The organism is Halomonas sp. (assembly GCF_052095695.1).
Taxonomy (GTDB): domain Bacteria; phylum Pseudomonadota; class Gammaproteobacteria; order Pseudomonadales; family Halomonadaceae; genus Vreelandella.
Window position 1 is genome coordinate 7,982 of record NZ_JBQDLQ010000009.1, and the last position, 55,558, is coordinate 63,539.

Genomic DNA, 55,558 nt, shown 5'->3' on the forward strand with positions numbered 1-55,558 from the left:
CTACGCCGATAACTTCCCTGTTTGGTCAGAGCATGCTACCGGCATCGCCCAGTTTGCCGTATGGACAGCCCTTTCACAGGCCGACATTGGCGCCAGCCTGCAGCACTACAACCCCATTATCGACGATGCCGTATTTGATGCCTGGGATCTACCGGCTTCCTGGACACTGCGCGCGCAAATGCCCTTCGGTTCTAATGAGGCACCGTTTGGCGAGAAAACGTTCATGGACGATGAACAACGCTTCCGCGTATTTTCTTAAGTCATGGCTTAGGCCATGTCCTAAGTAAGTGCCCATAACGGACTTGTTTTCGCCCGCTGCCACTGATTTCTCAGCGCCAGCGGGCGATGTCTTTTAGAGGCTTTAATAGCGTCCGGCCCTATTCAGAAGGCTTGACGTCAGCGCTACCCAATGGCGTAGAGCGCTTGCCCGGCTCACCCCGCGCAATATCGTTATGGCTAATGACCATAACATCGCGTGGCCACCAATCCGGATGGTTATCGCGAATAAAGGCCAGCAGTTTCTCACGCACATTCATTTCGGCCACCCAGCCTGCTAGCGGGTCGGACGTCATCAGATAAAAAGTAATGATCTGCGCCGTTGCGGTTTGCCCTGTCACATAGCACAACAGCTTATGGTGCTCGATAACATTCACTTCATCCTTAGCAACGTCTAGAAACTTTTGCCTTAAGAGCTCAACGTCAGCGCTTAAGTGCAGCGTCAATTCCAAAAACCGATACATCTTGGTACTTTTGACCGAAAGATTCTCAAACGGTTTAGACACAAAATAGGTGACGGGTACGATCAGCCGCCGCTCGTCCCATGAGCGCAACCGAATAAACGTATAAAAAATCCCCTCCACATAGCACCACTGCCCTTCAAACATAACCAAGTCGCCGATCCGGATCGGCTTGGCCAGCGACAGCTGAAAAGAAGACAGAATGTTCCCCAACATGGCCTGGCCAGCAATACCGACCAGTACCGCGAGAACGCTGGCGGAGGCGAGAATAGACAAGCCTAGTGTTTCGAAGATCTGAACCTGGCTGAGCACGTAAACCGATACTGCAGTGACCGTGATGAGAATAATGACGCGGCGTAACGCGTAAAGGGATGTTAACAGTCGGCGCTCATCTCGAGATTTTGTGTCATCAATCTCGCCCACTAAACGCCGCGTCATACGCAGCATAATGGTATCGACCAAGCGCAGTGCAATGGTTGCCGCGCCCCACGCCAGAACGGCGGTTAACACAACGCGGAAGGTACCCATGGCGATAGCAGAGAAAGAGACGACATAGTCCAGCAGCATCTGCGTCACCAGCGACATCACGATGAGCGCCATGGGGCCTTTTATTCTGCCCACAAAGATGCTTTTTGCGCCGGAAGGAATCAGTCGAGCCAATAACCCGACAAAGCGATAAACCCCCCACCCCATGAGCGCAACCACTATCAGGAAAATGGGAATGGCAATCCACTCCCAAATCATCAGCACGCCGAGCGATTCCTTAAAGCGTTCCGGAATATGCTCTTCCAGCATGGAAGGGCCATATTCCTTATAAAGTAGCGGAATCGACGACACGCTGTCTGACATAATTAGCCAGACGGGATCCTCATCCCCGGCTCGATAACGGCCCAGTCGTATATCGTACGCATCACCGCCTATTGGAAGCGACGCTATCTCCAGGTCTCGACGCGGCTGGCCAGCTAGAGGATTAGGCTCCTGCCCGGCCGTATTCTCAATGATCGCCTCACGACAGCCAGAAAGGTTGGAAACGTTCAGCAGCTCGCCTCGTTTGAGCACTTCAGCTAGCTGTTTGGCAAGTTCTGGTCCTTGTTCGCGCTGCTCGGCGGGTGATAAATCGGATAAATTGAGAACATGCGCGGCCGCCGCAAACTCTTCGTTGTCCGTCAGCGTTTGAAAACTTCGAATAGCCTCGCGGGGCGTGATTAAGTTGACCTCCTCTGGAGCTTCCTCTAATCCCGTATTTAGCTCATCAACGGCAAACCACCGATTATCTTCGCCCTCTTCTCCCTGAGTTTGCGCCACACACACGCTGGAAAATAGCAATGCCACGATCAACGCCACCCATGTGGGCAATAAGCCGATTGCTTTCATACATGCCTTTACTAACTAAGATGAACCAACTTACCAACCACCGACAGACCAATTAAGTAGCCAGCCTTGTGATCATCACAGAGCCATCCATGTCAGTGGGGTAAAATGAGTAAGCGCAAAGTACAGCCTATCTTATTTGATGACGCAAGGAGCAGTGACGTTCTCACCAATAATGCACTTCTTTTATCTATTCGGTTTAGCAAATATGAGCATGCACAATGCGAATATGTGTTTCACAGCACGCTATCTAGCCAGGCTGTCTAGAGACTTCAACTCGCTATCGTATAAAGCAACCAGCAGCGGCGCGCCCTGGTCGTTAATGCGAAACTGCCCATAGCGGGCGTATTGGTAGCGTTCAGCATGCCCCTCCTGGAAGAAGAAAGCGTTGGTAGCAAAGCGCACCTGGTCATTGCGTAGCTTATACTGTAGGCGCCGCTCCTGATCACCGATCGGGCTGCCATCATCTAACCGCTGGAAGTGGGCGATCTGCTGGTCATCCAAGCGCACAACGACGTGACCATTGCTGGCATTCGGGGAGTTACTCTCTTGATTCAACGTCGTTTGAATACGGCTGGCAATGGCAAAGCTCAAAGACATGTAGTCGCCCTGCATCAATGAGCGCGGGTCGACCGGCTCGAGTTCAAGATAGATAATGTCACCCAGTGCCAGATGACGCTCCTTCTGCCAAATCGCCCCATTGATCACGGCCAATACCAGTATCATGCCCGCGAGAATCATCAGTCTGTTTACTTTCGCGTTAGGCATCATTGTCTACGCTCCCATGGCTTGAGCGAGCAATCCTAATTTTCCACCACCGGCCTAGCCCAAAACGCAGCCCTAGCAGCAAGGTGCCCATTACCAATAGCGCTATCGACTTCGTCAGGAACGTGGCGTCCAACCAGTAGTAATAGCTGCCGATCGCCAGTATCAGCGAAAGCATCCCCAGTCCTGTCAGCACACGATTGCCAATAGCAAAGCCCAGCAGCATGACCACCATGCCCTGCCCTACGCTAGGGACATAAAACGTCACCCCCAACAGCACCGCACCGGCAGCGTAGGCCGCCCAGCGTGCGCAAGCTAGCGACTGTTTATGAAGCAATCCTTGAAAAAGGATCAGCTGCGCCAGCGCGACAAGTCCAACGCTCAGCCACGTCCCTAGCCGCACTAAATTGCTATCCAGCGCTTCATAAAGAAACGATAACGGATGACCCGCATGCGCTAGCCCCTGAGTGACCAGCAGGCCCAACGCGAGTCCATAGCCCCACGCCTGCATCTCTTTAATGCGCCGTGGCCAGCGAAATTCATTTAACCAAAGTGCGGTGAGTGCACAAAGCACAATGCCACTGGCGACCATCCCCATCGCCGCTGTTACCCACGCCAGATACAGCGCTACGCTGGCAGCAAAGGCAGAAAAGCCGCGATGCGTTACGCTTGGCATCACTAGCGCCAGTACGCTCTGTAAAACCAGCATCGACCACCATGCATAGGCAGCGTTATTCCAATGCTCTATGGCGGCCCAGCCCACTAGCAACTGACCGGCCAAGCTAATGGCGAGCGCCAGATGCTCGAGCACATCACTGTAAACTGCCCGCAGTAGCGCAAAAGCAGTGCCGATCAAAACGAGCCCCAGGCCTAACGATGCAGCGGCGCTCTCGACAATAAATACGCCGCCCATGGCGATAAAACCCAGTAAAAAAAACGCCGCCAGCCAACCGGAAAAAGCCTGCAAAACGCGCACAAACCACGGCGTTTCTAGCGTCGCCGACAGCGTAGAAGCGTTTAACACAATGCCTGCCTGGGTCAGCTTGGCTTTTAAACTATTTGTTTGAGCATCGTCGGCTCTGCGCATCATTGCCATGTCTCCCGATGTAGCCGTTTCAGCCATACGACAGCCCCGGTGCCCATCGCTAACACCACGATGGTCATGAGCAGCAAACTTCCTGCCTGCCACTCCCCTTCCCACAGCCAGTATCGAGCAAGCAGCCACGTGACCACGGCAATCACTGAGACGCAGCCACCTGCGATCATGAATAGATCCGGCAGCCAGTGGCGATAAACGGTATACAGCGCCGCAAGCCAGAGAGGATAAATCACCAGCACTGACGACCACATCGGCTGCATTTCGGCAATCAGGGACATAAATAGCAGCGTGATCGGTACCCCGCTGCCCGCCGAGAGCAAGCGAGCGGCCCAACGACCTTCACCCCAACGCCCGGAATAAGCGCCCCACTCCCAGAAGATCAATGCAAGGGTATTGACCCCCAACAACCCCCACAGCGCAGCGTCACTGTTGGCCAGGGCGCCAAACGGCCCACCCCACGTGCGAAAATAAAGCCCGACGGCAAGATTGAGCAGCCCCAACCACAGTATCCACAGTAGCTCAAAACGTGCCACCCAGACCCAGAGCAACGTTAGCAACGCCCAGGTAAAGAACAGCTGCCAGGGGTCGGCACCGGTTTGGTACACCTGACCAAACAGCGCTAGCAGCACACCCACTAACAAAGTGGCCGACGTTAGCGCCACACGCTGCAAGGTCAGGCGAGTCTTGGCCCACACGGCGATACCTACCGCCAGCAACACCGCGGCTTGCACCACGCCAAAGCGCAGCCAACGCCCCATCTCGACCCAGTTATAGGCAATAAAAAACAACACCGCAAAGGCTAGCGCCAGCCCACCCAGCCACAGCAGTAATCGATCAACAAAGATCGCCCAATCACGGGGCGATGGCCTCAACCCAGCAGTCTCAATAGCGCGCGTCACCTGCTCTGGCGGTATGACGCCTTGCTTAATTAACGACACCAGTTCACGGCGTGAAGAAGCCATGGCATTCCTTGGGAAGGTAGAGAAGTTAGCACTCAATAATGCCGACTGGTCAGCATAGCCTGACCATAGACGCTAACGAGCAAGAGCGAAAGAGGCCGTCGCTGCACCATTGGCGCGTACTTAGGTTTAACGATGAATAAGGGAGCACTATAAGGTTTTACGCCTTCCAGGCCCACGCCTTATAAGAAATGCAGTAGGATCAATGTTCGACTTATTTTTCAGGAGCCTGCTATGTCCCTCGCACAGCTGACGAGCCCACTTGCTTTGGACCAAAAGCAACAACAGTCTGGCCTGGTGATTCTGGATTGTCGCTTTGCGTTGGAAAACCCGGACTATGGCCAGCAAAGCTATGCCGCGGAGCATATCGCCGGGGCGCATTTCGCTGACCTGAACCGTGATCTGAGCTCGCCGATTATCCCAGGGGTGACCGGCCGTCATCCCTTACCGGAACCCGCACAGCTGGTGGCGCGCCTGCAGGACTGGGGCATCGATAACGACAGCACCATCGTGCTTTATGACGATGGCCCAGGCGCCTTCGCCGCCCGGGCTTGGTGGCTGCTGGCGTGGCTGGGTAAGCGAGATGGCGTGTTCATTCTTGATGGCGGCTTGAACGCCTGGCTCGCCGCCGGCCTGCCCTTGAGCCAGGATTCCCCGCAGCGTGCTTCCGGGCAGTTCAGCGGTCAGCCAGATAATCACCTGCTGTTGGAGGCAAAGCAACTACAGCAGCGTCTTGGCCAGTCGAACCTCACCTTACTGGATGCCCGAGGCTTGCCACGCTTTCGCGGTGATATAGAGCCTATCGACCCGGTGGCCGGACATATCCCCGGCGCGCAATGCGCGGCGTTTACCGACAACCTGGGTAGCGATGGGCGTTTCTTGCCCGTGCCGCAGCTCAAGCAGCGTTTTGCCGAGAAGCTTGGCGCACGCCCACCGGAAGAGTTGGTGGCCTATTGCGGCTCTGGCGTAACCGCCTGCCATAACCTGTTTGCCCTTTGCCTAGCAGGTTACCCTCTGGCCAGCCTGTACGCAGGATCCTGGAGCGAATGGATCACCAACCCTCAACGGGCGATTGCTACCGGCGACTAACTCCTCACTCTCGGCGCTAAGCGCAGGTGAGCACTCGGAGATCCAGTAGTCATAGTTGTCACTCCAACTTAGTAAAACGCAGCCGCTCTATCGCCGGGGGCGGCAAGAAAGAGTCCGCTCGGGCATCTTCCCAATAGTGCTTAAACACGGTGTGCTCACATTTAGAATGCAGCAGCTCATTGGGTTTCAAGAACGTAAAGACCTGATCGTAAGACTGAATCTCATTTTCTGATACGCGGCGGATGATATGTTCGGGCCCAAGCTCACTCGGGTGTGTGAGCCCTGCCGCCCCTAGCATTTCCGCCAGCGCTTTTAACGTATTGCGGTGGAAGTGATATACCCGCTCCGTTTTGTCAGCAATATCCAAATGACGGCTGCGCTTAGGGTCTTGAGTTGCCACACCACTTGGGCACTTGTCTGAGTGACAGTTAAGCGCTTGAATACAGCCCAGTGAAAACATAAAGCCCCTGGCGGCATTGCACCAGTCAGCCCCCAGCGCCAGCGTTCGGGCAATATTAAAGCCCGACGTGATTTTGCCAGCAGCCCCTATGCGAATGTCCTCGCGCAGCCCGGCCCCAACAAGCGTGTTGTGCACCAGCGTCACGGCTTCGGTGAGCGGCACACCCATGCGATTAATAAATTCTAACGGCGCGGCACCGGTTCCCCCTTCGCCGCCATCTACCACAATAAAGTCAGGCCGTTCACCGGTTTCCAGCATGGCCTTCACAATCGCAAACCACTCCCATGGGTGGCCAATTGCCAGCTTAAACCCAACCGGCTTGCCACCGGAAAGCATACGTAGGCGGGCAATAAAATCCATCAGCTCTAGCGGTGAAGAGAAGGCCGTGTGAGCGGCGGGCGAAATCACATCCTGGCCTATGGGCACTTCCCTGGCCTCGGCAATCTCTGCGGTGACTTTAGCCGCCGGCAGTATGCCACCATGGCCGGGCTTGGCGCCCTGCGACAGCTTTATTTCGACCATTTTGACCTGATCATCGCTGGCGTTGGCGGCAAACCGTTCCTCGTTAAACGAGCCATCGTCGTGACGGCAGCCGAAATAGCCAGAGCCGATTTCCCAGACTAAATCGCCACCGTGAATGCGATGATAGCGGGAAATCGACCCTTCACCGGTGTCGTGATAGAAGCCCCCTTTGCAGGCGCCCGCATTTAGCGCTTCGATGGCATTGCCTGAAAGCGAGCCAAAGCTCATCGCCGAAACATTAAGCACGCTGGCCAAATAAGGCTGACTACAGCGGCTACCGCCTACTCGAACCCTAAAGTCAGCGTCTTCAATCGCACAGGGCAGCAGCGAATGATTGATCCACTCATGGCCCGGCTTATACATATCCAGCAGTGAGCCGAAAGGCTTCTTATCGCTCTCATTTTTAGAGCGCTGATACACCACGGCACGCTGCTCGCGGGAGAACGGGCGCTCGTCCAGATCCGACTGAATAAAGTACTGGCGTATCTCAGGGCCAATGGATTCCAGGGTATATCGAATGTGGGCCAAGATTGGGTAATTACGGCTGACTGTTCGCCGTGTTTGGCGCATGTCGTGCAAGCCTAGCCACGCAAGCAGGCCAAAAAGTGCCACACCTACTAACCATACAAGTGAAAATGCTAAGCCAATCAGCGAGATGACCAGTAGGATCACGCAGGCAACAAAGGCGGCATTGCGCAAAGGAATGCGGGTTAATCCCCGAGCTTCTATCATGAGAATACAAACTCCTTATCAACCGTCTGCAAAAGGGTATGACGGCCTAGGTAGCATATCGGAGCAAGGTAGCGGCTCACCAGCCCAATTCGCTCTATTTGATGGAGAGGATTAGTATAAGTTTTGGTGAACTTACCACACTAAGTAATATCAAATGCTCAATTCATTACATACGTCGTGCGCAGGCTTTTTCTAGCGGAGGCATCATATGCTTATAAAAATTGCCAAACCCAGTGATTTACACGAATCCGATGTAACCCCGGAGTCTATTTACCTTTCACGTCGGCGCTTCATGGGTGGCATGGCGGGCCTAGGCGCGGGGATTGCTCTGGCGGGACAAAAAGCTTACGCCAATGCCACTGACTATTCTGATGTGCCTGACGGCAGTGCACCGCCCTGGTTAAGCGACAAAATTAGCCAAACTGAGTGGCGCGCGGTTACCCCAAGCGATCCTGAAAAAGACATCATCGCCCCCTTCGAGGATGCCAGCAGCTATAACAATTTTTACGAATTCGGTTCGGGAAAAAGCGACCCAGCTCGTCATGCAGGCAGCTTAGAAACTCAACCCTGGAGCGTGGTGGTCGACGGTGAAGTCAACAACGGCGGGCGCTTCACACTTGAGGGCTTCGCCAAGCCGTCGCAGTTTGAAGAGCGTATTTACCGCCTGCGCTGCGTCGAGGCGTGGTCGATGGTCATTCCCTGGCTAGGCATTCCCCTGGCCGAGATAATCAAACGCGCCGACCCTACCAGCAAAGCGAAATACGTGCGTTTTGAAACGCTAGTAGACCCGGATCAGATGCCAGGGCAGCGCTCGTCGTTCTCGCTCATTGATTGGCCCTACGTGGAAGGTCTGCGTTTAGACGAAGCCATGAACCCGCTCACGCTACTGGCGATGGGTATGTATGGCCGCGAACTGCCCAATCAAAACGGCGCCCCCCTGCGGTTAGTGGTGCCGTGGAAGTACGGCTTTAAGAGCATCAAATCGATCGTGCGCATTTCGTTAGTTGAAGAGCAGCCGGTCAACTCCTGGCAGGAGATTGCCGCCAACGAATACGGCTTCTACGCTAACGTAAACCCGCAGGTTGATCACCCACGCTGGAGCCAAGCCTCCGAGCGGCGGCTGCCCAACAGCCTGTTCAGCCCGAACCATATTGATACGCTCATGTTTAACGGCTACGCGGACGAAGTTGCCGAGATGTATGCGGGAATGGATTTAAGGGCTAACTACTGATGGCAGCACCGCGTATATGGCTTTTTTGGCGCATTGGCGTTTTCTTGGCGGCATTAACACCGCTACTGTTTTGGGGCTGGCAAGTAGCCAATAACGCGGCTGGCCCTGAACCCGGGCGTTACCTATTACTCAACATCGGCATTGGTGCACTGTGGATGCTGCTGCTCACGCTAAGCCTTACGCCGCTGAGCAAACTGACCCGCTGGAAAGGCTTTGCACTTATTCGGCGCCAGCTTGGCTTATGGACACTGGCCTACGCCACGCTGCATTTACTCAGCTATGTGCTATTTATTCTGGGGCTTAACTGGGCGCTACTGGGTAGCGAAATCGTCAAACGCCCCTACATTATTGTTGGCATGATCGCGCTAACCGGCCTTGCCGTGCTGGGCGCGACCTCCAACCGCTGGGCGATGAAACGCCTAGGCAAGCGCTGGAAGCCGCTGCACAAATTCTCTTACGCTATTTTAGGATTGGTACTGCTGCACTTCTTTTGGATAGTGCGCGCCGACCTGCGTGAATGGGCCATCTATGCCGCCGTTGCTGCATTAATAATGGCCACCCGCCTACCGCCTGTTGCTCGCACCCTGCCTAAGTTTCGTCAGCGGTTTAGCCGTTAAATACCCTTGGCAGGGTAAACTCGCGCAGGCCAGGTTCATGTTCAGTTCACCTAATGCCGTTATGCTATGAGCAGGCAGTCTAATACCGTACTGGAGTCGTAATAATGGCCGTAAAATATCTGGGCGCTACCCGTCGGGTAATAGCGTTAGGATCGCTATTGCTCGCGGCTGGTGCAAGCGCGGAGCAGTCTATAGGTGATGAACATCCTATACGCGTTGAACACCTGCAGCGCTGTGGCGACCTTCTACAGCAAGATATTCAAGAGTTCTGCCTGAACGTCAGCGGGCTTGATAGCAGCGATTTTCAGGTAAAGCTGAACGGCATGCCGCCGCGCCCGACGGACATGGCACAACGGTTGCCGGCGTCTTTGCCGCCGCCTGGAATGAAGGCGGCAATAGCGGCTTTCTACGCGGGCTAGACTCGGTAGGCCCGGGCTTTGATGTGATAGTTGACCGCAATTCGGATGCGGGCATTACCGCCAATATCGCCGCGTCGGTCAACCTGGTAGAAGACGGTGTACGCGTGCTCAATTGGAGCTGGGGCATTCATCGAGTAGGAGCCATCAATATTGACGGTAAAGAAGTCGACTCGCTGGTGCGTTCCGGTATTGCCATGAGCGGCTATGAGGAACTGCTCGAAGAGTTCTTCTTATGGCTACGCCGCGAGCATCCCGACGTGGTGGTCGTCAACTCAGCGGGTAACGCCTCGTCGTTTTCTGGAAGTGATGATTACCGCCTACCGTCCTCTTTCGTGACCGACCAGCTGTTTGTGGTGGGTGGCCATCAGCAAGGCGATCACGACCTGCAGGTTGACGAACCTGGCTACGTGGTTAAACGCGACACGTCGAATATCGATATGCGCGTCGATATAACGGCTACCGCCCGCGTTAGAGGCTCTTCTCTGGTAGAGGGGGAGCAAGGCCCTGCTCATTGTGGCACCTCTTACGCAACGCCTCTGGTGGCCGGTTTATTGGCAGCCATGATGTCGATAGACCCCGCCCTTACACCGGCGCAATTGCGCATGCTATTGCGTCGTAGCGCGATGACCATCGGTGAAGAATACGATTTCGAACCGACCGATGCCGATGACCTCACCGCCCCGATACTGCCATCGGAACGTGCTAATGAGCTCGATCACCAGGATATCGGCCTGTCAGCTAGATTAGACATGTACAAAGCGCTAGATCTCACCGTTCAGAGCCTAGATCGAGAGCGCTGAGCTAAGCTAGTCAAGAGAAGGCACGCCACACGACCCAGACAAGCCCACCTTACGCGATGGGCTTTATCTTATGTTTAGCCAAGAACTGTGCGCAGATGGCGGCGATAAGCATCGGTATCACGCTCAACGTTAGGCACTTTCATCACATCGTTAGCAATAAACGTCGGCAGCGCCGCTAAGCCGATAAACTCCTGCGATTTATGAAACGGAAAGTACACCCCATCCACGCCACGCCCTTCAAAGAAGTTACCCGGCGCTTCGAATGCTGCCAACGGCGCGTTCCAGGTCAACGACAGCATATAGCGGCGCCCCTGCAGCAAGCCGCCGCTGCCGTACTGCTTGCTAGGGTCTTGGCGCGAACGGCCATCGCTGGCGTAAAGTGAACCGTGCCCCGCAGTCAATACTTCATCAATGTAGCGCTTGACGATCCAGGGGGCGCCCATCCACCAGCCAGGCATTTGATACACAATCGTATCGGCCCACAGATAGTTCTGCACCTCGGCATCTACATCATAACCTTGGTCAATCACTGTCTCGCGCACCTCATGTCCCAACGTCTGTAAGGTACTCACTGCCACGCTTTGCAGCGTATTATTGAGTTCACCGCCAGAGTGAGCGAACGCTTTTCCACCATTAATCAGTAAAATCTTCATTGCTTGAATTCCTAAATAATTACCTAGCAACTTGGCCATATAACATAGCTAAGCAGCATAGCTAGAGCTGTATATGGCACATATTGTGAAATCAAAAGAGATGAAAAAGAAGCCATGTTTGGTCAAAATACTTTTGATTTAAAATCAACAATGCTGATAACGTTATCGGGCCATCTCATAGCAACATACAAAGATCGAAATGCCTGATTAATGAGCATCCCATATGAAAAGCACCCTTGAAGAACAGCAGGCATTTGTCACGGTGATCGACAGTGGCTCAATCACTAACGCCGCAGAACGGCTCGGCATTACGGTCTCTGGCGTTAGCCGTGCGCTTAATCGCCTAGAGCGAAAGCTCGGCACTACCCTGCTGCGCCGGACAACGCGTCGTTTGGAGCTCACAGAGGAAGGCGAGACGTTTCTGGGCTACTGCCGCCACATTCTGGCCGCCGTGGACGAGGCTGAAGAAGCAATGCTGGATCGCAATAGCCAGCCCCAGGGCAGACTGAGGATCAACGCAGCCCCTAGCTTTATGCAGTTCGTGATTGTGCCGGTGATTGGCGAGTTTCGCGCTCGCTACCCGGGTATTACACTGGCGCTCGACACGCATGACCGGTTTGTCGACCTGCTAGAACAGCGGGTTGATCTGGCCATCCGTATCGGCGAGTTGGAAGATTCTTCGCTTCATGCACGCTTACTCGGCTACAGCCCGCTGCGCATTCTGGCAAGCCCCGCTTATCTTGAACGTCATGGCGCACCGCAAAGCATTGATGATCTCAAACAGCACAGCCTGCTGGGTTTTAATCAGTTTGACCATCTCAACCGTTGGCCGCTGCGTCACGCCGATGGATCACTCTTAGCCATCACCCCAACGCTGGCGGCCTCTAGCGGTAGTACGTTAGTAGAGCTGGCCGTAGCGGGCGAAGGCATCGTGTGTCTCGCCGACTTCATGACCACTATGCCGCGCCAGAAAAGCACCCTCATTGAAGTGCTTCCCAACCACATTGAGCTACAGTCCCAAACCGTCAACGCCGTTTATTACCGTCAATCCACGCTTTCACAGCGTACGCGGCTGTTTATGGACTTCTTAGCAGAGCAGCTGCCGGGGACGTATTTACAGCGCTGAACGCAACGATTGCGATGCCATTTAACGTTAAGCTTTTCTGGCGACCATCAGCTTACTGGCCATACGCACCGTCATAACAATGGCGCTCAAAGCAACGGCGATCAAAAAAACACCCAGCGCCAACATCGCGTGGAAGCCGAATAAATCAAACAACACTAATCCGGCCATACACCCGCTCAGGAATGAAAAAATCGTCGTTAAATGCGTGTGCAGCTGCTTTTGAAAAAAACGTCGATCGAGCCCTTTATCGCGTGAAACAAATGACGACAAGAACGAGCCTAGTGCAATGCCAACATCCGTCAACGTGCCGGTCACGTGAGTGGATCTCACTCGCCCATTCGACAGTTGCGTGGAGGTGGAGTTATGTACTCCCATCAGAAAGCCGAGGGTTATCAGTATCTCCGCATTGAAGCGTGCCGAGTAAAACAAAATTTCAAACACTGACACTGCGGTTAATGCCACACCTTCCGCCAGGAGAATCAGGCAAAAGATTGTTCTGAATTTTTGCCCGGCAATCACGGCAACTCGCGCGAGGCCACCGCCTATCACAAATGCCAGAAGCAGAGCGGCTAGAAACAAAAAGCCATACGCATCTGAGCTAGCCACCTCACTCGATATTTGCGAGGCATTGCCACTCATATGCGAAGGGAGAAAGCCAAAGGCGGCCAAGGCCATGGCGTTGAGAATACCGGCGGCCGTCGCTAACACCAGTGCCAGATAACGATCTTCGGTATGGGATCGAGCTTTCTTCTTTTTAATCAGCACAAATCTTTTCCACCATTTTGAAGTAGACAAAATAAGACGTTAAGACTAAAGCATAACTCTTAAAGCGTTAATGAAACGTGAACGGTTCTCTAACGCCCTACGCTGATGGTTATTGTGCTTCCCAAGCGTGCAGTGGAAAACTCAGCTTATGCTCTATCACGCTAAGGGAAAAATTGGTGTAATCTTTCTATACTGGCAGGTGGAAAAAACGCCCAACGTGCGTGATTCACCTCGCTACACTCAGCGCTATTTATGTTGCTTCCAGGCCATTTAAGGATGTTATGGGTCTTCAAGAAATCGCTTTTGGTGGCATTTACCTCAGCCCACTGCTGATTTACGCATTGATTGGGTTTGTCGCAACGCTAGTGACACGCTCCCTGTTCCACTGGGCAGTCGGGCAGTATGCGCTGTGGTACGAGGCCTGGTTCGACATCTCGCTTTTTGTCATCTTTACGGCAGCCACCACCTTCATTTTTACCATTTTGCTTGAGAGCCCTTAATGCGCCCTTCGCTTCGTATTCTGCTGACCCTTATTATTGTCGCGATTGCCATTGCCGCCGGTGCCTGGCTATGGCGCTACTATCTGTACACTCCCTGGACCCGCGACGCCCGTGTACACGCAGAAGTGATCACCATTGCCCCCGATGTTTCCGGCTGGGTGCGTACCCTTGACGTTGCGGACACCGATTACGTAGCGCAAGGCGATGCGCTGTTTGATATCGATGAAACGCGCTACCAGTCTGCCGTCGACAGCGCCCAAGCCACGGTGGACCATCGCCAGGCAACGCTTGAGTTAAACCGCGCGGAAGAGGGCCGACGCAACCAATTAAGCAATAGCCAGGCGATTAGTGCCGAAAATCAGCAGATTGCTCAAATCAACTCGCGTATTGCCGCCGCTGACTTAGAACAAGCCCAGGCGCAATTAGCCAGCGCCCAGCTTGATTTAGCACGCACAAAGCTTACAGCCCCCGTCAGCGGGCACGTACTTAACGTACATCTCACCACAGGCAACTACGTGAATCGCGGCACGCCGGTGATGGCACTGATAGCCGACAACTCTTACTACGTCGTCGGTTACTTCGAAGAAACCAAAATGACATCGATCAACGTTGGTGATCCGGTCAATGTCATCCTGATGAACGGTGATACTCATTTAGACGGTCGGGTTGCGGGCATTGGCCGCGGCATTGCCGATAGCAACACCAGCCTTAACCCGCAGTTGCTACCCCAGGTAGCGCCGACGTTTAACTGGGTGCGTCTGGCGCAGCGTATCCCCGTTCGCATTACGTTAAACGAAGTGCCTGATGAGATGCTGCTGAGCGTGGGTATGACGGCAACCGTGCGCGTTCGCCCTGCCGCGCAGCCTGAGTAAATCATGTCGCCGTTTCTGCAAGCCTACCTGACGCCCAATGCCACGGCGGTTAAGTTCGCCATCAAGACCACGCTTGCAATGATGCTTGCGCTCTACATTGCGCTATTGTTCGATTTGGAACGCCCCTACTGGGCGCTAATTTCCGCGGCCTTTCTGCAAATTCGTCCGATGAGCGGCATGGTGGTCGAAAAAGGCATCTGCCAGCTTGTCGGCACTTTTATTGGTGCTGTAGCGGGCATTGTAATCATGGCATTCTTCGCTCAAGCCCGCATACCCGCACTTATCACGTTGACTAGCTGGATTATGCTATGCACCTATGTTGGCTCGCTATGGCGTAATAACTATACCTATGGCTGCCTGATGGCGGCCGTCACCGCGATGCTGATCGTGGTTATTTCCAGCGGTAGCACGCCCGCGGGAATTTTCGATATCGCGGTGGCGCGCCTATCCGAGCTAGGGCTGGGCGCGGTCTGCGCCATGTTAGTTAGCTCACTGCTATGGCCATCCCATGTGGGAACGCATCTTGCCATCCAGGCCGACAGCGTGATCAACGAAGCCTTTGAGCATGCCGCCCTGCGCCTGGAAGCTAGCAACGATATTCCCGCCATGCAGAAGGCTCTTCGAGGTAGCTTAGGCCCGTTAACCTTACTAGAAACCGATAGCCAAGCTGCGCGTTTTGAAGGCCCTATCGGCCCGGGGCGGGTACGCGCGACCCATGTGCTAACGCGCCGCACCCTGCGCTTTTTCGCCGATTTACAGGCACTCCATCAACTTATGCACGACCACGCCGACCGGCTTGACCCACAAAGCCTTCAGTTGGCATGTCGCGTTGCGCAGGGTTTTCGTGATGCAGAACACGTCAAAGGCGTCATTGAGGCCAGAAAAGCGCTTCAAGCGCTGCGTCATGAGGTCCATGAAAGCGATGAAGAAAGCAGCTTAGCACCGCTAGACCGCCGCCTTCGATTAGGACTACGTGAATCAATTGGCCACGCTATGGTCATGCTCGATGCCCGTGAAGCCATAGCCTCGCCAGGACGCTATAAATTACGTTCATCGCAGCTAGCCTGGCACCGCGATCACCTTGCCGCTAGCATTAATGCCATACGCTCAGGGCTGGTGTTTTCGCTGCTGGCGACCTTTTGGATTGTCACTGCCTGGCAGAGCGCGATGATTGCGATGATGCTAGGCACTCTGTTTTCTGCTTTCTTCGCCAGTCGTGACAACCCGATAGCGATTACCATGATGTTTTATAAGGGCATGCTGGCCGCTATTCCCAGCGCTTTTCTATTTGGCCATGTGCTGCTTTCTCAGGCCAATAGCTTTCCGTTACTCGCGCTCATTTTCGGAACCCCACTATTTTTAGGACTGTTAGGGGCCACGAATATGGCCACCATGGGGTACTGCCTCGCCTTTACTATTTTCAACATCCTATTGACGATGCCTGGCAATGGTATGGACTTCTCGTTTGATAGTTTTGCCAACCGAGCCATCTCGGTGATTATCGGCCTTAGCTGCGTCGTCATGGCCTTTCGGCTGCTCCCAGGCCTGGCCACTCAGTTGAGACGACGACGCCTGATAAAAGCGATCTCCAAAGATATCCATGCGCTGAGACGAAACTCCATTCGCGACGCCGAAACCCGCTTCAGCGGCCACATGGCGGACCGCCTACTGCATCTAGCACAGCACGATGACATGCTGCCCGAAGAGCAGCGCCACCTGTTCATTCTTGGCCTTACCGGGCTCGATCTCGGCACCGCCACGCTAAGGCTGCGCGACCGGCTAGACGATGCCCCGCATCCGCAGATCCGCCAAGCGCATCAACACCTTCTTCGCACACTCGCTACCGGTTTTGAGCACAGCGCTACCGGCCACCAGCCACGAGGCATTCGTGAGGCAGGAAAAGAGCTGGATGAAGCGATTACAACCTACGGCAATGTACCCGCCGACCGCCGTATCCTGTTGGAAGGCCTGATTGAACGGTTGGAGCTCTCGCTTGAGCGTCTGGCGCGCATCATGGCAGAGCGGCCGCATATCAAGCCGCCCATCGACGCAGATACGCTTGTCTCTTCATCGAGTTAACGAGACACACGGCTGTTTATAGATTTATGAGGAAGGCAGATATTAACCTGCTGCGTTGAAGATAATTAAAGTCCAAGCATCAGCGTTCTATGCGTGGCTAGCCCTGCCATGGCACCATCGGCTACGGCAAACGTAACAGATCCCGCCGCACGGGCCATATCACCGCAGGCAAAAATGCCTGGAACGGACGTAGCCTGCATCGCATCGGTTTTGACGATGCGCCCCATTGATACGCAGTCGTCCCGTAATCTTTCCTTCGACGCTCGAGGCATCCTCAAGATTGACTCCAAATCGCTCAATAACGGGCTCAAACGGAGAAGTAGCCGCTCACCGCTCTCGGTCAGGGAGACACTGCGGGTGGTGCAATGCAGCAGTCTCGTACCCAGCCTTTGTTCTAGAGTGCGCACGGTATGGCTGAAAAGTAGCGGATATGCCAACCCCACCATTACATCTGGCGCAGGGAAGTACCGCCTATGACTCTATGGGGCATGCGCTAAACACGCGGAGGAAGTCACTCGAAGCTTATAAAGACCTAACCCAGTCTGCCGACAGGGATGAAGTAGCTTGATAACCAGTTGGCCACAATATTCCTTAACTCAAGCGCCTATTCGTTGCGACGCAGCAACCTCTCCCTTCATGTCTTGGAGAGTTTTTTGATAGCGCATAGCATCGCGCTTCGGCGGTGCTTGGAAAAGGCGGCCATATTCGCGAGTGAACTGAGAAACACTCTCGTAACCGACCTCGAAGGCGGCACTGCTTGCAGAACACCCTTCGTCGAGCATCAGGCGTCGCGCTTCAATCAAACGCAGCCGCTGCTGGTATTGACCCGGCGTTAGCGAGGTCATGTGTTTGAAGTGCTTGTGAAACGAGCTGGAACTCATACCTGCCTTAGCCGCAAGTTGCTCAACAGCTACTCGTGTTTTGTATTCGGCTCGAAGCGTTTCAATGGCGGCGGCAAGATGGCTCGCATAGCTATCCGGGCCGGCGACTTCCCGCAAGGCGGTGCCATGAGGCCCGGCCAGCAGCCAATAATGCAACTCCTGCATGATGCCAGGGCGAAGTAGCGCTGCTGAGCCGGGATGATCAAGGAGTTTCATAAGCCTGGAAGCACAGTCAATCAATTCCGCTTCGGTGTCTTGAGCGAATAGCGTCTGCATCTCGGATGGAGGCTTGGCAGTGGCATTCCCTATATGAGCGGTTAGCTCGCGCAAAATTACCATGTCCAGTTCAACCGCGACCGCCAGGTAAGGCTCGCTCCGGCTAGCCTGCACAATCCTTCCAACGACGGGCATATCAGCGCTCACGATCGCCGACTGCCCGGCAGACAAGACCCGCTGCTGGTTGCCCACAAGAATGCGCTTTGACCCCTGCAGAACCAAGCAAACCAATGGCTTATAGACTGAATGTAGATCCCCAGCAGGTTCCTCGAGGCACATCATTCGCAGGCCCGGCAAGGAAGTCAGCGCCAATCCATCGCTGTTGGCATGGCGTCTGGCATATGTTTGAACAGCTTGTTTGAGCGAGTTCACAAGTTTTCCTCCCCGGTGTCTTCTCAAATTTAGCATGTAGGTACCGCAATTTCCTCGCCCCTGCGGGATAAGGCAAGTTTAGCGCAGATATGGGCAAGCCCCGCCAGCCTAAAATTGTTAAAACTAACGTGACGCAGTCATTACCGAGTCCAACTGCCGTGAAGAAATCAACTGAGCAGAACCGGTCTGGACATCCGCACTCATGGCATTGCGTTCTACCGATTACTTCATACCGTTAGAAAGAGGATGTAACAGTGAAAACATCAGGAAATACCATACTCATCACTGGTGGCGGCTCCGGAATTGGTCGTGAACTTGCCCTTCGCTTCAATGCGCTTGGCAACACCGTCATCGTCGCCGGTCGTCGCATGGAAACCTTGGAGAAGACCATTGCTGGCCAGCACAACATGCACGCGATGGTTGTCGATGTCGAGGATCCAAAAGCCATTGCGGCCTTTGCAGAGCGAGCAGTTGCCGAGCATCCCAACCTCAATATCCTGATCAACAATGCAGGTATCATGCGGCGCGAGGATTTATCCAGTACGCGCGACCTGAGTGACGCCGAGCAGACGATTGTCGCTAATCTGCTCGGGCCGATCCGGCTGACAAACGCGCTTACCGACCACTTAGTGAGTCAGCCAAACGCAGTGATTGTGAACGTTTCTTCTGGCTTAGCTTTTGTGCCGCTGAGCGGCACGCCAACCTACAACGCCTCTAAAGCGGCCATTCACTCCTATACCATCTCCCTTCGTGAACAGCTCAAGGGCAAGGTAGAGCTCATCGAGCTTGCTCCCCCCGCCGTGCAGACAGAGCTAACGACAGGTCAGTCAACCCGTGAAGGCTATATGCCGCTCAACGACTACATCGAAGAAGTCATGATGCTGTTTAGCCAACAACCGACACCCAAGGAAATTCTGGTGGAGAAAGTAAATTTCCTCCGTTGGGCGGAGCGTGAAGGACGTTTCGATCAGGCGATTGAGATACTCAACAAGATGTGAGTTCACGCCGTCTCTCAAAGCGAAAGACCTCATGGCAGGCGCAGCGTAGAAGTCAACGTTGAGCCGACTACGCCACTTCTTAGGGTGATCCGGGATGAGCTGAAACTCACCGGCGCCCAGTTCGGTTACGGCGTTGCACAGTGCGTGCCTGTGTAACGCGACGGCTTGCCCACGCGTCTTTGCTCAAACGATAGATTCGGTCTCCGCCGTACTTTCGGGTTCAGTGGGTGACATTCTGCCGCACGAAGTATCTCGAACATAGCGGGCTGGCGGCACTCCTTCATGGCGGGTGAAGGCGACACTAAACGTACTCGCCGAACTGTAGCCAACTCGACTGGCCACCTCAGCAATGCTGGCTTTATCTCTGCGCAGTAAATCCTTGGCTAACGCCATGCGCCAAGCGAGTAAATACTCCATTGGCGCCATTCCCATCGCGTGGCCAAACCGCTCGTAAAACACTGAGCGGGAGAGCGTCGCCTCACTTGCTAGTTGTGTCACTGTCCAAGAGCGGCCAGGACTTTCATGCATCAAGCGGATCGCGACCGCAAGACGCTCATCTGTTAGACCACGCAGCAACCCGGGTGCTGCATTCGTCTTGCCACCAGAACGAAGGGCTTCGATGAGCAGGACTTCTAACAGGCGCTCCAGCACGACATCACGCGCGGGTCGTTGCGCACGCGTTTCATCGCTGACGAGTTGCATCAGTATGGCCAGCCGACTCACTCCCCGAACTTGTACAAGCTTCGGGAGCAGCGACGCCAGCAAAGCCGCATCCGGGGAGCGAAAAATACAGTAACCCAGCAGCAGGCGAACATCGGGAGGATCGTCTACGCTGCCAAGCCTGTGTTCACCATTGGGCAGCAAGATGGGAGCCGAAACGATGTCCTTGGCGCCCGTTGGCAGAAGGCTCGACATTGCGAAGTTCTGCGCCGAGGGGATCAGCACAAAATCTCCCTCCATAAGGACAATCTCGTCATGCCCTTCTGCTTCGAGACGGCATCCTCCCTCAAGAATAGCGCAATAGAAAGGGCCCCCAACTTTTGAACGGTGGACGCTCCAACGACCTGATCCGCTGCCCCGTTTTGAGAACGGGGCAGCGGGCTGAAGCAACGTAACTACTTGGGCGAAGGGATCAAGCAATTCAGGACACCTGCAAATAAAATACGGACATTACACTGTAGATCATCCTGAACTAGTTAGCCATACTCTCACATGCAACGCCCTTTTCCGGGGTGACCTTATACGCATTTTTGGTCGAGGTTTCACACCGGATCCTGCTAACAAGCTAGAAGGTGAACCACCATGCAATATCGTAATCTTGGCCGTACCGGCATCAAGGTCAGCCCCTACTGCCTGGGCACAATGATGTTTGGTGCAATGGCCAATGCGGATCACGATGAATGTGTCGGCATGATCCACAAAGCACTGGATTTTGGCATCAACTTCATCGATACCGCCGATGCTTACAGCCAGGGCGAATCCGAAGGAATCGTGGGTAAGGCACTGAAGGGCCGACGAGACGAGGTCATACTGGCCACCAAAGCGTCTTTGCCGATGAGCGATGATCCCAACCATAGTGGTGGCTCGCGGCGCTGGCTGACCCGCGCGATTGAGGGTTCGCTGCGTCGCCTTCAGACCGACTATATCGACCTATATCAGATTCATCGGTTGGATGCAGAGACTGACATTGAAGAAACGCTATCTGTTCTCACCGACTTAATGCGCGAAGGCAAGGTGCGCGCTATCGGTGCCTCCACCGCTCCCGCTTCTGACATCGTGGAAGCGCAGTGGGTTTCCAAACGATGTGGGCTTGCCCGCTTTCGTACAGAGCAGCCGCCCTATTCTATTCTCAACCGCTCAATCGAGCGGGAAGTACTGCCCACTTGCCAACGTTATGGCATGGGCGTGCTGACATGGAGCCCGCTAGCCAAAGGGATGCTGACGGGCAAGTACCGCAAGAGCGGAGAGCTGCCGGACTCACTCCGCGTGAAATATTTCCCGAAGGCGATGACCGATGAGGATAGTCTCGCCGCCGTTGAACAGCTCATTCCTCTGGCCGAAAGTGCAGGCTTATCGTTGGTTCACATGGCATTGGCCTTTGCGGTAACGCACCCGGCAATTACATCCGCCATTATCGGACCCCGCACGCCTACACAGCTCGATGATCTGCTCGCTGGTGCGGAGGTGCATTTGAGCGATGAAATCCTCGACCGGATCGACGAGATCGTTCCGCCGGGTGTTGATGTGGCGCCGCTGGAGAGAGCGGCCTATGTCCCGCCGGCGATTGCGCAGGCCACTCTGCGTCGTCGTGCGCTCACCGAGCGGACGGCCATTTGATGCTGCTCTGCCCATAAGGCTATGTTTAATAAAATTATTTTAGAGTCCCTCATAGGTCGTCTCTGTGTTAGATACTAAAAAACAGATAACGAAGGGACTATCAATGCCCATGCGGCATCCCTGGGTAAACCGCCCATTAACTTCAATGGAATGGTCTAACGTAAGGGTGCTGCATTCAGCTTTACCACTGTCAATATATTGTTTAACGCTCAAAACCTAATCGCCTGTCAACGGAATACCGGCCGCCGCCGCGAATGGCGAGCAGGAGCGACACGAATCCCAGCATGATCGGATATTCGATACCGCGATCAATCCAAGGGTAGATCGGCCCAATAGCAAAGCAGATAACGATCATTTGCACTGTAAACACCAGTCCAAGAAGACGCGTACCGAAGCCTATAGCAATGGCGATGGCTCCAAATGTCTCAAGTAGAGCAACAAATATCGCCAGTTGAGGCGCGAAAGGTAGGCCCAGAACATTACCGATTAAATGAGTCGTCCCCGCCATCGGATCGGCCATTGACCCATGCGGCAAGCCAAGTAGTTTAGGAATACCATGCGTTAGAATCGATAGGCCAAATGCGACACGTAAAAGTGCGTAAGTGATTGGCTCTCCTCGCGTGTAAAATGTTGCGAGAAAAGGAAAAAGCAGTCGGGGGTGGCCACTGGTAGATCGGACAACTTCAGTTCGGTTTGTGGTAGACATCATTGACTCCATAGGCGCAACGTTTAACGACAAGATCGTGGTGGTTATGGCCCCCCACTGCTCATGAATGAGCAGTGGGAAGACGTGAATTCCAAACATCGCGAGGTAAGGCAACCATCGCTACCGCACTCCTGTTTCTTGAAGCAGGTCTTCGATCCGAATCGGAAGATGGTAAATGCGTTTACCGGTTGCGTGAAAAACCGCATTGGCGACCGCAGCGGAGGCACCCACCATGGCGACCTCGCCGACGCCCTTTACACCCGAGGCGTTAAGCTGTGCATCAGGGATATCGAGCAGTTCGACAGTAATCTCGCCGATATCAGCGTTCACCGGCACGACATAGTCCGCGAGGTCGTTATTTTGGATAAAGCCATAACGGGGATCGATTTCGGCGGCTTCCTGTAGCGCTGCCCCGATTCCCCACACGACGCCGCCCTGAACCTGGCTGGTCGCTGTACGGTGGTTCATCACTCGCCCACAGTCGGCGACCGAAACGACCCGCGGCACTCGTACGCGCATCGTTGTCGGGTCAACACGTACCTCCACGAAATGGGCAATCCAACTAAACGCAACGAGCTCATCATAAACCGGCCCAGCCGTTGCCGGTGCGCCCTGGCGCATCCGGTCTAGGGCTGCCGGCGTCTGACCCAAGCCCAACTGCTCAATTTCCACCTCGAGCATGGGACGCTTGGCGGACATCAACTTGCGATGCACGTCATCCCCTGCGCGTAGCTCTCCGACAAGTTCCGTCAGCGCCGCCTTCATCTTTTCTGCCACCGCTCGAGTAGCGGGCACCGCGCTTCCGGTTCCCCAGGAACCCGCAGTGAGATGCTGGACAGCGGCGGTCGTGTCGCCCATCTGGATATCTAGCTTGTCTAAGTTGACGGGGAGCACCTCCATCAGCTCGGCGGCGATAGCGCTACGTATTCCCTGCCCCATCTCATGTCCGGTAATGAACAGGCGTGTTACACCGTTTGCCTGGATGCGCAACCGGGCAATGGCCGGGCACATGGATCCTTTATAAGCACCGGCGGCAACGCCCCAGCCGATCAACGTTCCATCCTCGGCTGTCATTGTGTGCGGAGCCGGGTTGCGTCGATCCCATCCAAAAAGTTCGGCTCCCCGCTCCAGGCAGCGCGCCAGTGTCCGGCTGGAGAAAGGTTTTCCCGTTATCGGATCGTGGTCAGTATCATTGATGAGGCGCAGCGCCACGGGATCCATTCCGAGCGAATAAGCCAGTTCGTCAATGGCGCTTTCAAAGGCGAAACTCGCTGGGTGTTCATGCGGGGCGCGCATATAGCCTGGAGGGGACGTATCAACGCGAATCAACCGTTCACGGCCAAGCCAGTTGGCAATGCCATAAAGATGACTCACCATTTCATTGTGAGAGGTTCCATAAAATTGGTCGTAACGAGCATTTTGCTGATCACTTTCATAGATCGTCGCCACTAGCCGTCCATCTCTTAAGGCGCCAAGTTGTATGCGGTGATTGCTGCGTGGACGATAGGCGGCAGTATGGAAGAGTTGGGCGCGGGGCATTACCAATTTAACCGGTCTGCCGAGTAAAAAAGCTGCCCGCGAGACCAACACAGACTGAAGTTGGAGAGCAGTCTTCTGGCCGAAAGCGCCGCCCACATAGGGGCTGATAGCATCAACAGTAGCGGGATCGAAACCGAGAGCCCCGGCGGTGCCGAACTTGATCGCGCTGGTATTCTGGGTGCCTTCAAGGATGGTCAGCTTGCCGGCCCGCCAATACGCTGTCGTGGAAATAAGTTCGATTGGGTTGTGATGATTCTGTGCCTGGGCGTAGGTAACATCGACCGTTACCTCCGCCGACTGAAGCGCAGCGCGAGCATCACCGATCTCAGCCGTTATCTCGTAGGGTTCTGCGTCGGCCCCCTGCTCGTCCATTGTGGCGGTGAACGGTTCCACTCGGTAACTGACGCGCACTAGGCGCGCCGCCTCATAGGCCGCCTCCAGCGTCTCGGCAACCACGAGCGCAACGGGTTGGCCGCGAAAGCGAATCATGGTGTCCGTCATCGGCTGGAGACCGGGCTGATTACCGCCCAACGTGGCAGGCGTCACCACGATGTCAGCAAAATCCTCGTGGGTATAGATACGCACCACGCCGGGCTCAGCGGCGGCTGAGATTGTATCGATATGGGTAACACGCCCTTTGGCAATCGTGGCCGGTACCATCATGGCGTGTAGTAGCCCAGGTAGCGCCACGTCAGCGCCATAAAGTGCACGACCTAACACTTTTTCACGGGCGTCGATGCGGGGGCGGTCAGGCGTGGTATGCAGTGTCATCATGCGTTCCTCTGGGCAGCGATCATTAGCGCATCAGCGATGGCTTCCGGCCCAAGCGTAAGTTTGAAAGCGTTGTGCAGGCCCGGGCGCGCGTTGGCGAAGGCTGCGTGTCCCGCGGCGAGCGCGCGAACACGGGTGAGAGGATGGCCGACCAGCGCTGTCTCAGCTTCGGTTGCACGCCAAGGTATGGACGCCACGCCGCCCAAGGCGACGCGAGCTTGAAGTACGGTATTACCCTGCATCTCCAGCACAACCGCTGCGGACACTAGTGCAAACGCATAAGACTCACGATCGCGGATCTTGTGATAGGTCGAACGTCTGGCAGGTCTCTTGGGAACGTTAATAGCGGTAACGATCTCACCCGACGTGAGAGAGAACTCGTTATGAGGTGTATCACCCGGTAAGCGATAAAACTCGGCAACGGGGATAGTTCGGCGCCCATGAGGACCTAAGACGTCCACCGAAGCGCCGAGCGCTAGAAGAGCGATTGGCCAATCGCCGGGGAAAACAGCCGTGCATGCATTTGACGCACCGAACAAGGCCTGACCACGATCCAGGCCCCCAATAGCGGCACATCCAGACCCTGGCTCGCGCTTGTTACATGGTGAGATACCACCCGCCCCATTACGGAAGTAGATGCAACGGGTGCGTTGGAGTAGGTTGCCGCCCACCGTTGCCATATTGCGAAGCTGTTGTGAGGCGGCCTTCCACAGTGACTCAGCCAAAACGGGATACTCATCTTGAATCAAGGGATGCGCGGCAACATCCGCCATTCGAGCCATGGCACCAATGCGTAAGGTGTCGCCCTCGGTCTCAATGGTATCAAGGCCGTTCAGGTCGCTGACATCGATGAGATGCACTGGCGTTTCGATAGCCAGTTTCATCAAATCGTAGAGCGTCGTTCCCCCAGCGATATAACGTGCCCCTTCTCCGGCATCTGAAAAAGCGGCCAATGCGGTTTCAGGAGTGTCTGCGCGCGTATAGGTAATCGATTGCATCAGCTCTCTCCCATCTCTCTGGCGGCATCCTCAATCGCCCTAACAATGCCCACATAAGCGCCACAGCGGCAGATATTGCCGCTCATATACTCGCGTATTCGCTCAGGACTCGTCGCATTACCCTCGTTAACACACGCGATACCCGCCATTATTTGCCCTGGTGTGCAATATCCGCATTGCAAGGCATCGTGATCGATAAAGGCCTGCTGCATCGGGTGCAAAATTTCACCATCAGCTAGGCCTTCGATCGTCGATACCTCATGCCCATCAACCTTGGCGGCGAGCGTAAGGCAGGACACCACACGACGACCGTCGACATGAACGGTGCAGGCACCACACTGGCCGTGATCGCACCCCTTCTTGGCGCCAACAAGCTCCAACCGTTCGCGCAACATATCGAGAAGTGAGGCACGGGTGTCGATGGTGATATTGACCGGCACGCCATTCACCCTTGTTCTAATCGTCGTCGTCAGGCCAGGTTCCCATGGGGATGAAGTCGCCACCGACTCAAAGCTGTGCGCCCAACTGGGCATGGGGAGAAACGCGCTAGCCGTTAAGAAGGACCCAAGACCCAGGGTTTCACGGCGAGTCATAGGCAGGAAGGGTGTACGTTGATCATCGCTCATACCCTCACTCGCCTGTGTATCACCGGGCTGAGCTGGTTCTTGCTGAAATTCGTTACTCATTGGAACCCCACTATAGTGGTAAAGAGATAAACCCTCATTCACACTTCAAACACCTGAATCGACAGCGCTCTTATAAAAGAAACAAGAAGCCTTAAACTAAAAAATCGCCGAGCTTAACTATCGCGCCTCTGCATCCAATAGAAGGATGTTAGGCCAGAGTTATGCCTACGATATGCCGAAGTGTTCGACACTTTGTCGCAAAATGTGCCAATTAAAATAAAGCGTAATAAAAGATGGGATTGACGCGGTTAAAAGCAGATCTGCAGGGGGAGCTAGAGTCAATAAGATAAAAAAGGTAATGGTGAATAACAAGCCAACATTGGCACTTTAGATCGCAGCGACAGAATAAGGACTAAGACGACTCAGTCTTAGCCATTAATACTTTGGCCAAGACTGTCGTCACATAAAGCGCGAGGGACGAAGCTATTTTGGTAAGTGAGTGCTTTGTGCAGAGCTAAATGTTTTCTTAAGCCTCCAAGGGCGCTCTTTTTTCACCGGCGTTGCGTTTGTACTGCCTTCTCTTGGGAGTGAGATGATGGCCTGCATACCGGTTTCGGTGTTGCACAGAGAGATATCGCCCCCATGCTGCCGAGCGACCGCGCGCACAATTGAAAGGCCGAGGCCGCTGCCGCCTGTCTCCCTGCTTCGAGACGTTTCAAGTCGCACAAAGGGGGCAAACACCTTCTCTTTCATGTCATCGGGTATCCCAGGGCCACGGTCTTCAACGACGATATCCACAGCGGATGCAGTGTATCGAATCGACACCTTTGCCTCTCCCCCATAACGCACTGCGTTCTCAATCAGATTTCTGATTGCGCGGCGGAGGCTATCAGGCCGGCAAAGGTATTTCATCTTCATCCCTTCGACATAAGTGACTGGATACCCCAGATCAGATTGATCATCACAAATGCTCCCCACCAGCGCTTCCATATCTATATTGCGAGTCTCCTCTCTGACAGACTCTCCCTGGACGAATGAAATCGCGCCCTCCGTCATCGACTGAAGCTCATCTATCGTCGCTATCATCTTGCGCTGGATCTCTTCGTCATTGACGAATTCTGCTCTTAGCCGAAGCGAGGTTAGCGGCGTTCTTAGATCATGGCTAATGGCAGCCAGCATCTTTGTCCGATCCTCTACAAAACGATGTAGTCGGCTTTGCATTTTATTGAAGGATTGAGCTGTCCGTTTGATCTCTTCGGGGCCATCTTCCAACAATGGTGGTAAGTTTTGCCCTCGACCAAAAGCTTCAGCGGCTGTTGCCAGATTACGTAGTGGCCGCGCGATGCGGCTTGCGATAAAAATGCTGATCAAAGCAAGCATAAGAGCGGTAAGCCCCAGCGACATCAGTGACCTGGACGTCCACAAGCTTTTTTTATCGTGCTGATAATAGGCCGCATTTAACCAACGGCCATCATCAAGCTGCACCCTGAAACCATACCCCTGGCTGCCTGAAAATTGGAGCACCTTCGCTGGCTGCGGCATCATCCATAAATAGGGCTTTGGCGTTATCCATGGGTCAGTCGCATTGGCAGCGAGCATTTTATTAGCACTCGGCAATTGCGGCGAGGCAGACCCGGCCCATCCTAATGTTCCACTTGGATCGACGGAGCTATCCAGCGGCAGGGAAAGCCGGTCGAGGGCTTGCAATCTCCAGTCATTAGGATCAATAACATCGCTGTCGTTTAACCAGTACCTCAAGTAGCTGCCTTCACTTGCGCTGAGAGCCTGTTCTCTCAATTCCGGCGATAGCGATTCCATCAAGCGAGTCACTGATGATGCCCGGCTGATAAACTCAGCCTTCGCTCCCGCGTCGAATTTCTTGGTGTACTCATCCAAGGATATGAGAAAGGTAAGTGCCTGGGAGACAATTAACGCCACGAGCGTCAGCCCGATGATTTGTGTCGCGAGACTTCTTCGCCAAAGACGAGTCATTCAGGTGCGACCTCGGCGCAAAGGCTATAGCCACCACCCCAATGAGTTTTAATGATGGTTGGATTCTTTGGATTCTCTTCAATTTTCTTGCGCAGCCGGCTGACTTGGTTATCAATACTACGATCAAAGATATCGGCTGTCCTGCCAGCCGTCAGATCAAGAAGCTGCTCCCGGCTCAGTATCAAACCAGGCCGCTCAATGAAAACCTTAAGCAAGCGAAACTCCGCTGTGCTTAGCGGAATACCAACGCCATCGTCGCCGACTATTTCCTGGCGCCCCAAATCGAGCTTCCAGTTATCGATACGGACTATCCTACGCTCCAGAAGTGTGCGGGCCGGAGCGGAGCTGGAGGCGCGCCGGAGCACGGCTCTAATCCGGGCAAGGAGCTCACGCGGATTAAAGGGCTTCACCAAATAATCATCCGCGCCTAGCTCCAGGCCAATAATACGATCTGAATCTTCGGCCATCGCAGTCAGAAATATGATAGGAGTATTTCCGGAGGCACGAATCTCCTTGCACAGCGTGATACCATCCTCGCCGGGCATCATGACATCAAGGATAATTAGGTCGACAGTCTTGCGCTCAAGAACTCGACGCAGGGCTACACCGCTCTCAGCTACGCTGACCATGTAGCCCTGTTGCTCAAGATACTCCCGAACCAAGTCCCGGATATCGTTATGATCGTCAACCACGACTACGTGGGTGGCATTTTGCATTGCCCTAACCTCTCATAGACATCTTAAAGAGGAGCAGAGAGCCTCCCTCGAAAATGCTCATAATGCGAGACGCGTTACCTGAAAGTCACCGCCTCTCAAGAATTAAGCCTCAGAAGTGGCAAACGCGCTACATTTACTTGTAATCGCGAAGAATCCTTTCTTCATCAACCATTATAAGCGGCAAACCATCATAAGCGGCAAACCATCAAAGGAAAACTCTCGTAGGCATGATAGGATCATCGACGCTGGGGGGCCTAAAAGCGATCTAAGGCTATAGTCCCCCGGCGTACCTGAATATCACTAGCTGCCAGAACCGTTTAAGGGTTTCTTTCGGTCAAATCGGACGGTGAAAATTTTCGCGACTCACTGTTATGTTGCGAAGAAGTTGATTCAGGAGAAATAATCCTGTTATCTTCGCTTGAGCCTCGTTCCGCGATTGCTACGCCAGAAGTAAGTGTTAATGCCATAATTAAAGCCGCATTTAAAATTTTCATAATTAACTCCATATACTTAAATCGTGTTGGAACATTCATAAAGCCTAGTGATGTTTGAATTAACTCAAACATTGGAAACTACCGAGAAGATCTAAAGGATCTAGAACTAACGGCATGACTGGCTATTTCGTATCCGTCGAGAACCGTTTAACTCATATAGCCCTGCAGCGAATACAAGAATGTTAGCGAATGGTTGTACCCACGATATGCCAATCTTTTCAAAATTTTGTAGCCAAATATGCCAATTAACCTAAGCATAATAAAAATGTAACAGGTTCGGCTTGTAGCATTTAGAGGACTCTAAAGCATCCTTTCCAAGAACAACGGTTAAATTCATTGGCCAGGCCTCCAAATTGTATTCAAGACAACTTGTAAAACACATGTCACAAGATGCGTTAACGTTGAGACAACTTGATACCTATACGGCACACTAATAAGACATAGCCGCCATAAAGTGATCTCTTTTGGTATCTAAACAAGAGTGGCGACCATGACAATTTTAGCTTTTGGCGACGATGGTAAGGCGCTGTTTCAGGGCGCAAGTAGCGCTTCGCTCTGGCCGGGTAGAGCGGCTGAGGTACGGCCGTGGCTCGCCTTATATTGATTTGCCCCTCCCCTGCGGAGGGGCCATTGATATTTGTATACTGCCGGACGCCCAGGCTGGCATTCTCCGTACGTGCCATGATCGACTCGTCTCACGCCAGACCGTGACACTTAATCTATCGAAAGCTGGCGATCTGTGGCTGGGACATTCCATAGTAACAAGCACATTATCTTTTCCCTATACGCCCAAGCTATGCCTGCGTATCGCCGGACGTGGGGCCGACAGTTTAGCGCTTGCTCAGCTTGCAATGGCAAGTGGCATTCAAACCGAACTGCAACTTCGCGATGGCGTCGATATTCAGGACGCTCGGCGGCTGGGAATTGACCACCTTACAATTAGAGGGCCCGCTTTCTACATTGGCGCTGTTGGCAGCAAGGCAACTCATGCGCGCCGTTGCGATAACCTTCGTGTTAACGGCGGTTTTAATGAAAACCAGATGCGTCGAATCCATGGTCCTGTTGGGTTAATCCCATCAATGCGTGATGCATCCATGCTAGCCGTGTCCATACTCGCCGAGATTGTGGAAGCCTATCAGCGCGAAGTGAAACTCTCCTTTAACGAGGCAGCTCTACCCCATGTTTCTCGACGCATCCCAAGCTAGCATCACTTGGGTGATCGCAGCATCTAGAACAGTGCGACGAACACCGTCTCGAGCAAGTGTGGAAAGTCCCAATAAAAAAGAGTCAAACACCGTGGCTAAGGCACGTGCATTGGTGTCGGTCCGCAGCTCGCTGCACTCGATACCACGTTTAACGCAAGCCAAGATACCTGCACGGGTCCTTGCACGCGAACGCGTTAATGGCGCGATCACTGCAGCATTTTCATCCGAAGGTGTGCTAATGACGCTCAACCCCACCATGCAGCCTTTGGGGTGTCCGCGTTCACACTGCATCTTAGCTGACCGCCGTAAGGCAATTTCAATGGCATCGCGAGGTGCAAACTCCACCTCCCACAAGGATTCCGTCACTAGCGCATAGGTGGACACATAGCGTTGTGCGCATTCCTGAAACAAAGCCTCCTTGGAACCAAAAGCTGCATAAAAACTGGGGGCAGAGATACCGTTGCCGATACCCGCCTTTAATTGGCTCAACGATGTAGATTCGTAGCCATTCTGCCAAAAGATATGCATCGCCTCCTCCACCGCTTTATCACGATCAAAGGTTCGCGGCCGCCCCATTGTTGCCATAGTGAACTCCATAAAATACCTAATCAACTAACATACTATTCGATACATAAATGCTTGACAAGCAGCTACTCGAACGCCTAGATTTATACCAATCGATACATATATAGCAAAAACCTCTGGGTGTTATAGCGCTGATCGCAGCCTGGAAATAACTTAAATTTCTAAAGGATTTTTCTTGTGAGCTACTTATCCACACAGGCCGAACTCGCTGAACCTGATCGGCTACCATTAGCGGGACTGCTTGCCTTGGCAATGACGGGCTTTATCTGCATTGTTACAGAAACAATGCCCGCGGGTTTGTTACCCCACATCAGCGAGGGCCTTGGCATTAGTCAAGCACTTGCAGGTCAAATGGTGACGGCGTATGCGCTGGGATCTTTGTTAGCCGCTATTCCGCTCACGATTGCAACGCGCGGGTGGCGGCGGCGCAATGTATTATTAATAACCATTATTGGTTTTCTCATTTTCAATTCAGCGACGGCGCTTTCCTCTAACATCTGGTTGACGCTAGGCGCTCGCTTTTTCGCCGGAGTTGCCGCGGGGCTTGCCTGGAGTCTGCTTGCTGGTTACGCAAGACGCATGGTGTCGCCTCATCAGCAAGGACGCGCCATGGCAGTGGCAATGGTAGGGACCCCCATCGCACTCTCCTTGGGAGTTCCGATCGGAACCTTTATGGGTTCGGTTATTGGCTGGCGAGTAGCATTTTGGATAATGTCAGCCTTGGCGCTCATCTTAATTGCCTGGGTACTCGCCAAAGTACCTGATTACCCGGGTCAGACAACCAACGAACGGATGCCATTGCTGAAAATTTTCACAACACCCGGCATCAGACCGGTACTGGCCGTTGTTATATCGTGGATGCTCGCTCACAACATTCTCTATACCTACATTGCTCCCTTTGTGGCTCCTGCGGGACTTACCGATCGTATTGACCTTGTTTTACTGGCGTTTGGTGCTGCGGCCCTCATCGGGATCTGGATCACAGCAAAACTGGTAGACCGATTCCTGCGTGCGACCGTATTAGCAAGCCTTGCAGCATTCGCCGCAACGGCATTTATGTTCGGTTTGGTCACCGTGACTCCTCTCGTTGTTTACATAGGTGTAGCTGTCTGGGGCTTTACCTTCGGCGGTGCGGCCACACTGCTACAGACAGCGCTCGCTGACACGGCAGGCAGCAGCGGCTCTGATGTAGCGCTTTCCATGAATGTAGTGGCATGGAATAGCGCTATAGCTAGCGGTGGGTTATTGGGAGGTCTTCTATTGAATACATGGGGAGTCGGCTCATTTCCGATAGTCCTGACGTTGTTGCTATTGGTAAGTCTCGCTATGGCATGGTCGGCCAAAACACATGGTTTCCGACCAGGACACCGCACCGCTGATAGCCCTGCTATTGGCCACTAGGCCTAGCGCTAAATTTTGATACCAATGTGGCGGTGCTCACCTGGGTCTCTGCCTGCTTTTCCACCACTCAATTAATTGAGAATCAATCCATGTCCCAACATCCCAGCAATACTTTTCTTAATCCTTTATTAACTCCCGCCGCTGATGAATTCCCAATTCCTGATGGGTTCACCAGCGAGTATCAAACCATCGACGGTGTTCAACTCCATTACGTTAAAGGCGGATCTGGCCCATTGGTTTATCTGGTGCATGGCTTTGGACAAACTTGGTATGAGTGGCACCAACTGATGCCCGCGCTGGCGAAAAGCTTCACCGTCGTAGCGCCAGATCTGCCTGGGCTAGGCCAGTCGGATGTTCCACCCTCCTATAGAGCCACCGATATTGCACCGCTGCTCTACAAGCTCGCCAAGCAATTCAGTGGCAACCAGAAGTTTGATCTGGTTGCCCATGACATTGGTATCTGGAATACCTATCCGATGCTGGTTCAGCATCAGGACACTATTCGTCGTGTTATTTACATCGAGGCACCGATCCCAGGCGACAGTATCTATTCGTTCCCTGCCTTTACTCCCGAAGGTGAATCATTAGTATGGCATTTCAGTTTCTTTGCCGCAGAGCATCAATTAGCTGAAAAATTGGTCTCCGGTAAGGAGCGCATCTTCTTCGAGCACTTCATCAAAGTTCATGCCGCCAATAAGGAGGTATTCACGCCGGAGCTACTTGGCCTTTATGCCAACTCGTATGCCAAAACACACAGCCTTAATGCTGCTTTCGAGTACTACCGCGTACTCAATCAAGGTGTAAAAGATAATAATGAATTGGCCAGGACAAAGGTCACTATTCCTGCACTTGCGATCGGCGGTGGAGCTCATGGTGGTATGGGGCAGTATCAGATTGATATGATGCGGCAATATGCCAGCAACGTGACAGGCATCGTGATCCCTGGTGGGGGCCACTGGTTGCCTGAAGAGTGTCCCGAAGCACTGAATGAAGCAGTGATGGAGTTCTTGAATAGAGATTAAGAGAGCCTACACTCTCTTGCGTTGGGTGCCTTGAAAAACCATCGGGATCTATAAGATCCCGATAACGGCATAACAGAATCCAGATACCGCGTATCACTAATGTATGGAAGAAACGCGACGAAAACGGTAGACCGTTGCCGGAGGGAAATTGGCTAACGTGCGGCCTAGCCGTTCCGCTTTGATCCCAAGATGATGCTGGATCCGCGGTGAAACGGGGCAGCGAGCGCCATAAGTGAACTGATAGAACACACCCTCTGAACCCATCTTACGAAACGCCCCCGACAGAACCGCGATCACTTTACGCGGTGACATAGAAAGTAAAGGCAGACCACTAACAACCGCACCAGCCGGTCTCCCTTCGAAAAGGTCGATCATACGAAGGCGAGTGGCGTCCATTCTCAGTATCTGGGCCTGCGGATAGAGAATACTGAGCGCAACCGCAAATTCAGGCATCGATTCAATCAGCGTCAGATTCTCTTGCTTAACACCACGTTCAATCAATGCACGCGTAAATACGCCGGTTCCCGGCCCAAGTTCTATCACGGGCCCCGTTTCGCGCGAGATTTCTGAGGTAATAAGGCTCGCTAGGGCGCTTCCGGAGGGTATAACGGAAGCAACAAGCAGAGGATTTCTGGCCCATGCGAGGAAAAAATTTAATGATGCATTCGTCGTACACTGCTTCATAACCGATGCTCCTGAACACCACATATAGACGGAAAGGAGGTGGCAGCATGCGCACGCTGGCTACTCGCAGTAGCTTTGCGCCGACCCGACGACTTTCGTAAAACCCACAACAGTGCAATTTCTACGACCAACAAACAACCGAGCGCTACTAGGGTTAAAACCGTTGTATTTTCAACGGCTGACAAATAGAAAGCGAAATAACCGATGCCAATAAATAGGCCGTTCCAAATCACGATGCCAGCAGCCGAAGCCATCAGGAAACTCCCTGAATGACTGCGTAGAAGAGCCGCAAAGGCAGGAGCGAATAGCCTGATGGTAGGCACGAGTTGAAGCGCAAAGGCCAGTACAGTCTGGTTTCGCCGAAAAGATGTAATCCATTGAGTAATGCGAGAAGCAGGCATTCCGAAAAGTCGCCCTAATCGGTTGAGAAACCGCATAGAGCGCGACTCACCAAGCCCTCTAAAAATGTAAAAAAAGATGGTCGCCCCTAAGGTATTGCCTGTAACGGTCACCAGTAAGGCTGTTGGCAGTGACCAAGCCCCTTCAGCTACTGCAATACCAACAGCAAGCAGCAATCCATAAGACGGTATTACTGGCACGAAACGCTCGATAAAAGTGATAGCGAAAAGTGCTATCAAGCCATAGGTGCTGAGCCATGCGGTAATGGTGCTAACTGGGTCGAAATTCATAAGTGGTTCCTCGTAAAGGCTTTTACAAATGCCCTCCTCACGCCAAAGAGGAAGTCAGCACGTTGCTACTCCAATGGCCGTCACCCTGTCGCAACGTGCGGCATCGCTCCTGGAGTCCTCGCCAAGATCGACTGCCACATCGGGCTCACCATAGAACGGTGGTGCGGAGCTCAAGACCTCCGCGGAAAAGCGTGAATCCAAGTAGCTAACCGTCTGCCCGTCTCTCACAACTTGTGCACCAACAGTGAGTAGTGTGGTGCTAGCGCCGTATGAGTGACCCGCAATAACTAGGCGCTGGCGATCCACTGCCTTACCCCGGCTACCCATTGCGTCCGAGAGCATTTGATCAAGCGCGAAGCTCACATCGGCGGTACGTTTAGTGGCCTCCGTTTCTTGCGCTGCAGCTTGCAGGCGGCCAACTAAACCAAATGGATTTCCCTGCCATAACTCCTCATCACTGCCAATATGTTGGACATGTAGGCTAGCGACGCCCTGAGCCGGCCAGTGTCTTCCGAGGTAGCGGTAACTCTCCCGCGAACCACCGATGCCATGTGCAAAAACAACCAACGGCACCGACAAATCAGGCCTAGCCGTCTTAGGCCAATACAGCCGTGCGGGTACCGGGCGCGAGCGGTCGTGATCAACCCAGTCGACATCGCTCACTGAATGGGTGGGCAGTAATTCTATTAACTGCGCGCTCACAGCCGAGTACGATACGGCCACCCCCGCCAATAAAAGCATGGCGTTCATTTTTCGCCGCCACCTATTTACTCGCTTTTTCGGTGTTCCTGTAGAGATCGGTGCACCGCTGACGTCTGTGGTTTGACCGTCAGGAACTGCCCGGTGCATTGGGATGTCGTTCATAAATCAGCTGCCCCCACTACGCTAGTTTGATAAAAGCTTTTGTCGTAGATTTAAGAGATACATAAAAAAACAGAAGGCAGAAGATTCGCCATCAGCCAGCGAATCAATGCAGGCTTATATTGCGGTTCTCAGCGACGCTGGGATTGTGAATTTCCTTTAAGTGAAACAGCACTCCCGTCAATCGTTCCGACGCCTCCCATAGCCTGATTGCAACCTCTATATCCAGCGCTTGTGGAGGGAATTTGGCCGCAGAAGGATAGCCTCGAGTTTCACTCAACCTATTAGGGCCGTAATAGGCACCAGCCTGCGCATACGGTGACGTAGCGGAAAAAAGCGTCGGTAACGCTCCCTGCGCAGCTGGCTGAAACAGGAACCAAAGATAACGACGGACGATACCCACGGTGCTTTGTGCACCAGCGCCATTGGACAGCAGGTCGGTGCGTGAAACACCAGGGTGCGCAGCAATACTCTGGATACCCCAACCTGCGGCATCGCTGCGGCGTTGCAATTCGAGAGCAAACATCAGGCAAGCCAGTTTTGACTGACCGTAGGCAACCATTGGTTGATAGCGACGCTCGGATTGCAAATCGTCGAAGTCAATCGTACCGCTACGAGCGGCGACGCTTGAGAGAGAGACGACACGCGGTTGGTTACCCTTGCACAGAAGCGGCAATAGCTGGGCCGTTAAAGCGAAGTGGCCAAGATAGTTCGTGCCAAACTGGAGTTCGAAATGATCGGCTGTCATTTTCCGATCTGGGGGCGCCATAACCCCTGCGTTGTTGATAAGCAGATCGATACGGTCAAATGAGGAGAGCATATGTTCACCAAATGCGGCAATGGAATCCAAATTAGCGAGATCCAGCTCCTCAAACCACACATTCTCGTTCGCAACGTCGTTGCGAATCTTATCAATGGCCGCCGCCCCTTTCGATGCGTTTCGGCCGGCAAGGATGACGTTCGCGCCAGCGCGAGCAAGCGCCAATGCGGCTTCGAATCCAAGTCCACCTGCTCCAGTAACGACCACGGTACGGCCACGTTGAGAGGGGATGTCAGAAGCAGTCCAGTGGGTCATGGGCCGTACCTCGCATTAAAAAAAGTAAGATCAGTTAAGTGCCTAACTCAGTTCATAGGCAGTGGCGTATGAAGCAGTATTTACTGGCGAGATTAATTTGCGTTTAAGACATTCGACATGGGGGATATGTCGTACTTGGGATGCAGATGCTTCAAGTAGAACTGCGTGAGCCGTTCGATGGCTCTGTTTCTAAAAGAAATTCGTTTCATACTGACTCTCCTGCTGACATTGTCCCGGGGTCGCCGCATGCACTGGAATACTGCACACGGCAACCAGGAAAAAATTGACGGGCAATCGACGAATTCGCTCTGCCATATCACACGCTTCAAACGGCCACGTTAGGGATAATGTGTACCAGTGATCTCTTCGGTGATCGTCCACAGGCGGGCAGCGACCTCAGCATCGTTGGCCGCAGGAGGAACGGTTGCCAGGCCAAGCGGACCGTAAACCTCATTCTCTCCAGTCGGGCCATAGTAGGCGCCACCTTGCGCTTCGAGCGAGGTGGCAGCATACAGTGTGGGTAACGCCCCCTGTGCCGCCGTCTGGTAGTGCTCACGGTTGGCAGACCACAGTTGCCCCTGCTCGCTATCCAGTCCGGGACCGCGGGCAACCAGTTCGGTTACCGAAACGCCGGGATGAGCAGCCATGCTTTGGATTCCCCAGCCCGCAGTATCGCTGCGTCGCTGCAGCTCAAAAGCGAACATTAGGTCCGCCAGTTTGGATTGGGCATAGGCCGTCATCGGCCCGTAGTCCTGCGTGGACTGCAAGTCATCGAAATTGATGCTGCCTTGGTGAGCAGCAAGGCTGGACAGGGTCACAACGCGAGGAGAATCACTATTGCGTAACAGCGGTAATAGCTCTGCGGTCAACACGAAGTGCCCAGCATAATTGATGGCGAACTGAAGCTCGAATCCCTCCGCAGACACACCGCGCTCTGGGGGTGCCATGATGGCCGCGTTGTTGATCAGGCCATCCAATTGCGGTAGTGAGGCACTGAGGCGTCGGCCCAGGGCAAGAACAGAGGAAAGATTGGCCAAATCGAAGGATTCAAAGGTCACCTGTGCATCAGGCACCTCCTGTTTAATCTGATCAATCGCCTCTTGTCCCCGCTCGGGATTGCGCGCCGCGATCACCACCTGGGCTCCCGCAGCCGCAAGGGCTTTTGCGTCTTCATATCCCATACCACTGGTTCCACCCGTTACCAGAAAGATGCGTCCTTCCTGGGAGGGGATGTCGGCCACACTCCAATCGGGGTTGGGCTGGCTCTGTGCCAGTGCGCTAGCCGTGAAAAAAAAACAGAACAACAGCACACCAATGACGGCGAGACGATTGCGAAGTTGGTTAGACATGTTCACTTCCTCATTTTGATCAGAGATATACATTGGTTGATAATTAATGCCTGCTTAACCTCGGCAAGAGGCGCCCCAAGCCATTTTGATCAGGCTTCAGCAGCGGGCCGTCCCTAATTCGTGCTGATAGATGCATTTCGTGTTTCTCATAGCCACGGTTTGGCTTGAGTTCGGACAAAGCCTGAGCCCGTCTCTGAGACTGAAGCGTTCACGCTTTTCTCTATCGGTTTATCCAGGACGAGGCTCCCGTCTTCAGACCCTGCGCTAGTTAGCGGCACTGCTACACGACAGGCGTGCGCGCGGCCCAGCCATAAACCCAGCGCGGCCCAGACCAATGCCAGAGGTACGACCACACTAACCAGACCCCCTACGGCCAGCCCTAACCGCCCAAGCGCACCTTCAGTTTGAGCACCAACAACATCACCAGTACGGTAAATGAAGGTATCGACAAAGGCCTTGGCCTTGTACTTGTCCTCACGGCCGACCACCGTAAATAGCGCCTCCCGCGCCGGTCGGGTCACGCCACGTTGAAGCGCACGAATAGTGGCCTCTAATAGAATTAACACCACGAACGACCCGTATATCGCCAACCCGATAAAACCAAGCGCGGTGGCTACCGGCAGGATCGCCAGCGCTACACCTAAGCCGAAACGCTGAATGATCTTCCCGGTCAGGGTAAGTTGCAGAACCAATACCGCTACCTGAGTCCACATGTCGATATTGCCTAGTATTTCTGCACGCGCGTCCATGCTGTCTGATACCGCTGCGACCATCTGCAAGCGGGTAAAGTAGATAAATGTTGCGAGTACCGTCATTAATAGGATGTACCCAGCGATACCGGTCAGATAGCGTGATTGGAAAACGGCACGTAGACCTGCCCAGGCGCTGCCACCTATACGTTCGTATTCGCTAATCAAGCCAGCCGTGGCGGTGCTCGTGTCAGAGCTAGCCTGATCCGGTGCCACACGCACCAGCAGCCAAGCCAAACAGAGAGCGAGCAGCAAGAAACCACCGGCGACAAGCAGTAGGCTGGGCGTACCCAATGGCAGAGCCAATTGCGACGTCAGCCACGGGCCGAAAATCGCTCCAAAGGTCCCGCCGACCGAGATAAGGGCGAAGAATCGTTTGCCCTGCTCGCTGGTGAAACGGTCAGCGAGCAATGCCCAGAACACCATGGTGACGAACAGGTTGAACACACTGAACCAAACAAAAAATACCTGTCCGCTGCGCTGACCCACAGCGGCGGGCGCGAACATCAGTAACGCCCAGAAAGCCACCAAACTCAGCACGAAGAACCCATAGGTCGCACCGATAAACTGTAACCGCTTCAGGCGGCTAACCAGCCAACCGAACAACGGATTCACCGCCAGCGTCACCAGAGCGGTACCGATAAATAACCAGCGTATGTTCTCGATACCTCGCTCCATTCCCAGCGCATCACGTACAGGACGTAACAGCATTAATCCGGTCAATACACAAAAGAAGAACAGCGCCCCAATCAGCACGGGGCCAATCTCTTCACGGCGGAGATTAAAGAGGGTTTTCAACAGGCGTGGACGTCGTGCCACCGAAGTCTTGGTTCTGCTCATTGGTTAAAATCCTGGGTTGCAGCACGCCACCAAAGCGACGTTGCCACTCAAGTCGAAGTAGCTGATGTCGCACTATCTACCGGTGAGATTAATTTGCGTTTAACGCGACTTGAGAGAAGGTGTTACCGCAGTAAACGAACCGCGCTGCATTCGGCACTGTGCTACTTGATCTAGACCTGCCTGGCAGCTTTATCAGATATCACAAGCTGTCAGAACTTTTTAAGGGTTTCTGTCGGTCAGTTCAGATGGTGAAAATTCCCGGGTCCCGTGGCCTTGATGCATTGTTATCACCTCATCATAAGTAACTCTGTTATCGTTAGCCGCCCCTCGCTCCGCAAGTGCTGCATGAGAGACAAGCATTAATGTAATAGCTAACGCTGCATTTAACATTTTCATGATTCACTCCGCATGCCTAAACCGTGGCTTAAGCATCAAGAAATTTTGAGTTAACCCAAACAATTAAAGTGACTTTCGAGAATTAAGAACGCCACTCCTGCTTGGTATTAATAACTACCTTATATCCGTTCAGAACCGGTTAAGGGTTTCAGCTCTGCAGCGAACAGGGGAATATTAAGGGGTAGATATACCCACGATATGCCAAGTTTTTCGACGTTTTGTCGCAAGATGTGACAACTAATCCAAATTACATTAAATAATTTCTATTTATCATTAAACATTCAATTAAATGTGTTGTTTTAGCGCTGAGAAAAACTGATACAAGTACGACACACTATTAAAGCTCAGTCATAGTAAAGTGTTCTAATTGCGTATTTAAGTAGGGAGTATCGACTATGAAAATTCCAGATTTTGACGATAGCGTAGCAGCGCAATTTCAGGCGTCTGTCTTCGAAACACTCAGCGTGGCTCTGCTTGTTATCACGCCACAACTTTCCCGCCACTTAATGTGGCCAGATCATGCTTAGAGTGAGAGAAGGTGAATATCCATCCGCGAGTCTTATCACGTATCTGGAACATGCCCAAGACGTCCTTGGGCAATGGCTAGCTTGGTGTCAGAAAAGCAAGGTAGCTCTTGTTATCGTGACATCGACAGAAGGCGGCGCGGTGCGCATGCCGGGCGCTCTGATGGCCGTGTCCGCCACTGGCGAAAGTTGCGGTTATATCTCAGGCGGCTGTATCGATGCAGATGTCGTCAATCATGCGGGAGAAGCGCTTCGTTCTGGTCAAACAGCATGGCTGAGATACGGCAATGGATCGCCTTTTATGGATTTTCCCCTCCCTTGTGGAGGTTCCATTGACGTCTGTGTCCTTCCCGAGGCACCTGTCGACATCCTGCGTACCTGCCATGATCGGCTCGCCTCACGCCAAAGAGTAACGCTCAACCTCTCGGAAACCGGCGACCTCTGGCTGGGGCAGTCGAGAGTTGCAAACGAGCTTTCTTTTTCGTACACGCCCAAGCTCCGTTTACGCATCGCCGGACGCGGTGCCGACTGCTTGGCGCTGGCCAGACTGGCTAAGGCAACGGGTATTCAAACTGAGCTGCAACTCCCTGGTGGTGCAGACATCCAGGAGGCTCAACGACAAGGCATCCACAACGTTACTAAGTTGACGGTTCCATCATCGCTTCCGGAACTAAATGACGATCCATGGACAGCCTTTCTCCTCGCCTTCCATGATGTCGACTGGGAGGAGCGACTTCTGGCCCAGGCCCTTGAAGGCCCAGCCTTCTATATAGGTGCGGTGGGCAGCAGGGCAACGCATGCCAAACGTTGCGATAGGCTTCGTGTTAACGGTGGTTTTACCGAGGATCAGCTACTTCGGATCAGTGGACCCGTTGGGTTGATCCCATCGATGCGTGATGCATCCATGTTAGCGGTGTCAATACTCGCCGACATTGTGGCAGCCTATCAGGATGAAGTGCGATTTCTCGATCGATAACCCGTGCAAGCACACAGCTAAATTCACAAAGGAGGTTGTCATGCATATTTTAAGACGCAAACCCCTCAACCCGTCTAACCTTCCCAATACCCTGATTGAAGGACATAGCCAAGCCGTATTAGTACAAGGAGGCACCCGAGTGCTGATGTCCAGCCAGGTGGGGGTCGATATCGAGGGAGAGTTGGCGGGTCCCGAGCTGACCGAGCAGACTGAAGCGGCGCTTGACAATGTTGAGCGGTTGCTAAAAGGGCTTGGTGGCGACCTTTCACGAGTGGTGATGTTGAGAATCTACTTAGCCGAATACGCTCGCTACGATCAACAAGTGGTGATGGAGGCGTTGAAGCATCGCTTCCCTATCGCGCCACCGGCTGCCACTTGGTTGATTGTTTACGGCCTTGCCGAACCGGAATGGTTAATCGCTATCGAGGCTGAAGCAGTACTGCCGGGGTTCGTCTTGAACAGTTAGTTATCGTTAACCCATTAGTAATATCTCTAATCGTTTGCCAACGCACAGCTCGTCTACCCCCCTTCCAAGAAAGGATAAGATGTCAGCGACTGTTTGTCAGAAGCAAGCTCTAAAGATGGAGTGGTTCATGTTTCGCCGCCTTAACATCCTACTTTCACTGCTCTTATTGGCTTCCTGTGCCATACCGCCAGATTCCGCACTGTTTTAACCTTCAGAAAGTCTACCTCCCTATGAGCAGGAGAGCTTTGGTCAATATGGGCTCGACACCCGTACCTGGATTGCCGCTAACCGCGCCTTCATTAGTGAAGACCGCGGCCTTGAAATAGAGTTGAATACACCGTTTGACATCCGCCCTGATGAACCTGCGAAGCGCGGTATCCTGTTAGCCCACGGCCGGGGTGCCAGCCCGTGGTATTTTATTGATATCGCTACTGCCATGGCGAATAATGGCTGGCTGGTTCGCTCCACCCTGCTGCCTGGCCACGGCACACGTCCTGCCGACTTGATGCTAGTTGAAAAGGAGACGATTAAGGCAAAGATGTTACCGCTGTAAGCGACGGTGTCCCGCGATCGCCGGCCACCTAACAGCCTTTCAGTGCTGGCCTTAATCCGTTATTAATGTTGATGTAGGAATATCGCTGCCCTTCCCTTATTACTCGAGCTGCCCGCTATGGATGCGATCCTCCTTGTTGAAGATGACCACATGCTTGGCCGTGCGCTCTCCTCCGCTCTCGGCCAGGAGGGGTGGCGCGTCGTCCTTTGCAAAGACGTGGCATCCGCGCGGGCGGCGCTGATCGACCACGCATTCGTCGCTGTTCTTCTTGACCTCGGGCTGCCGGGCGGTTCTGGACTAGAAGTGCTGTCCACGATTCGCAGTCGCTACGACCCGACACCCGTGTTGATCATTACTGCACGGGATCAATTGAGCGACCGCGTTCGCGGGCTTGATGCCGGAGCTGACGACTATATCGTCAAACCGTTTCAGCGCGACGAGATGCTAGCGCGGCTACGCGCGGTACTGCGCCGTAGCCGTGGCGCAGTAACCCCAGTGCTGCGGTGGCGCAATGTCGAGATTGATCCCGCTGCACGGGTCGTCACTCGGGACGGCCAACGCGTCAGCCTGAGTGCGCACGAGTTCCGCCTCCTGCTCACGCTGTTCGAGTCACGCGGACGTGTACTCAGTCGGGACCAACTGCAGGATCGGCTCTACGGCGATGACACAGAGATCGGCAGTAATACCGTGGCGGTTTATGTACACCAACTGCGACGTAAGCTTGGTGATGGCGTCGTCGTGACGGAGCTAGGCTTTGGTTACCGCATTGGAGATAATCACTAATGCGGGCGTTACGTACACGGCTGTTGGTCGCGCTAGCAACTGTGCTGCTTGCCACCTGGGCTATTGGATTCGCCATCCAGTACGTAAACGTGCTGGAGAGACAAGGAGGCGAAATTGATGGCATGTTGCGCAATATTGCTGAGCAGATATTGCAGTCGCTGCCAGCAGATATCGCCACTGCAGGCCGACAGCAGCAGTTTCTGCTCAGCGGCGAGACGGTGCCAGCGGAAGGCAAGTTCGCCGCGCTCGGTTTCCAAGCGTGGGAGCATGGCACGGGGCGACGACTGATGTCGTCGCGTCCGGCGCCGGCGTACCCGATGGCGCCCGACTTTGTTGATGGCTTTACCGATGCAACCGTTGCTGGCGCTCCCTGGCGCGTATTCGCTGTCAGCGATGCCGACCAACAGGTGCAGGTGCAGGTCGGCGTGCCGACATCGGCTATCCGGGCGGAACTGATGCGTTGGCTCGGCCCGACCCTACTCACAGCACTATTGCTCCTCTTCGGCATTGGTGTTGCGATATGGCTGGTGATCCACTGGTCGCTGCGACCAGTGCTGCGCGTCAGCGAGTCGCTCGCAACGCGTGCACCACTCGATCTGGCGCCATTGTTGGAGCGTGGATTGCCAAATGAATTCGCGCCGCTGGTACGTTCGTTCAACCAGTTGATGGCGCGATTGGCCCAGGCTCTGCAGCATGAACGCGAGTTCATCGGTGAGGCAGCCCATGAGCTACGCACGCCGTTGGCCGCACTGCTGACCCAGGCGCAGGTGCTTCAGCACGCTAGCGACCCAAAAGAAGCAGGGGAAGCGCTCGATCATCTCATCGCTGGTATCGAACGTACCTCACGACTGGCGCAACAACTGCTTGATACTGCCCGGGTGGAGTCAGGCGGTTCCGCTGCGCGCGCGCAAGACGTTGACCTAGCAATGGTGGTCGGGATGGTTGCCGATGAATTCGAGTTAGTTGCGTTACGCAGTGACCAATCAATCGAAGTCACAGGAGGCCACGCGCCGGTTCATGGCGATATTGATGACCTCGGTATACTTGTTCGCAACCTGCTCGACAACGCCCTACGTCATGGTGGCCCAGGTACGCGTATACGGCTGGAAACCTGGATCGAAGATGAAGGGCACTCTCGATTGGCGACCCTGAGCGTTGCCGATAATGGCCCAGGCATCGCCGATGGCGATCACGAACGCGTGTTCGAGCGATTTTACCGCGCAGAAAACGGTCATCGAACCCAGGGCATTGGCATGGGCCTTTCGCTAGTCGACCGCGTGGTTGCTTCGCATGGCGGGCAATTAAGATGCGGCATCGGGCTTGAAGGTCGTGGATTTGGCATCACCATTCAATTACCGGCAACCAAAGGGTAGGGATAACCCTACCCGTGCCTTAAAAGCCTATCAACTAGCTGACGATTGCGCTTTGCTAAGGCTTCTTGTGCGCTATTGAACGCGCACAAATTCAGCACTCACTCGCCCTCCACCAGGACGGGTGAACGTTTCGTACATCCGGTCCCCCTCCACCCTCAGTTGAAGCTCCCGCGAGCTTCTTTCACTGCCCACCCAGTTAGGGAAAGTGGAGCCCTCGACGTAATTACCGGCGAAGCGCCCCTGTTCATCGACGGTATAACTACCAAAGAAGCCAATACTCGAAGCCATGGCACGACTATTTTCTTCATCAGTACCACCGCCACGTGAATCTGACTCAAAACGTTCGGTGTCACCATTGGTTAATACCTCGACGAAGTGCATGTCAGCAGTGAAAACCAGCATGCCCTGTGGATTCTCACCATAGGGATGCTCGTTAGTCCCATCTTTTTCCAATGTAGCTGACACCATGCGCCACGTTCCAGCGACCTGGTTGGGTTCGGAAGAAGGCACTAAAGGCTCGCTAGCCTGAGTAGCAACAGCGGTCGCAAGCAATAAAGCGCCAACTATAATTCCTGTCTTCATAAGGGGCTCCTGATTGGTTCTGAAGAGATATTTATTCTGTTGTTTTTAACTGTTGATATGAATACCCATATTCCGCATGACCTAGTGAATAAATATCACCAACAGGCGTGCTACCTTTTCCAGCCCCCGCCTGTTTCGCCTAAAAACAATCGGTTTTCATTAGGTCGGTAAGAAGGTTTGGTCCAGTAGGGTTCCACCCTAATATGGCGCGCGTCCTATCACTGGATGTCGGCTGATCTATGCTAGCAAAGCCCAAAAACCAGCCGAAATGATCGCGTGCCTCATCCATAGTCAACGACACGCAGGGGACGTCGAGGCCAATCGCAATCGCCTCTGCAATCTGTCGAAACGGAATGCCTTGTTCAGCCACTGCGTGATATACCTCGCTGCGCGAGCCCCGTTCTACAGCAAGGCAAAAAGCGCGAGCGGCATCGTGTACATGCACCGCAGGCCAAGCATTTTCACCCTCTCCAATGTAGGCTGATACGCCCTTCTGCCGGGCGATGTCGATAAGTATCGGAACAAAGCCATGGTCACCCATGCCGTGGACCGAGGGAGGTAGGCGCATGACGCTCGTCAATATACCTTGATCAGTGAGTACCCTGGCGACCGCCTCTGAAGTACGGGGATAGTTGGCTGACGGTGGAAGCGGCCCCCATAATTCTGAGGGAACCGAAACAGCGCTGCCGATGGACCAGTCTGAGGGTTCCCCCACAGCACCGAGATCTGAGGGCTGTTTGGGTTATCAGGGTAAATCGGCATGAACTGAGCCTCGGCAACGTCGTAAGGAACCACGTACGTTCTCCCTTCGGTGGAAGGGATTTGGGTGACGCCGCTCGAATATGCTGGGATGCAGACCAACGAGCCAAGCAGCGCAGCGGCGCATGCCAAAAAAGCAGAGCGAGTCCCTAAGCCAGTGCCGTCCATTCTTCTTAGGGCTTTTAAGCTGAACACTACCATGATGCTTTCTCCATCTAGATGGTTGGCGCAAGCGTGTTGCTTTCCGCCGAGAAAGCAAGATTGTGTGCATACCTCACATCCTGGTAAATATGGTTTGTTATACGGGTAAAATCACTAACAGTATGGGCAAACCATTGTGGTACCTGTTCCTTTTACAAATTTTTGAAAAAGTGCTGGAGGGCCATGTTGCTATTTTCATGACTTTCAGCGATCTATGCTGGATTGGCATCACGACTATACTGATGCGGCGAAACGCCCATGACCCGTTTGAACGCAGTGCTGAACGTGCTTTCGGATTCGTACCCGAGTGATAGTGAAATCACTGAAACAGGGTCTTGGGAGTTCTCCAGCCTATCTCCTGCCAGCGACTGCAGCGTCCAGCGGTGCGCAGGGTCGGCATGAATGGCATTAATGGCTGGCCCCAAATGTTTGTTCGCTACGCCCACAAGCCACCCCCCGTCGTTCATTACGCCTTCCACCATATGTAGCCTTAACGCCTGAACCAGCATCATATGAGCGAGGTGCTGAGCAATCAGGAAGCCCCCGGGCTCGGAGTCATGCAACTCTTTCATCATCCTTTCCACAGACCACCGTAATGCAGCCTGCTCTGTCTCGTTGTGGATGTGCACGATGGGCGGCAGCATGTCCATTAGCAGATCGGAATGCCCCCCCGCTGACGCCGAACTGACTGCCCACGATAAAGAAGTCTCCCCCGCCGTTGATCTTTACGACGGCGCCAGGACGTAGTGGGGGAAAATAATTGCTGGAGGGCTCTGGTGGCAGCGACATATCACTCGCCAACCTAAAAGGCCGCCCGCTCGGTAGAACAAAACAGTCGCCCTTCTGCAGATTTACAGCATCAGGAACACCATCCACAGCCAACCAACATTCGCCGGAGACCACGGTATAACACTTGAGGAGCTTATTCTGATGCGGAAATTGGAGTGACCATTCGCCTCCAGCCTCCACGCCAGAGGAAACATAGCTACGCGGTTTCAGTAGCGAGAGTACATCTGATAGTGGATCCATGGCTTCTCCTGGACGATTGCAAAGATAACCGCGCTTGGCTCTATGAAGGCCCGCAGCGCGAAACAGCGTATCGAATTCTGGATGATGCTGGGAATGTGGCCGTCCTTTCGAGCGCCGGTGGGAGTTCTGGCCAGCCAGCGGCGACACTCTTCGATTAGCGCGCGGCAACTTTTACCAGTTTGCGGTCGTTCGGATGCAAGAAATCGCCCACGAGGCCACCACCTACTTGCAGCGTATGGCGGAGGCCGCCGACGTGCATTTAACGGTGCTCGCCGTTGACGATAAGGTGACATGGAAAGCTGATCGCGGGGCATGCTTCACCCTGCTCAAGAACTTGCTGGAAAATGCGATTCAGCATGCTCCCGCGCAGACCTCCGTCAGCATGGAGATCCAAGGCAATACCATAACCATGCGTGACCGCGGGCCTGGTGTCGAGGCGGCACAACTCCCAGCCTGGATTAATCATGACGCTAAGCAGAGAAAAGCATTATTAAACGGCTTTCCACGGAGTGACTGATGGTACCCCACGGATTAAGTCCGACGGTAGCTGGAAGATAAAGTAAGGATTTATCTGCGCCAGCTCGCTAACCTGATCAAGGCGTTCCTGCTGTTCGGGGGTGAGCTTGATATCAAGAGCGGCAATATTCTGCGATAGCTGGTCAACGCGGCTAGCACCGACTAATACGCTGGAAACGCCAGGCCGATTGACGACCCAGGCCAACGCCACCTCAGCCATTGATCGACCTATCTCCTGAGCAACGTCTCGCACCACGTCGACGACATCGAAGTTGCGCTCGGTAAATAGCATTCCACCGAATGGATTGTCGCCGTTTAAGCGGCCATCGCTTCCTTCCTGCGACACGCCCGCCTTATCTGGCAGCCTTCCTTTACGGCTAGACTCGGCAAGCATGTCACGACCATACTTCCCGCTGAGGAGACCGCCACCCAATGGGCTCCAGGGCATCATACCCAGCCCGAACTCGTTACCGGCAGGCAGGATATCAAGTTCGATACCCCGTTCGATCAGCGAGTATTGATACTGAAGGCCGACCGGTGCGGGAAGACCGTAAGCCTGAGCTAACGTGGCGATTTTAGCGATGTACCAACCAGGCGTGTTAGAGAAGCCGTAATGAAGGATTTTTCCACTCCGCTTGGCATCGACCAGCGTTTGCAGTACCTCTTCTGCAGGTGTGTGCCGATCCCATACATGAACCCAGAACATATCGATATAATCGGTGCGCAGTCGCTTAAGAGAACCTTCTAATCCAAGGCGAATGTTCTTTGCACCACTCCCTCCAGAATTGGACGCCCCCTGGGTACGGGAAAAGCCGGATTTCGTCGAGATCACCAACGTGTCTCGTAGGCCTCTTTCGGCAATGAAACCGCCTAGCATCTCTTCGCTCTGGCCAGATGAATAAACATCGGCTGAATCGACAAAGTTACCGCCCGCTTCAATATAGCTATTGAACACATCGCGGGAGGTTTTCTCTTCTGTACCCCAGCGCCCAGCACCAAACGTCATGGTGCCCAGCGCCAATGGGCTTACAGCAAGCCCTGAATTTCCTAACGTACGGTAATGAATTAAATCCATGCTCTTTCTCCTATAGTGATTAAGGTACTTTGCGCACTATAGGCTAATCGTCGGGTGACGATTAGATCTGGAAAAAGACATGAACTTGTGAATAGAATGCATCAATGCAACGACGCGAACTCAATGATCTTTTGGCCTTTACGACCGTGGCACGCGAGCGAAGCTTTACCCGTGCCGCCGCCCTTCTGGCCATGTCCCCCTCTGCCCTTAGCCATGCCATGCGCGGGCTCGAGGAACGCCTGGGCATTCGTTTATTAGCGCGCACCACGCGCAGCGTTGCTCCGACCGAGGCTGGCGAACGCCTGCTACGCTCACTCGGCCCTGCGCTAGCAGAGATAGAAGATGGCCTGGCCGCACTGGCCCAATGGCGCGAATCGCCTTCAGGCACCATCCGTATGACTACCTTTGCTCATGCAGCACAGATGATTCTAGAGCCAGCGCTACCCGCCTTTCTACTTGCCAATCCAGATGTTCAAGTGGAGGTGAGCATCGAAAATGGTTTGACCGATATTGTGGCCGCAGGCTTTGATGCCGGCATCCGCTTTCACGACACGGTCGAGAAGGACATGGTTGCTGTGCGCGTTGGGCCGCCGATGCGTACGGTGGTGGTCGGCACACCAGGCTACTTCGCGCGACACCCCAAGCCCCAGACACCAGCAGACCTGAAACGCCATCGCTGCATTGGCTTTCGGCTCACAACATCTGGAGGTTTATTACCCTGGGAGTTTGAGCACAAGGGACGGGAGATCAAGATAAACGCTGGTGGCCCGCTGATTGTTAATGAAATGCCACTCGCAATAGCAGCGGTAAGAGCCGGCGCAGGCCTCGGCTATCTGCTAGAGCATGATGTGGCCGACGACATCGCGTCAGGGCAATTGATCCAGGTACTCGCTGAGTGGTGTCCCACTTATCCCGGCTACTATCTCTATTACCCAAGCCGCCGCCACATACCTGTTGCGCTTCGCGCCTTGATTGACGCTTTAAAGTCTCATTGAGTCAGAGAATGTTGGTTTCATTGCATGCCCCAGCCCTCTTATACTCAGTGATCAATTCGTAACGGAAGGCCTCGCAAACGTTTTCCCGTCGCATGGTAAATGGCATTTGCAACTGCCGCCGCCATGCCTACTACGCTTACCTCACCAACGCCTTTCACGCCAGCGGCGTTCACCAAGTCATCTTCGCAAATGCACCTAAGCGCAGGCTTGAGCCGTCTAGACGGATAGTTCCCTACTCGGCGGTCAGCGCCCTCAAGTCGATGACACGTTGGGGCTGAATAACCTCAAGTTTCATTAAATCGATAAGCGTTGTGCCGCCTGCTAAAAAAGCTGCTGGCTTATCAGGCGAGCTCGCGACGGCCATCAATCAGCACAGTGCACGCACCACACTGCCCATGGTCACACCCCTTTTTAGCACCCGTAAGTCCAAATTTTTCGCGCAGAGCATCAAGCAGTGTCATACGGCTATCGAGATCCGCTCGGTGACTCATGCCGTTAACTTTTAATTCTGTGAGCGTATGTCCTGCTGAACACTATCAGAAGGTGGGATAACTTCCGTTTTAGCCATTGCCAATCCACCACCACCTAAAAGCAGTGCTGCGGCCCCTGTATTAGCAGACCCTATAAGAAAGCGGCGACGCCCTTCTGACACTGGCTTATTCTTAATGTGATCGTCATCCATTGGGAGCCCCTTTCTTTATAGATACCTATAAATCACGATGCAAGCTAGGCTGTCATCATCAGTCCTTTCTCATGCTTGGCCTCAGGCGCTAGCTGACGATAAAGCATAGTTTTATTCATACCATTGCTCCAGCGAGCACTGATTAACGCAAGTCGACCGAGTAATTACCACCGCGGCATGAATGTTCAGCCGCCGCCCAAGCCGATCATTATTAATGCAGCATGGAATGCGTGGGTAACGCAAAGCCCCCAGCCTAGGCCGGGGGCTTGTAAAACACTTGAGTCTAGCGCGTTAAGCTTAGGAGTCTACGTGAAACGCCATGGTGGCGTTTACCGCCTTCTTCCAGCCGGCATACAACTCATCGCGCTTTTCGTCTTTCATCTGCGGCGTAAAGCGCCGCTCTAGCGCCCACTGCTCGACGATCTCATCGCGTGATTTCCAAAACCCTACGGCGAGTCCGGCGAGATAAGCAGCCCCCAGCGCAGTGGTCTCGTTTACCTCGCAACGCAGTACATCGACCCCCAGGATATCGGCCTGGAACTGGGCAAGAAAATCATTGGAGATCGCCCCGCCATCAGTTCGAAGTTCGGTCAGTGCAATGTCAGCATCAGCCTGCATGGCTTTGAGGACATCAGCACTTTGATACGCAAGCGACTCCACCGCCGCACGCACAAAGTGCTCTTTCTGGGTTCCCCGAGAGAGCCCAAACATGGCACCGCGCACGTTGGAGTTCCAGTAAGGTGCCCCTAAACCGGTAAAGGCAGGCACCATATAAACGCCGTCATTATCTTTCGCGCGTGTGGCATATGCTTCTGAATCTGATGCCTTGCCCAGCATTCTCAGGCCATCACGCAGCCACTGAATCACTGAGCCCGCCACAAACACACTGCCTTCCAAGGCGTACTCCAGCGTGCCATCCACTTCCCACGCCACGGTGGTAAGCAGGCCGTTTTTAGAGGGCGTGGCGTGGGTGCCGGTATTCATGAGCGTAAAGCAGCCGGTACCATAAGTATTTTTTGCCATCCCTGGTTCAAAACAGGCTTGGCCAAACAGAGCCGCATTCTGGTCGCCGGCGATACCCGCAATCGGCACCTCTTGGCCCATCAGGAATTTGGGCAGTATGTTGCCGTATATTTCACTGCTGGACTTAACCTCGGGAAGCATCGACTCCGGGACACCGAATAGCTCAAGAAGCTCCGGGTCCCACTGCCGATCACGAATATTAAACAACATCGTACGCGATGCATTGCTGACATCGGTGACGTGCACGGCACCACCCGTCAGGTTCCACACCAGCCATGAATCTATAGTGCCGAAAAGCAGATCGCCCTTCTCCGCGTTCTCCTTCACACCCGCCACGTTCTCAAATAACCACTTCAACTTAGTGGCAGAGAAATAAGCATCAATGACCAGCCCAGTTTTATCGCGAATCATATCGGCGTGACCTGCTTCACGCAGCTCATCGCAGATCTCAGCGGAGTGGCGCGACTGCCAAACAATGGCGTTATGGACGGCCTGCCCGGTATTTTTGTCCCACACCACGGTGGTTTCACGCTGATTGGTAATACCGATGGAGGCGATCTCGGCAACATCAATACCACTGTTGTTAATCACCTCCGTTAAGGTGGTCAGCACACTGGTCATGATCTCGCGAGGACAGTGCTCAACCCAGCCGGGACGCGTAAAAATCTGCTCAAACTCGTGCTGCGCCACGCTGACTATCCGGCCTTCATGGTCAAATAGCATCGCCCGCGAGCTCGTGGTGCCTTGATCAATAGCGAGAACGTAGTTTTTCTGGCTCATGAAATGCCTCTCAATCGTTAACGTTTAGTGATTGTTTTAAAAAATCAGCAGGCCGACCTAATAAACTCAGACCTAATAAACTCTGACTTAATAAACATAGGCGGCAAGCCCGGCAAGGACACTGCCGATAGCGGGCCCCAAAATGGGCACCCATGCATAGGACCAGTTGCTCGCCCCTTTATGCTTAATGGGAAGTAGCGCGTGAGCAATACGCGGCCCCAAATCTCGGGCGGGGTTGATTGCATAGCCTGTTGGCCCGCCTAGAGAAGCGCCAATCGACACTACCAGTAATGCTACGGCCAGCGGACCAAGCCCTGACGGCGTATGACCGAACATGATAATGACAAATATCAGCACAAAGGTACCAATAATCTCGGTCACTAAATTCCACCCGTAGGAGGGAATTGCAGGGCCTGTAGAGAACGTTGCCAATATGCTTGAAGCATCCTCAGTGGCATCGTAATGCTTTTTATAGGCTAGGTAGCAAACGACTGCTCCTAGCCAGCCACCGATGATTTCAGCCGTAAAATAGGCGGCGGTGGTAGCAACGTTGATGGGAATGCCGGGCGCGTACTCAGTTGCCGGGCCTACCAGCAAGCCAAGCGTAACAGCAGGATTAATATGGGCACCGGTGTCAAAGGCGACGTAAACCGCGCAAAAAACCGCCAGCCCCCAACCAAAGAAGATAACGATACCATCGCTGCCATTACCGTTGGTTTTGTTCAACAGCACGTTAGCTACCACCCCACATCCCAAGAGCGTTAATACGGCCGTGCCGGCTATTTCATGTAGAAAAATTGTTCCAAGCATTGTCGCCCCGCTACCCCGTTTGCCCTGGTTCGCCTTTATTCAAAGCAGCTTATGTTCTGTTTCGAAAATATATTTTCTTTTTGGCATCCTAAAGCGAGTATTTAAAAAAACAATATAAAAAACGAACCTCATCCTTAAAAAACATTTATTCAATTGATTTTAAATGACAATAAAGAGAGATAGACATTAGTTCAATATGCCGCCACGTACTAATAATCGTCACCTATCAGTTCACGAATGCAGTGCGATCTGTCAAATAACGAACATTCGATTATATGGCGGCTACCGCTAGCTCGGATAATTTATAAGTGCCATTGATGGCCAATATTCTGAAGGAAGGGCGAATAGCCTACCGTCAAAATCAAATACAAAGCATTCTCATACACATTTACATTTACATTTACGAACCGTTTTTATATGATCATAGCGTTATTGAACGATATAAAACTAATGAGCAAGCGCCACCAACGCGTGACTCAAGGGATCATATGAAAACGTCGTCACTTCATGTTTTAGATTACATGCAGCATTCTGTGCCTAGCCATTCAACAGCCTCTTTCTCCTTGCGAAGCGCTACCTTCACCGCACTCATCGTGGGCTCTCTATTTGCCTCGAGCAGCGTATTGGCTCAGTCGGGTACCGCCAACGATGCCGAATCGCTAGGCACTATGACCGTGACCGGCACCAATCTATATGAGAACGTTGGCTATACGCGGCGCACCACCAGTGCGGGCACAGGCTTAACGCTTAGCCAAAAAGAGCTGCCACAAGCCATCAGTATCGTCACCGAGCAGCGTATTCAGGATCAAAACCTGGACGCCATCGAAGGCGTATTGAGAAACACTACCGGCATTTCAGTGCGTAATGTTGACAGTGAACGCGTCAATTTTTCATCGCGCGGCTTTCGTATCAACAGCTTTCAGTACGATGGCATCCCCACGCTTAACACCGATAATCGCTGGTACTTCGGCGAAGGGCGGCTTAATACGGCGATCTACAACCGCGTTGAGGTAATTCGTGGCGCCAATGGGCTCGTTAGCGGCTCAGGCAACCCGGGGGCATCGGTTAACTTTGTGCGTAAGCATGCTGACAGCCGCGAGTTCACTGGTTCGGTTTCCGGTACGCTGGGCAGTTGGGATAAGCAAGGCACAATCGTTGATCTCACCACACCGCTAACGGCTTCAGGCAATGTGCGGGCGCGGTTTATCGGCGGTTACGAGGAGGGCGGCGCCCACCTTGATCGCCAAGATAAACGCCGCACGTTCGGCTACGGCGTTATCGACGCTGATGTGACCGACGCCACCACCCTATCAATAGGCTTTGACTACCAGGATAGCCACACCTCTTCACCCACCTGGGGCGGTTTACCGCTATGGTTCAGCAACGGCACGACCACCAACTATGCCCGCTCGTTTAGCGTCGCACCAGACTGGTCCTACTCCGGCTTTGAGTCGGAGAAAGTCTTCGCTGAAATCAGCCATCGTTTTGACAACGACTGGCAGGTGCGCGTAGTGGGTGCCCACGAAAAGACCGATATGGACAGCAAGCTGGCCTACCCTTACGTAGAGGCAACGCTGCCAGATCAAATGGGTGGTGGCGATGTTACCTTTTTTACTGGATGGAACCGCGGACACCGTGAGGTCGACTCTGTAGACGTCCAGGTAAGCGGCCCATTTGCGCTTTTAGGCCGTGAGCATGAACTCGTCATCGGCGGCAGCTACAGCGACCAAGCCAATAACTATGAAAACACCTTCACCTCTGGCTTTGCAGTTGATGATTTAAACAACTGGGATGGCTCAGCCCCCAACGAAGACTGGCCTGAATTTACTCCTTCTGAAGCATCCAGCACTCGTCAGAAAGCCGTTTATACCGCCTCGCGTTTTTCGCTTGCCGACCCACTGACGCTGATTGTGGGCGCACGCTATACCGAGTGGGATGGTATGACTCAGTCCCGCAGTCTGGATAGCCAGAGCAAGTACGAAGTCACGCCGTACGGCGGCTTGGTGTTTGATTTTAACGATACCTACTCGGCCTTTGCCAGCTACACCGAAATTTTTGAGCCCCAGAACTATC

General features: G+C 53.6%; 55 protein-coding genes and 3 pseudogenes. 23 read left to right on the forward strand and 35 right to left on the reverse strand.

Going from position 1 to position 55,558, the window contains the following annotated elements; genetic code table 11:
* Nucleotides 1-259 (forward strand): annotated as a pseudogene (locus ACTH5D_RS02965) (nitroreductase family protein); the annotation flags it as partial.
* 118 nt (nucleotides 260-377) lie between these two features.
* Here the strand turns inward: ACTH5D_RS02965 and ACTH5D_RS02970 are convergent.
* The 4 genes from ACTH5D_RS02970 to ACTH5D_RS02985 form a co-directional block, all read right to left on the reverse strand.
* Nucleotides 378-2,111, reverse strand: coding sequence for a mechanosensitive ion channel family protein (locus tag ACTH5D_RS02970; protein ID WP_441668228.1), 1,734 nt, complete (start codon nucleotides 2,109-2,111; stop codon nucleotides 378-380).
* A gap of 243 nt (nucleotides 2,112-2,354) precedes the next feature.
* Nucleotides 2,355-2,879 (reverse strand): GDYXXLXY domain-containing protein, encoded by a 525-nt coding sequence (locus ACTH5D_RS02975; protein WP_441668230.1) that lies wholly within the window; start codon nucleotides 2,877-2,879, stop codon nucleotides 2,355-2,357.
* On the reverse strand, nucleotides 2,869-3,996 hold the full coding sequence (locus tag ACTH5D_RS02980) for a DUF4401 domain-containing protein (RefSeq protein ID WP_441668232.1): 1,128 nt from the start codon (nucleotides 3,994-3,996) through the stop codon (nucleotides 2,869-2,871). The genes ACTH5D_RS02975 and ACTH5D_RS02980 overlap by 11 nt, the downstream gene beginning before the upstream one ends.
* Entirely contained in the window at nucleotides 3,960-4,934 is a 975-nt protein-coding gene (locus ACTH5D_RS02985; protein WP_441668234.1) for a DUF2157 domain-containing protein, read from the reverse strand. The genes ACTH5D_RS02980 and ACTH5D_RS02985 overlap by 37 nt, the downstream gene beginning before the upstream one ends.
* Before the next feature lie 231 nt (nucleotides 4,935-5,165).
* On the opposite strand from ACTH5D_RS02985, the gene ACTH5D_RS02990 reads away from it, so the two are divergent.
* Complete coding sequence (locus ACTH5D_RS02990) at nucleotides 5,166-6,020, forward strand: sulfurtransferase (RefSeq protein ID WP_441668236.1); 855 nt, start codon at nucleotides 5,166-5,168, stop codon at nucleotides 6,018-6,020.
* A gap of 58 nt (nucleotides 6,021-6,078) precedes the next feature.
* Here the strand turns inward: ACTH5D_RS02990 and ACTH5D_RS02995 are convergent, their stop codons facing one another.
* Nucleotides 6,079-7,734: an FMN-binding glutamate synthase family protein gene (locus ACTH5D_RS02995; RefSeq protein ID WP_441668238.1), complete on the reverse strand. Its 1,656-nt coding sequence runs from the start codon at nucleotides 7,732-7,734 to the stop codon at nucleotides 6,079-6,081.
* 208 nt (nucleotides 7,735-7,942) lie between these two features.
* Here ACTH5D_RS02995 and msrP point away from each other — a divergent pair, with 208 nt between their 5' ends.
* From msrP to ACTH5D_RS03015, 4 genes and pseudogenes are all read left to right on the forward strand, one after another.
* On the forward strand, nucleotides 7,943-8,965 hold the full coding sequence (msrP, locus tag ACTH5D_RS03000) for a protein-methionine-sulfoxide reductase catalytic subunit MsrP (protein ID WP_441668240.1): 1,023 nt from the start codon (nucleotides 7,943-7,945) through the stop codon (nucleotides 8,963-8,965).
* Entirely contained in the window at nucleotides 8,965-9,582 is a 618-nt protein-coding gene (msrQ, locus tag ACTH5D_RS03005) for a protein-methionine-sulfoxide reductase heme-binding subunit MsrQ (RefSeq protein WP_441668242.1), read from the forward strand. Before msrP ends, msrQ begins: the two co-directional genes overlap by 1 nt.
* Nucleotides 9,583-9,686: 104 nt before the next feature.
* Nucleotides 9,687-10,001 (forward strand): hypothetical protein, encoded by a 315-nt coding sequence (locus tag ACTH5D_RS03010; protein ID WP_441668244.1) that lies wholly within the window; start codon nucleotides 9,687-9,689, stop codon nucleotides 9,999-10,001.
* Nucleotides 9,965-10,801 (forward strand): annotated as a pseudogene (locus ACTH5D_RS03015) (S8 family serine peptidase); the annotation flags it as partial. The gene ACTH5D_RS03010 and the pseudogene ACTH5D_RS03015, both read left to right, overlap by 37 nt.
* A 74-nt stretch (nucleotides 10,802-10,875) precedes the next feature.
* Here ACTH5D_RS03015 and ACTH5D_RS03020 read toward each other — a convergent pair.
* Nucleotides 10,876-11,454 carry an NAD(P)H-dependent oxidoreductase gene (locus tag ACTH5D_RS03020; protein WP_441668246.1) on the reverse strand — a complete coding sequence of 193 codons (579 nt, stop codon included), beginning with the start codon at nucleotides 11,452-11,454 and terminating at the stop codon, nucleotides 10,876-10,878.
* 223 nt (nucleotides 11,455-11,677) lie between these two features.
* On the opposite strand from ACTH5D_RS03020, the gene ACTH5D_RS03025 reads away from it, so the two are divergent.
* Nucleotides 11,678-12,580: a LysR substrate-binding domain-containing protein gene (locus tag ACTH5D_RS03025; RefSeq protein ID WP_441668248.1), complete on the forward strand. Its 903-nt coding sequence runs from the start codon at nucleotides 11,678-11,680 to the stop codon at nucleotides 12,578-12,580.
* 27 nt (nucleotides 12,581-12,607) lie between these two features.
* Here ACTH5D_RS03025 and ACTH5D_RS03030 read toward each other — a convergent pair whose 3' ends face one another.
* A complete protein-coding gene (locus ACTH5D_RS03030; protein WP_441668250.1) occupies nucleotides 12,608-13,345 on the reverse strand; it encodes a YoaK family protein in 738 nt (245 codons plus the stop codon).
* Nucleotides 13,346-13,626: 281 nt separating this feature from the next.
* Between ACTH5D_RS03030 and ACTH5D_RS03035 the strand changes: the two genes are divergently transcribed.
* The 3 genes from ACTH5D_RS03035 to ACTH5D_RS03045 are packed head-to-tail and all read left to right on the forward strand — an operon-like array spanning nucleotide 13,627 to nucleotide 16,796.
* Nucleotides 13,627-13,845 (forward strand): DUF1656 domain-containing protein, encoded by a 219-nt coding sequence (locus ACTH5D_RS03035; RefSeq protein WP_441668252.1) that lies wholly within the window; start codon nucleotides 13,627-13,629, stop codon nucleotides 13,843-13,845.
* The gene (locus ACTH5D_RS03040) at nucleotides 13,845-14,717 is read left to right on the forward strand and encodes an efflux RND transporter periplasmic adaptor subunit (protein WP_441668254.1); all 873 of its coding nucleotides are present in this window, start codon (nucleotides 13,845-13,847) and stop codon (nucleotides 14,715-14,717) included. Before ACTH5D_RS03035 ends, ACTH5D_RS03040 begins: the two co-directional genes overlap by 1 nt.
* A 3-nt stretch (nucleotides 14,718-14,720) precedes the next feature.
* The gene (locus ACTH5D_RS03045) at nucleotides 14,721-16,796 is read left to right on the forward strand and encodes an FUSC family protein (RefSeq protein WP_441668256.1); all 2,076 of its coding nucleotides are present in this window, start codon (nucleotides 14,721-14,723) and stop codon (nucleotides 16,794-16,796) included.
* A gap of 65 nt (nucleotides 16,797-16,861) precedes the next feature.
* On the opposite strand, the gene ACTH5D_RS03050 is transcribed toward ACTH5D_RS03045, so the two are convergent.
* The 3 genes and pseudogenes from ACTH5D_RS03050 to ACTH5D_RS03060 form a co-directional block, all read right to left on the reverse strand.
* Complete coding sequence (locus ACTH5D_RS03050; RefSeq protein ID WP_441668338.1) at nucleotides 16,862-17,074, reverse strand: hypothetical protein; 213 nt, start codon at nucleotides 17,072-17,074, stop codon at nucleotides 16,862-16,864.
* Nucleotides 17,075-17,134: 60 nt separating this feature from the next.
* Nucleotides 17,135-17,242: pseudogene (locus ACTH5D_RS03055) on the reverse strand (helix-turn-helix domain-containing protein); the annotation flags it as partial.
* A 150-nt stretch (nucleotides 17,243-17,392) separates the two neighbouring features.
* Nucleotides 17,393-18,325, reverse strand: coding sequence for an AraC family transcriptional regulator (locus ACTH5D_RS03060; RefSeq protein WP_441668258.1), 933 nt, complete (start codon nucleotides 18,323-18,325; stop codon nucleotides 17,393-17,395).
* A 254-nt stretch (nucleotides 18,326-18,579) separates the two neighbouring features.
* On the opposite strand from ACTH5D_RS03060, the gene ACTH5D_RS03065 reads away from it, so the two are divergent.
* Nucleotides 18,580-19,323 carry an SDR family oxidoreductase gene (locus ACTH5D_RS03065; RefSeq protein ID WP_441668260.1) on the forward strand — a complete coding sequence of 248 codons (744 nt, stop codon included), beginning with the start codon at nucleotides 18,580-18,582 and terminating at the stop codon, nucleotides 19,321-19,323.
* Between the two features lie 183 nt (nucleotides 19,324-19,506).
* On the opposite strand, the gene ACTH5D_RS03070 is transcribed toward ACTH5D_RS03065, so the two are convergent.
* A complete protein-coding gene (locus tag ACTH5D_RS03070) occupies nucleotides 19,507-20,463 on the reverse strand; it encodes an AraC family transcriptional regulator (RefSeq protein WP_441668262.1) in 957 nt (318 codons plus the stop codon).
* 162 nt (nucleotides 20,464-20,625) lie between these two features.
* Between ACTH5D_RS03070 and ACTH5D_RS03075 the strand changes: the two genes are divergently transcribed.
* A complete protein-coding gene (locus ACTH5D_RS03075; protein ID WP_441668264.1) occupies nucleotides 20,626-21,660 on the forward strand; it encodes an aldo/keto reductase in 1,035 nt (344 codons plus the stop codon).
* Nucleotides 21,661-21,862: 202 nt separating this feature from the next.
* On the opposite strand, the gene ACTH5D_RS03080 is transcribed toward ACTH5D_RS03075, so the two are convergent.
* The 7 genes from ACTH5D_RS03080 to ACTH5D_RS03110 form a co-directional block, all read right to left on the reverse strand.
* The gene (locus ACTH5D_RS03080) at nucleotides 21,863-22,366 is read right to left on the reverse strand and encodes a DoxX family protein (RefSeq protein ID WP_441668266.1); all 504 of its coding nucleotides are present in this window, start codon (nucleotides 22,364-22,366) and stop codon (nucleotides 21,863-21,865) included.
* A 120-nt stretch (nucleotides 22,367-22,486) separates the two neighbouring features.
* A complete protein-coding gene (locus ACTH5D_RS03085) occupies nucleotides 22,487-24,676 on the reverse strand; it encodes a xanthine dehydrogenase family protein molybdopterin-binding subunit (protein WP_441668268.1) in 2,190 nt (729 codons plus the stop codon).
* Complete coding sequence (locus ACTH5D_RS03090; RefSeq protein WP_441668270.1) at nucleotides 24,676-25,674, reverse strand: FAD binding domain-containing protein; 999 nt, start codon at nucleotides 25,672-25,674, stop codon at nucleotides 24,676-24,678. The genes ACTH5D_RS03085 and ACTH5D_RS03090 overlap by 1 nt, the downstream gene beginning before the upstream one ends.
* Complete coding sequence (locus ACTH5D_RS03095; protein WP_441668272.1) at nucleotides 25,674-26,360, reverse strand: (2Fe-2S)-binding protein; 687 nt, start codon at nucleotides 26,358-26,360, stop codon at nucleotides 25,674-25,676. The genes ACTH5D_RS03090 and ACTH5D_RS03095 overlap by 1 nt, the downstream gene beginning before the upstream one ends.
* Nucleotides 26,361-26,783: 423 nt before the next feature.
* The gene (locus ACTH5D_RS03100; RefSeq protein ID WP_441668274.1) at nucleotides 26,784-28,292 is read right to left on the reverse strand and encodes an ATP-binding protein; all 1,509 of its coding nucleotides are present in this window, start codon (nucleotides 28,290-28,292) and stop codon (nucleotides 26,784-26,786) included.
* Nucleotides 28,289-29,008: a response regulator gene (locus ACTH5D_RS03105; RefSeq protein ID WP_441668276.1), complete on the reverse strand. Its 720-nt coding sequence runs from the start codon at nucleotides 29,006-29,008 to the stop codon at nucleotides 28,289-28,291. Before ACTH5D_RS03105 ends, ACTH5D_RS03100 begins: the two co-directional genes overlap by 4 nt.
* 317 nt (nucleotides 29,009-29,325) lie before the next feature.
* The gene (locus ACTH5D_RS03110; RefSeq protein WP_441668278.1) at nucleotides 29,326-29,502 is read right to left on the reverse strand and encodes a hypothetical protein; all 177 of its coding nucleotides are present in this window, start codon (nucleotides 29,500-29,502) and stop codon (nucleotides 29,326-29,328) included.
* 707 nt (nucleotides 29,503-30,209) lie between these two features.
* Between ACTH5D_RS03110 and ACTH5D_RS03115 the strand changes: the two genes are divergently transcribed.
* Nucleotides 30,210-30,707, forward strand: coding sequence for an XdhC family protein (locus ACTH5D_RS03115; RefSeq protein ID WP_441668280.1), 498 nt, complete (start codon nucleotides 30,210-30,212; stop codon nucleotides 30,705-30,707).
* On the opposite strand, the gene ACTH5D_RS03120 is transcribed toward ACTH5D_RS03115, so the two are convergent.
* Complete coding sequence (locus tag ACTH5D_RS03120) at nucleotides 30,675-31,292, reverse strand: TetR/AcrR family transcriptional regulator (protein ID WP_441668282.1); 618 nt, start codon at nucleotides 31,290-31,292, stop codon at nucleotides 30,675-30,677. The genes ACTH5D_RS03115 and ACTH5D_RS03120 overlap by 33 nt on opposite strands.
* 177 nt (nucleotides 31,293-31,469) lie before the next feature.
* Here ACTH5D_RS03120 and ACTH5D_RS03125 point away from each other — a divergent pair, with 177 nt between their 5' ends.
* Nucleotides 31,470-32,693 carry an MFS transporter gene (locus ACTH5D_RS03125; protein WP_441668284.1) on the forward strand — a complete coding sequence of 408 codons (1,224 nt, stop codon included), beginning with the start codon at nucleotides 31,470-31,472 and terminating at the stop codon, nucleotides 32,691-32,693.
* Nucleotides 32,694-32,782: 89 nt separating this feature from the next.
* Complete coding sequence (locus ACTH5D_RS03130; RefSeq protein WP_441668286.1) at nucleotides 32,783-33,715, forward strand: alpha/beta fold hydrolase; 933 nt, start codon at nucleotides 32,783-32,785, stop codon at nucleotides 33,713-33,715.
* A gap of 96 nt (nucleotides 33,716-33,811) precedes the next feature.
* Here the strand turns inward: ACTH5D_RS03130 and ACTH5D_RS03135 are convergent, their stop codons facing one another.
* The 7 genes from ACTH5D_RS03135 to ACTH5D_RS03165 all read right to left on the reverse strand — a co-directional run bounded on the left by ACTH5D_RS03135 (nucleotide 33,812) and on the right by ACTH5D_RS03165 (nucleotide 40,358).
* Nucleotides 33,812-34,258 (reverse strand): class I SAM-dependent methyltransferase, encoded by a 447-nt coding sequence (locus ACTH5D_RS03135; protein WP_441668288.1) that lies wholly within the window; start codon nucleotides 34,256-34,258, stop codon nucleotides 33,812-33,814.
* A 137-nt stretch (nucleotides 34,259-34,395) separates the two neighbouring features.
* Nucleotides 34,396-35,088, reverse strand: a complete 693-nt coding sequence (locus ACTH5D_RS03140; protein ID WP_441668290.1) for a DedA family protein — start codon at nucleotides 35,086-35,088, stop codon at nucleotides 34,396-34,398.
* A 54-nt stretch (nucleotides 35,089-35,142) separates the two neighbouring features.
* Complete coding sequence (locus ACTH5D_RS03145; RefSeq protein WP_441668292.1) at nucleotides 35,143-35,838, reverse strand: alpha/beta hydrolase family protein; 696 nt, start codon at nucleotides 35,836-35,838, stop codon at nucleotides 35,143-35,145.
* A 217-nt stretch (nucleotides 35,839-36,055) separates the two neighbouring features.
* The gene (locus ACTH5D_RS03150; RefSeq protein WP_441668294.1) at nucleotides 36,056-37,024 is read right to left on the reverse strand and encodes an oxidoreductase; all 969 of its coding nucleotides are present in this window, start codon (nucleotides 37,022-37,024) and stop codon (nucleotides 36,056-36,058) included.
* A 338-nt stretch (nucleotides 37,025-37,362) separates the two neighbouring features.
* Nucleotides 37,363-38,373 carry an SDR family oxidoreductase gene (locus ACTH5D_RS03155; RefSeq protein ID WP_441668296.1) on the reverse strand — a complete coding sequence of 337 codons (1,011 nt, stop codon included), beginning with the start codon at nucleotides 38,371-38,373 and terminating at the stop codon, nucleotides 37,363-37,365.
* A 146-nt stretch (nucleotides 38,374-38,519) separates the two neighbouring features.
* A complete protein-coding gene (locus ACTH5D_RS03160; RefSeq protein ID WP_441668298.1) occupies nucleotides 38,520-39,962 on the reverse strand; it encodes an NTP/NDP exchange transporter in 1,443 nt (480 codons plus the stop codon).
* A gap of 219 nt (nucleotides 39,963-40,181) precedes the next feature.
* Nucleotides 40,182-40,358 (reverse strand): hypothetical protein, encoded by a 177-nt coding sequence (locus tag ACTH5D_RS03165; protein WP_441668300.1) that lies wholly within the window; start codon nucleotides 40,356-40,358, stop codon nucleotides 40,182-40,184.
* A 519-nt stretch (nucleotides 40,359-40,877) separates the two neighbouring features.
* Here ACTH5D_RS03165 and ACTH5D_RS03170 point away from each other — a divergent pair.
* The 5 genes from ACTH5D_RS03170 to ACTH5D_RS03190 all read left to right on the forward strand — a co-directional run bounded on the left by ACTH5D_RS03170 (nucleotide 40,878) and on the right by ACTH5D_RS03190 (nucleotide 45,033).
* A complete protein-coding gene (locus ACTH5D_RS03170) occupies nucleotides 40,878-41,858 on the forward strand; it encodes an XdhC family protein (protein WP_441668302.1) in 981 nt (326 codons plus the stop codon).
* A gap of 40 nt (nucleotides 41,859-41,898) precedes the next feature.
* Nucleotides 41,899-42,324: a Rid family hydrolase gene (locus ACTH5D_RS03175; protein WP_441668304.1), complete on the forward strand. Its 426-nt coding sequence runs from the start codon at nucleotides 41,899-41,901 to the stop codon at nucleotides 42,322-42,324.
* 328 nt (nucleotides 42,325-42,652) lie between these two features.
* Nucleotides 42,653-42,877 (forward strand): hypothetical protein, encoded by a 225-nt coding sequence (locus tag ACTH5D_RS03180; RefSeq protein ID WP_441668306.1) that lies wholly within the window; start codon nucleotides 42,653-42,655, stop codon nucleotides 42,875-42,877.
* A 117-nt stretch (nucleotides 42,878-42,994) separates the two neighbouring features.
* Entirely contained in the window at nucleotides 42,995-43,660 is a 666-nt protein-coding gene (locus ACTH5D_RS03185) for a response regulator transcription factor (RefSeq protein WP_441668308.1), read from the forward strand.
* The gene (locus ACTH5D_RS03190) at nucleotides 43,660-45,033 is read left to right on the forward strand and encodes an ATP-binding protein (RefSeq protein ID WP_441668310.1); all 1,374 of its coding nucleotides are present in this window, start codon (nucleotides 43,660-43,662) and stop codon (nucleotides 45,031-45,033) included. The genes ACTH5D_RS03185 and ACTH5D_RS03190 overlap by 1 nt, the downstream gene beginning before the upstream one ends.
* A gap of 72 nt (nucleotides 45,034-45,105) precedes the next feature.
* Here ACTH5D_RS03190 and ACTH5D_RS03195 read toward each other — a convergent pair whose 3' ends face one another.
* The 4 genes from ACTH5D_RS03195 to ACTH5D_RS03210 form a co-directional block, all read right to left on the reverse strand.
* Nucleotides 45,106-45,615: a lipocalin-like domain-containing protein gene (locus ACTH5D_RS03195; protein ID WP_441668312.1), complete on the reverse strand. Its 510-nt coding sequence runs from the start codon at nucleotides 45,613-45,615 to the stop codon at nucleotides 45,106-45,108.
* 139 nt (nucleotides 45,616-45,754) lie between these two features.
* Nucleotides 45,755-46,183, reverse strand: a complete 429-nt coding sequence (locus ACTH5D_RS03200) for a hypothetical protein (RefSeq protein WP_441668314.1) — start codon at nucleotides 46,181-46,183, stop codon at nucleotides 45,755-45,757.
* 604 nt (nucleotides 46,184-46,787) lie between these two features.
* Nucleotides 46,788-47,225 carry a cupin domain-containing protein gene (locus ACTH5D_RS03205; protein WP_441668316.1) on the reverse strand — a complete coding sequence of 146 codons (438 nt, stop codon included), beginning with the start codon at nucleotides 47,223-47,225 and terminating at the stop codon, nucleotides 46,788-46,790.
* Nucleotides 47,131-47,604, reverse strand: coding sequence for a cupin domain-containing protein (locus ACTH5D_RS03210; protein WP_441668318.1), 474 nt, complete (start codon nucleotides 47,602-47,604; stop codon nucleotides 47,131-47,133). Before ACTH5D_RS03210 ends, ACTH5D_RS03205 begins: the two co-directional genes overlap by 95 nt.
* A gap of 193 nt (nucleotides 47,605-47,797) precedes the next feature.
* Between ACTH5D_RS03210 and ACTH5D_RS03215 the strand changes: the two genes are divergently transcribed.
* Nucleotides 47,798-48,121 carry an ATP-binding protein gene (locus ACTH5D_RS03215; protein ID WP_441668320.1) on the forward strand — a complete coding sequence of 108 codons (324 nt, stop codon included), beginning with the start codon at nucleotides 47,798-47,800 and terminating at the stop codon, nucleotides 48,119-48,121.
* On the opposite strand, the gene ACTH5D_RS03220 is transcribed toward ACTH5D_RS03215, so the two are convergent.
* Nucleotides 48,095-49,195 (reverse strand): aldo/keto reductase, encoded by a 1,101-nt coding sequence (locus ACTH5D_RS03220; RefSeq protein ID WP_441668322.1) that lies wholly within the window; start codon nucleotides 49,193-49,195, stop codon nucleotides 48,095-48,097. The genes ACTH5D_RS03215 and ACTH5D_RS03220 overlap by 27 nt on opposite strands.
* Before the next feature lie 104 nt (nucleotides 49,196-49,299).
* Here ACTH5D_RS03220 and ACTH5D_RS03225 point away from each other — a divergent pair, with 104 nt between their 5' ends.
* The gene (locus ACTH5D_RS03225) at nucleotides 49,300-50,190 is read left to right on the forward strand and encodes a LysR family transcriptional regulator (RefSeq protein WP_441668324.1); all 891 of its coding nucleotides are present in this window, start codon (nucleotides 49,300-49,302) and stop codon (nucleotides 50,188-50,190) included.
* A 341-nt stretch (nucleotides 50,191-50,531) separates the two neighbouring features.
* Here ACTH5D_RS03225 and ACTH5D_RS03230 read toward each other — a convergent pair whose 3' ends face one another.
* From ACTH5D_RS03230 to ACTH5D_RS03245, 4 genes are all read right to left on the reverse strand, one after another.
* Nucleotides 50,532-50,681, reverse strand: a complete 150-nt coding sequence (locus ACTH5D_RS03230) for a 2Fe-2S iron-sulfur cluster-binding protein (protein ID WP_441668326.1) — start codon at nucleotides 50,679-50,681, stop codon at nucleotides 50,532-50,534.
* 11 nt (nucleotides 50,682-50,692) lie between these two features.
* A complete protein-coding gene (locus ACTH5D_RS03235) occupies nucleotides 50,693-50,872 on the reverse strand; it encodes a hypothetical protein (protein WP_441668328.1) in 180 nt (59 codons plus the stop codon).
* A 297-nt stretch (nucleotides 50,873-51,169) separates the two neighbouring features.
* On the reverse strand, nucleotides 51,170-52,675 hold the full coding sequence (gene glpK / locus ACTH5D_RS03240; RefSeq protein ID WP_441668330.1) for a glycerol kinase GlpK: 1,506 nt from the start codon (nucleotides 52,673-52,675) through the stop codon (nucleotides 51,170-51,172).
* A gap of 87 nt (nucleotides 52,676-52,762) precedes the next feature.
* Nucleotides 52,763-53,485, reverse strand: a complete 723-nt coding sequence (locus ACTH5D_RS03245) for an MIP/aquaporin family protein (protein WP_441668332.1) — start codon at nucleotides 53,483-53,485, stop codon at nucleotides 52,763-52,765.
* A gap of 488 nt (nucleotides 53,486-53,973) precedes the next feature.
* On the opposite strand from ACTH5D_RS03245, the gene ACTH5D_RS03250 reads away from it, so the two are divergent.
* Nucleotides 53,974-55,558 (forward strand): TonB-dependent receptor domain-containing protein (locus ACTH5D_RS03250; RefSeq protein ID WP_441668334.1); only part of this gene is annotated, 1,585 nt, incomplete at its 3' end.

Excerpts from the sequence above, each read along its gene's own strand:
- ACTH5D_RS02970 (WP_441668228.1), bottom strand. The coding sequence starts at position 2,111 with ATGAAAGCAATCGGCTTATTGCCCACATGGGTGGCGTTGATCGTGGCA.
- ACTH5D_RS02975 (WP_441668230.1), bottom strand. The coding sequence starts at position 2,879 with ATGATGCCTAACGCGAAAGTAAACAGACTGATGATTCTCGCGGGCATG.
- ACTH5D_RS02980 (WP_441668232.1), bottom strand. The coding sequence starts at position 3,996 with ATGGCTGAAACGGCTACATCGGGAGACATGGCAATGATGCGCAGAGCC.
- ACTH5D_RS02985 (WP_441668234.1), bottom strand. The coding sequence starts at position 4,934 with ATGGCTTCTTCACGCCGTGAACTGGTGTCGTTAATTAAGCAAGGCGTC.
- ACTH5D_RS02990 (WP_441668236.1), top strand. The coding sequence starts at position 5,166 with ATGTCCCTCGCACAGCTGACGAGCCCACTTGCTTTGGACCAAAAGCAA.
- ACTH5D_RS02995 (WP_441668238.1), bottom strand. The coding sequence starts at position 7,734 with ATGATAGAAGCTCGGGGATTAACCCGCATTCCTTTGCGCAATGCCGCC.
- msrP (WP_441668240.1), top strand. The coding sequence starts at position 7,943 with ATGCTTATAAAAATTGCCAAACCCAGTGATTTACACGAATCCGATGTA.
- msrQ (WP_441668242.1), top strand. The coding sequence starts at position 8,965 with ATGGCAGCACCGCGTATATGGCTTTTTTGGCGCATTGGCGTTTTCTTG.
- ACTH5D_RS03010 (WP_441668244.1), top strand. The coding sequence starts at position 9,687 with ATGGCCGTAAAATATCTGGGCGCTACCCGTCGGGTAATAGCGTTAGGA.
- ACTH5D_RS03020 (WP_441668246.1), bottom strand. The coding sequence starts at position 11,454 with ATGAAGATTTTACTGATTAATGGTGGAAAAGCGTTCGCTCACTCTGGC.
- ACTH5D_RS03025 (WP_441668248.1), top strand. The coding sequence starts at position 11,678 with ATGAAAAGCACCCTTGAAGAACAGCAGGCATTTGTCACGGTGATCGAC.
- ACTH5D_RS03035 (WP_441668252.1), top strand. The coding sequence starts at position 13,627 with ATGGGTCTTCAAGAAATCGCTTTTGGTGGCATTTACCTCAGCCCACTG.
- ACTH5D_RS03040 (WP_441668254.1), top strand. The coding sequence starts at position 13,845 with ATGCGCCCTTCGCTTCGTATTCTGCTGACCCTTATTATTGTCGCGATT.
- ACTH5D_RS03045 (WP_441668256.1), top strand. The coding sequence starts at position 14,721 with ATGTCGCCGTTTCTGCAAGCCTACCTGACGCCCAATGCCACGGCGGTT.
- ACTH5D_RS03075 (WP_441668264.1), top strand. The coding sequence starts at position 20,626 with ATGCAATATCGTAATCTTGGCCGTACCGGCATCAAGGTCAGCCCCTAC.
- ACTH5D_RS03080 (WP_441668266.1), bottom strand. The coding sequence starts at position 22,366 with ATGTCTACCACAAACCGAACTGAAGTTGTCCGATCTACCAGTGGCCAC.
- ACTH5D_RS03085 (WP_441668268.1), bottom strand. The coding sequence starts at position 24,676 with ATGACACTGCATACCACGCCTGACCGCCCCCGCATCGACGCCCGTGAA.
- ACTH5D_RS03090 (WP_441668270.1), bottom strand. The coding sequence starts at position 25,674 with ATGCAATCGATTACCTATACGCGCGCAGACACTCCTGAAACCGCATTG.
- ACTH5D_RS03095 (WP_441668272.1), bottom strand. The coding sequence starts at position 26,360 with ATGAGTAACGAATTTCAGCAAGAACCAGCTCAGCCCGGTGATACACAG.
- ACTH5D_RS03100 (WP_441668274.1), bottom strand. The coding sequence starts at position 28,292 with ATGACTCGTCTTTGGCGAAGAAGTCTCGCGACACAAATCATCGGGCTG.
- ACTH5D_RS03105 (WP_441668276.1), bottom strand. The coding sequence starts at position 29,008 with ATGCAAAATGCCACCCACGTAGTCGTGGTTGACGATCATAACGATATC.
- ACTH5D_RS03110 (WP_441668278.1), bottom strand. The coding sequence starts at position 29,502 with ATGAAAATTTTAAATGCGGCTTTAATTATGGCATTAACACTTACTTCT.
- ACTH5D_RS03120 (WP_441668282.1), bottom strand. The coding sequence starts at position 31,292 with ATGGCAACAATGGGGCGGCCGCGAACCTTTGATCGTGATAAAGCGGTG.
- ACTH5D_RS03130 (WP_441668286.1), top strand. The coding sequence starts at position 32,783 with ATGTCCCAACATCCCAGCAATACTTTTCTTAATCCTTTATTAACTCCC.
- ACTH5D_RS03140 (WP_441668290.1), bottom strand. The coding sequence starts at position 35,088 with ATGAATTTCGACCCAGTTAGCACCATTACCGCATGGCTCAGCACCTAT.
- ACTH5D_RS03145 (WP_441668292.1), bottom strand. The coding sequence starts at position 35,838 with ATGAACGCCATGCTTTTATTGGCGGGGGTGGCCGTATCGTACTCGGCT.
- ACTH5D_RS03150 (WP_441668294.1), bottom strand. The coding sequence starts at position 37,024 with ATGACCCACTGGACTGCTTCTGACATCCCCTCTCAACGTGGCCGTACC.
- ACTH5D_RS03155 (WP_441668296.1), bottom strand. The coding sequence starts at position 38,373 with ATGTCTAACCAACTTCGCAATCGTCTCGCCGTCATTGGTGTGCTGTTG.
- ACTH5D_RS03160 (WP_441668298.1), bottom strand. The coding sequence starts at position 39,962 with ATGAGCAGAACCAAGACTTCGGTGGCACGACGTCCACGCCTGTTGAAA.
- ACTH5D_RS03165 (WP_441668300.1), bottom strand. The coding sequence starts at position 40,358 with ATGAAAATGTTAAATGCAGCGTTAGCTATTACATTAATGCTTGTCTCT.
- ACTH5D_RS03170 (WP_441668302.1), top strand. The coding sequence starts at position 40,878 with ATGCTTAGAGTGAGAGAAGGTGAATATCCATCCGCGAGTCTTATCACG.
- ACTH5D_RS03175 (WP_441668304.1), top strand. The coding sequence starts at position 41,899 with ATGCATATTTTAAGACGCAAACCCCTCAACCCGTCTAACCTTCCCAAT.
- ACTH5D_RS03185 (WP_441668308.1), top strand. The coding sequence starts at position 42,995 with ATGGATGCGATCCTCCTTGTTGAAGATGACCACATGCTTGGCCGTGCG.
- ACTH5D_RS03190 (WP_441668310.1), top strand. The coding sequence starts at position 43,660 with ATGCGGGCGTTACGTACACGGCTGTTGGTCGCGCTAGCAACTGTGCTG.
- ACTH5D_RS03195 (WP_441668312.1), bottom strand. The coding sequence starts at position 45,615 with ATGAAGACAGGAATTATAGTTGGCGCTTTATTGCTTGCGACCGCTGTT.
- ACTH5D_RS03200 (WP_441668314.1), bottom strand. The coding sequence starts at position 46,183 with ATGCGCCTACCTCCCTCGGTCCACGGCATGGGTGACCATGGCTTTGTT.
- ACTH5D_RS03205 (WP_441668316.1), bottom strand. The coding sequence starts at position 47,225 with ATGGACATGCTGCCGCCCATCGTGCACATCCACAACGAGACAGAGCAG.
- ACTH5D_RS03210 (WP_441668318.1), bottom strand. The coding sequence starts at position 47,604 with ATGGATCCACTATCAGATGTACTCTCGCTACTGAAACCGCGTAGCTAT.
- ACTH5D_RS03215 (WP_441668320.1), top strand. The coding sequence starts at position 47,798 with ATGCAAGAAATCGCCCACGAGGCCACCACCTACTTGCAGCGTATGGCG.
- ACTH5D_RS03220 (WP_441668322.1), bottom strand. The coding sequence starts at position 49,195 with ATGGATTTAATTCATTACCGTACGTTAGGAAATTCAGGGCTTGCTGTA.
- ACTH5D_RS03225 (WP_441668324.1), top strand. The coding sequence starts at position 49,300 with ATGCAACGACGCGAACTCAATGATCTTTTGGCCTTTACGACCGTGGCA.
- ACTH5D_RS03230 (WP_441668326.1), bottom strand. The coding sequence starts at position 50,681 with ATGAGTCACCGAGCGGATCTCGATAGCCGTATGACACTGCTTGATGCT.
- ACTH5D_RS03235 (WP_441668328.1), bottom strand. The coding sequence starts at position 50,872 with ATGGATGACGATCACATTAAGAATAAGCCAGTGTCAGAAGGGCGTCGC.
- glpK (WP_441668330.1), bottom strand. The coding sequence starts at position 52,675 with ATGAGCCAGAAAAACTACGTTCTCGCTATTGATCAAGGCACCACGAGC.
- ACTH5D_RS03245 (WP_441668332.1), bottom strand. The coding sequence starts at position 53,485 with ATGCTTGGAACAATTTTTCTACATGAAATAGCCGGCACGGCCGTATTA.